Genomic DNA, 55,985 nt, shown 5'->3' on the forward strand with positions numbered 1-55,985 from the left:
AGTAGGGGCGGACGCCACACATACGGCGCACTCTCCGTGCTCGCGGCCGGAGCGCTTGTGCTCACCGGTTGCAGCAAGGGCGGCAGCGGCAGCGGCGACGACGACAAGAAGCAGCAGCAGAACGCCCAGCGCCAGCAGGCGCTGATCAAGTTCGGTGACGAGAAGGCGTCCACCGGACCGGCGGCGGAGGTGCCCGGCGCCAAGTCCGGCGGCACCCTGGAGGTCCTCCAGCGCGACAGCTACGCGCACCTCGATCCGGCACAGATCTACGTGTCCGACGAGGGCTCGCTCGCTACCCTGCTGCACCGCGGTCTCACCGGCTACAAGGCGACCAGCAACGACGGCAGCAAGCACGAGGTGGTCGGCGACCTCGCCACCGACTCGGGCACCACCACCGACGGCGGCAAGACCTGGAAGTACACGCTCAAGGACGGCATCAAGTTCCAGGACGGCACGCCGATCACGTCCAAGGACGTCCGGCACACCGTCGAGCGGCTCTTCGCGCCCTTCATCAACCAGGGCCCGACCTTCCTCCAGCAGTGGCTCGCCGACTCGCCGGGCGCGACCTACCGCAAGCTGCTCAAGGACGGCCCCTACAAGGGCAAGCACCTGCCCGACTCGGTGCTGTCGACGCCGGACGACAAGACGATCGTCTTCCACTTCAAGACGGCCCGCCCCGACCTGCCGTACGCGCTGGCCATGGCCGGCTACGGAGTCGTCTCGCAGAAGGGCGACACCAAGGAGCGCTACGACAAGGCGCCCGTGGTGAGCGGCCCGTACAAGATCGAGTCGTTCAAGTCCGGCAAGTCCATGGTGCTGGTGAAGAACACCAACTGGGACCCGAAGACGGACCCGATCCGGCACCAGTACATCGACAAGTTCAACTTCAGCTTCAACCAGCAGTACGAGGCGTCCACCAAGGCGCTGCTCGCCGACGGCGGTGCCGACCAGACCGGCATCAGCTTCAACAACCAGGTCGACGCGGGCAACCTGTCCTCGGTGCTCAAGGACGCGAAGCTGAAGTCCCGTACGGTCTCGGGCTACCAGTCGTTCGTCGGCCAGATGAACATCAACATGAGCCACAAGCCGATGCAGGACAAGACGGTCCGCGAGGCCATCGCCTACGCCCTGCCGGTCACCCCGTTCGTCCGCGCCTTCGGCGGCACCGACGCCATGGAGGTCGCGGGCGGTCTGATCTCCCCGACCGTCTCCGGCTACGACGCCTCCTTCGACCCGTGGGGCAAGAAGAAGAAGCCCGCCGGTGACGCGGCCAAGGCCAAGGAGCTGCTGAAGAAGGCCGGCAAGCTCAACATGAAGCTGACCTTCGGCTACGTCAACACCCCCGAGGGCCAGCAGTACTCCACCGCCATGGCGGCGGGCCTGAAGAAGGCCGGCTTCGACGTCCAGCGCCAGGAGATCCCGGCCGAGACGTACTACGACCAGGTCTCCAAGCTGAACAACAACTACGACATCTTCCACACCGCGTGGGGTGCCGACTGGCCGTCCGCCTCGACCGTCATCCCGCCGCTGTACGACGGCCGTGTGATCGCCGACGGCGCGCAGAACTACTCGCAGCTCAACGACCCGCAGGTCAACAGCGAGATCGACCGGATCAGCAAGATCACCGACCCGGCCAAGGCCGCGTCCGAGTGGGAGAAGCTCGACCAGCACATCGTGAAGGACGTCATCAACGTCGTCCCGACCGCGTACTACAAGCAGACCCAGATCGCCGGGTCCAAGGTCGGCGGACTCGTCTACGACGACGTGCTCAGCGGCGTCGACCCGCGTCGCCTCTTCATCAAGTAACCGCCCTCCCCGCCCGGCCTCCGGCGCGCCCTTCCAGGGCGCGCCGGGCGCCGGGCCCCGGACCGCCGACGTCAGAGAGCTGCCCCTGTCATGCTGCGCTTCCTCGTCCGCCGGACCCTCGGTGCCGTCGTCATCCTGTTCCTGCTGAGCATCGTCACGTTCGTCCTGTTCTTCGGCGTGCCCCGCGACCCGGCGCTGCTGATGTGCGGCAAGACCTGCAACCCCGATGCCATCGCGAACATCCACCACGTGCTCGGCCTCGACAAGTCCATCCCGGAGCAGTACCTGCTCTTCCTGCACAACCTGGTCATGGGCAGCGACAGCTTCGCCCAGGGGCCGTGCCCGGCACCCTGCTTCGGCTACTCGTACCACTCCAACGAGCCGGTCTGGGACACGCTGATCGACCGGCTGCCCACCACCGTCTCGCTGACCATCGGCAGCGCGGTGTTCTTCCTCGTCATCGGCATCGGCGCCGGTCTGGTGGCCGCCTGGCGGCGCGGCACCGTGCTCGACAAGGTGGCGACGGCCGGCGCGATGGTCATCTCCGGGATGCAGATCTACTTCCTCGGCCCGCTGGCCCTGGCGCTGCTCGTCTACCAGACCCACTGGTTCGAGAAGCCCGGCTACCACAACTTCACCGTGAACCCGCTGAACTGGTTCGCGGGACTGATCATCCCCTGGGTGATCCTCTCCACCATCTTCGCGGCGCAGTACACCCGTATGGCGCGCTCCTCGATGATCGAGCAGCTCCAGGAGGACCACGTCCGCACCGCCCGAGCCAAGGGCATGTCCCAGCGTTACGTGTTCTTCCGGTACGCCTGGCGCGGTTCGCTGATCCCGATCGTCACCATCTTCGGCATCGACCTCGGCTCGCTGCTCGGCGGCGCCATCATCACCGAGTGGACCTTCGGTCTGCCGGGCCTCGGACAGCTGTCCGTGCAGTCGGTGTACTTCAGCGACCTGCCGCTGCTGCTGGGCGTGATGCTGTTCGCCGCCGCCATGATCCTGCTCTTCAACATCATCGTCGACGCCGCGTACGCCTTCATCGACCCGCGCGTGCGGCTGTCCTAGGAGCACTGTCGTGACCACTTTGACCAAGGAGGCCGGTGTTCCGGCCCCGGCGGGCGACGGTCCGCTGCTGTCCGTGCGCGATCTGCACGTCAGCTTCAAGACCGAGGACGGCGTCGTACGGGCCGTGGACGGGCTCTCCTTCGACCTGGAGCGGGGCAGAACGCTCGGCATCGTGGGGGAGTCGGGCTCGGGCAAGTCGGTCACCAACCTGACCGTCCTCGGCCTGCACAACCCGATGTTCACCACCGTCGAGGGTGAGATCCTGCTGGACGGGCAGGAGCTGACGACCGCGCGCGAGTCGGAGATGGAGAAGCTGCGCGGCAACAAGGTCGCCATGATCTTCCAGGACCCGCTGACCGCGCTCTCCCCCTACTACACGGTCGGCCGGCAGATCGCCGAGCCGTACATGAAGCACACCGGCGCCTCCAAGAAGGAGGCGTGGAACCGCGCGGTGGAGATGCTGGGCAAGGTCGGCATCCCCAACCCCAAGGCGCGGGCCGGGGATTACCCGCATCAGTTCTCCGGCGGCATGCGCCAGCGCGCGATGATCGCCATGGCGCTGGTCTGCGACCCCGACCTGCTGATCGCGGACGAGCCGACCACCGCGCTCGACGTGACGGTCCAGGCGCAGATCCTCGACCTGCTCAAGGACCTCCAGCAGGAGTTCGGCTCGGGCATCATCTTCATCACCCACGACCTCGGGGTGATCGCGGACATGGCCGACGACATCATGGTGATGTACGCGGGCAGCGCGGTGGAGCGCGGCTCGGTCGACTCCGTGCTGCACCGGCCCGAACACCCCTACACCTGGGGCCTGCTGAACTCGATGCCGCGGCTCGACTCCGACCCGTCGATCGCGCTCACCCCCATTCCGGGCTCCCCGCCCTCGCTGCTCAACCCGCCCTCCGGCTGCCGTTTCCACCCCCGCTGTCCCTTCCAGGACCGGGTCGAGGGCAACCGGTGCGCGACCGAGCGCCCGCTGCTCGGCGCGGGGGAGTCGGCGTGTCATCTGACCCCGGCGCAGAAGCGGGACATCTTCGTGAACGAGATCAAGCCCCGGCTGGGCTAGGGCCCTTCTTCCGGATCACGCCGCGAGCCCGGCACGATCGACGAGACGCCCCCCAGGGCGCAAAGGAGAACCGTCATGACCAAGGACCTGCTCCTGCCCGCTCCGCGGGACGAGGGCGCCGACGCCGGGGGCGAACCGCTGCTGGAGGTCTCCGGGCTGACCAAGCACTTCCCCGTCAAGGGCGGCTTCCCGATCCGGCGGACCGTCGGCGCGGTCCAGGCGGTGGACGGCATCGACCTGTCGGTGCGGGTGGGCGAGAGCTTCGGGCTGGTCGGCGAGTCCGGCTGCGGCAAGTCCACCACCGGCCGGCTGATCACCCGGCTGATGGAGCCGACCGCGGGCACGATCTCGTACCGGGGCAAGGACATCAGCCGGGCCTCGCGCCGGGAGCTGGCGCCGATCCGGTCCGAGATCCAGATGATCTTCCAGGACCCGTACTCCTCCCTCAACCCTCGCCAGACGGTCGGCAAGATCATCGCCGGACCGATGGAGATCAACGGGATCGAGCCGCCCGGTGGCCGCGAGAAGCGCGTGCGCGAGCTGCTGGAGATCGTGGGCCTCAACCCCGAGCACTTCAACCGCTTCCCGCACGAGTTCTCCGGCGGCCAGCGGCAGCGCATCGGCGTGGCGCGGGCGCTCGCGCTGGAACCCAAGCTGATCGTGGCCGACGAGCCGGTCTCCGCGCTGGACGTCTCCATCCAGGCCCAGGTCGTCAACCTGCTCCAGAAGGTGCAGCGCGAACTCGGCATCGCCTTCCTCTTCATCGCGCACGACCTGGCCATCGTGCGCCACTTCTCGCAGCGTGTCGCGGTGATGTACCTCGGCAAGATCATCGAGGTGGGTGACCGGGACTCGATCTACACCCGTCCCCGGCACCCCTACACGCACGCCCTGCTGTCCGCCGTTCCCGAGGTGAGCGTGGCGGGCGAGCAGGCCCCGGCCCGCGAGCGCATCCGGCTGGCCGGTGACGTGCCCTCCCCGATCGACCCGCCCTCGGGCTGCCGCTTCCGCACCCGGTGCTGGAAGGCGCAGGACAAGTGCGCGACCGAGGAGCCGCCGCTGGTCCAGCTCTCCGGGAACCGGGCCGGCCACCTGACGGCCTGCCACTTCCCGGAGGAGCCGACGATCGAGGCCCGCGAGGAGGACATCATCCTGGACCCGGCGCTGGCGGCGCTGGAGGAGGACACCTCCAAGGACTGAGGCGGACACCTTGAGGGACTAGGGGGTGTCTCCCCGGTCCCCGCGCGCCCGTTCGTGCGCCCCTTCGGCGATGGTGATGATCTCCGGCGAAGCCGGGCCCAGCGGGCTCCGGTCCCAGTCGCCGTAGCGTGCCACGGTACGCAGCCCGGCCTCGGCGAGGAAGCGGTCCAGCTCGCCGGGGCCGAGGAAGCGGAGGGTGTTGCGGCCGACCCTCGGGGCCGGCCAGCTCTCGCACGCATAGGTCTCGGTGAAGCCGACGAGACCGCCCGCCGGGCCGTGCGTCACCTCGTGGTGGACCCGGACCTCGGCGCCGTCGGGGCCGGTGATGGTGCGCACCCGGTCCGGGGTCCAGCGCTCCCAGGGGCGGACCTCGGGGTTGCGGGTCTCGAAGACGAAGCGGCCGCCCGCCGCGAGCGCCTCGCGCACCGCACCCAGGCACTGCCGTACGTCCTCGTCCCGGACCAGCTGCTGGAAGGCGTGCCCGGTCATCACCGCGAGCGCGAACTCCCCCTTCCACCGGCGGCTCCGGGTGTCCCCGAGGACCCACTCGACGTCCGGGGCGCCTTCCCGGGCACGCACCAGCATCGCGGCGGCCGGGTCGAGTCCGGTCAGCCGTCCGGGGTGTCCCTCGGCACGGGCCCGGCGGAGCAACTGGCCGGTGCCGCAGCCGATGTCCAGCACGGAGTCCGCCGCGCGGATCAGGCCGAGGTGGAAGTCGTCGCCCGGACCCCAGGGGTTGAGGGTGTCGTAGTGGGAGGCGACCGAGAGGTCGTTGAAAGGCTGGGTCGGCACCGGGGCAGTCTCACACGGCCGTGGGAGCGGGCGCGGGCGATGGGGAAAGGTTCCGGCCAGGACATGGGAAAGGCCCGCGTCCGGGTGGACGCGGGCCTTCAGGGGCGGGTCGTCAGGGGTGGGCCCTCAGGAGTGGGCCCTCAGGGGTGGTTCAGACCGCTTCCTGGGGAGTCTTGGAGAGGCTGGTGACCGGGATGATCTCCTGCGTCTCCGGATAGTGGCAGGCCGTGAGGTGGCCGGCCTTGTTGCCCTCGGCCCGCGCGAGCGGCGGGGCCTCGGTCGCGCACTTCTCCGTCGCCTTCCAGCACCGGGTGCGGAAGCGGCAGCCCGACGGCGGGTCGATGGGCGAGGGCACGTCCCCGACCAGGCGGATGCGCTCGCGCGGGGTCTCGTCCACCGTGGCCTCCGGGACGGCGGAGAGCAGGGCGCGGGTGTAGGGGTGGCGCGGGTTCTCGTACAGGTCGTCGCGGTCGCCGATCTCCACGATCTTGCCGAGGTACATCACCGCGACACGCTGCGAGAAGTGGCGCACGATGGCCAGGTCGTGGGCGATGAACACGAAGGCGATGCCGAGTTCGCGCTGCACCTTCTGGAGCAGGTTGACGACCTGGGCCTGGATGGAGACGTCCAGCGCGGAGACCGGCTCGTCGGCCACGATCAGCTTCGGGTTCAGGGCCAGCGCGCGGGCGACGCCGATGCGCTGGCGCTGGCCGCCGGAGAACTCGTGCGGGAAGCGGTTGAAGTGCTCGGGGTTGAGGCCCACGATCTCCAGCAGCTCGCGCACGCGCTTCTCGCGGCCACCGGGCGGCTCGATGCCGTTGATTTCCATGGGCCCGGCGATGATCTTGCCGACCGTGTGCCGCGGGTTCAGCGAGGCGTACGGGTCCTGGAAGATCATCTGGATCTCGGACCGGATCGGCGCGAGGTCCTTGCGGCCGGCGTGCGTGATGTCCTTGCCCCGGTACGAGATCGTGCCCGCGGTCGGCTCCATCAGCCGGGTGATCAGCCGGCCGGTGGTGGACTTGCCGCAGCCGGACTCGCCGACCAGACCCAGGCTCTCGCCCTCGGCGACCTGGAAGTCCAGCCCGTCCACGGCCTGGACCGCGCCGACGGTGCGCCGGATCGGGAAGCCGCCCTTGATCGGGAAGTGCTTGGTCAGCCCGGAGACGTCCAGGAGGGGAGTGGTGTCGCTCATGGTGGTGAAATCCCGTCTCGTGTACGTCAGATGGCCTTGCTGGCGGCAAGGTCGGCGAGGAACTCACGGCGCTGGCCGTCGGAAAGGTGGCAGGCGTTGCCGCGGCCGTCCTCGATCTGGAGCAGCGGGCGCTCGGTGGCGCACCGGTTGCCCTCCACCTCGGACGCGAAGGCGCAGCGCGGGTGGAAACGGCACCCGGTGGGCGGGTTCAGCAGCGAGGGCGGGGAACCCGGGATCGGGTTGAGCGGCACGTCGACCGGGCCGTCCAGAGTCGGCATGGAACCGAGCAGACCCCAGGTGTAGGGGTGCTGCGGGGAGCGCAGCACCTCCTCCTTCGGGCCGCGCTCCACGCAGCGGCCGCCGTACATCACCAGCACGTCGTCGGCGATGTCCGCGATGACGCCCAGGTCGTGGGTGATGAAGATGATCGAGGTGCCGAACTCCTGCTGGAGGTCCTTGAGCAGGTCCATGATCTGGGCCTGCACGGTGACGTCCAGCGCCGTGGTCGGCTCGTCCGCGATCAGGAGCTTCGGGTCGCAGACCAGGGCCATGGCGATCATCGCGCGCTGGCGCATACCGCCGGAGAACTCGTGCGGGTAGTTGTCGACCCGGCGGTCCGGCTGCGGGATGCCGACCCGGCGCAGCATCTCGATCGCCCGCTCCCGCGCCGCCTTCTTCGAGGCGCCGGTGTGCTTGCGGTAGACCTCGCCGATCTGGGTGCCGATGGTGTGGTACGGCGACAGCGAGGCCAGGGCGTCCTGGAAGATCATCGCCATCTTGTTGCCGCGGAGCTTCTCCAGCTTCCGCTCCGGGGCGCCGAGGAGCTCCTCGCCGTCCAGCCGGATCTCGCCCTCGATCTCGGTGTGGTCGCGGTCGTGCAGGCCCAGGATCGTCAGGTTGGTGACGGACTTGCCGGAACCCGACTCGCCCACGATGCCGAGCGTCTGGCCCTTGGCCAGGTCGAAGGTGAGTCCGTCGACGGCCTTGACCATGCCGTCCTCGGTGGAGAAGTGGACCTTGAGGTCCTTGACGGAGAGGAACGGCTGCTGATGGGTGCTCGTCACGGGGACGCTCCTGGGGGTGATGCGAGGGGGGTAGTCGGACGGGCGGAGGTCAGGCGAGCCGGATGCGCGGGTCGATCAAGCCGTAGACCGCGTCCACGATGATGTTGAAGACGACGATCGCGCCGGCCGACAGCAGGGTGACGCCCATGAGCATGGGCAGGTCGCTCTTCTCCACCGAGTCCACCGCGAGCCGGCCCACTCCCTGGAGGCTGAAGGTGTACTCGGTGATCATCGCGCCGCCGATGAGGGTGGCCAGGTCGATGCCGAAGATGGTGACGATCGGGCCCATCGCGCCGCGCCAGGCGAACCGGAAGAACACGTTGGCTGCGGAGAGGCCCTTGGCGCGGGCGGTGCGGACGTAGTCCTCGCTGAGCGTCTCCACGAGCTGCGAGCGCGTCATGCGGGTGTAGTTCGCGGTCCAGATCAGCGCCAGCACCAGCCACGGCAGCAGCAGGCCGGAGGCCCAGGCGGCCGGGTTCTCGGTGAGCGGCGTGTAGGACGGGTTGTCCAGGATGTCGAGCTTGGCCACCAGGAAGTACATCGCGATGTAGCCGATGAAGTAGATCTGGAGCGAGGAGGCGACCAGCGAGGCCGAGCTGGCCAGCTTGTCCTGCCACTTGCCCTGCTTCACCGCGGCGATCATGCCCGCGCCGATACCGAAGATCAGGAAGACGACGGCGGAGCCGAGGGCCAGCGACAGCGTCAGCGGGAGCCGGTCCAGGATCGTGCCGAGCACGGGCTCGCGGTTGGCGAAGGAGTACCCGAGGCACGGGGCGCTGCAGTCGCCGAAGTCGCCGTAGCTGCGCCCGACGAAGATGCCCTTGATCCAGTACCAGTACTGCACCGGGACCGGGTGGTCGATGCCCAGGTTGTGCCGCACCTGCGCGAGCATGTCGGGCGTGCAGTTCTTGCCGCACGACATCGTGGCGGGGTCACGCGGGATGGCGTAGAAGAGCCAGAAGGTGACGGCGCTGATGATCAGCAGAATCACCAGCGCGCCGAAGACTCGGCGGACGAGGAAGCGGAGCATGGGGCGTGACTTTCCGGACGGGGCGCCGTCGCCGGGGTGAGGGGGGCCGGTGGGGGCGGCCCGGTCGTGGCCGCCCCCGATGGGTCGTGCGCGCTTACTTCATGGCGTAGAGCTTGCAGAGCGCGACGCAGGTGTTGCCCGAGTCGTAGATCACGTTGCCGACCTTGGACCCGTGCATCCAGTTGCGGATGGAGTGGTAGTCCGGGACCACGGCGGCCAGCTCCATGATCTGGCGGTCGACGGCGCCCCACGCCTTGTTGGCCGCCTCGACGTCCGCGATCTTCGACGCGGCGTCGATCGCCTTGTTCACGCTCGGGTCGTTGAGCTGGGCGTAGTTGCTGCGGCCGTCGCCGATGTTCTTGCCGCTCCAGCAGGGGTAGAACACGGAGTAGCCGTTCGGCCAGTCCGGGCTCCAGCCGGCGGCGAAGAGGTCGTAGCCGTTGTCGATCTTGCCGATCTGGGTGTAGAAGGTCGACTTGTCGATCTGCTTGTTGACGACGACGAAGCCGGCCTCCTCCAGCGCGTTCTTGATCTGGACGGCCTGCTTCACCATGTTGTCGGACTGCTGGTAGGCGATGACCAGCTTCTGGCCGACCTTGCCGGCCTCCTTCAGCAGCGCCTTGGCCTTGGCCGGGTCGCCGCCGGGCTTCTTCGTGGTGCCGTACAGGTCGAAGTCCGAGTAGCCGGGGGTGACCGGGCTCAGGATCGTGCTGGCTATCTCGCTGGTGGCGCGGCCGCCGCGGATGGTCTGGAGCTGCTGGTGCGGCCAGGCCCAGTTGATGGCCTGGCGGACCTTGAGGTCCTTGATCCGAGTCATGTTGATCGGCCAGTAGTAGGTGACCGTGTCCACCGCGGTGAGGACGCGCTTCTTGAGCTTGGCGTCGGTCAGCACCTGGGCCACGCGCTCGGCGGCGACCTCGTTGAAGATCGTCATCGCGTACTGGTCGTTGCCGCGGTCCGAGATGAAGCGGTCGGTCGAGGCGACGGGCTGGAAGCCGAACTGGAAGACGTACTTGTCCGGGTAGTTGTTGCGGATCGAGTCCGTCTTCGGGTCCCAGTGCTCGTTGCGCACGTAGGTCATCGACTTGCCGATGCTGCGGCTCTCGATGCGGTACGGGCCGCAGGAGAAGGGGTGCTTGTCGTACTTCTCCTTGGTGTCCTTCTTCTTGGACACGAGGGAGTAACCACGCATGGCGAGCGTGTAGTTGAAGTCGGCGCGGGGCTCGGTGAGACGGAAGGTGACCGTCTTGCCCGAGATCTCGACGGAGTCGAGCTTCTTGCCCTCGTAGGGGCCCTTGTACTTGTCGCCGCCGACCAGCCACTGCTGGACGTAGCGCGGACCCTCGGTGACGAAGCCGGCGAAGAGGCGCTCGAAGGTGTGACGGACGTCGTCCATGGAGAGGTCGGAGCCGTCCTCCCACTTGATGCCGTCCTTCAGCGTGAAGGACCAGGTGCGGCCGCCGTCCTTCATGGTGCCGGCGTCCGTGGCCGCGTCACCGACCAGGGTGCAGCCGCCCTTGTCGTCGATCCGGTAGCCGGTCAGACCGCGCATGATCGGCACGGTGATGGCGGCCTCGGTCGAGACGTAGATCTGGGCCGGGTCCATGTGGTCCATGTCGAACTGGTCGAGCGAGTAGACCGTCCCGCCCTTGACCGCGCCCGGGACCTCGGGGGCGGGGCCCGCCGAGTCGGCCTTGGTGCCGACCGGGATGTTCATGGTCTTGCCCTTGCTCACGGACGGGACCTGGGGGCCGGAACCCTTGCCGTCACTGCTGCCGCAGGCGGTCAGCACACTGGTGGAGGCCGCGGCCACACCGGTGGCGATCAGGAAGTTCCTACGGGAAAAAGCCATGCTGAGCCTGCCTGTGAGTTCAGATTCGGACGATCGGAGTCAGCCGGACGTTTTGAGGGACCGGGACGGGTGGAGCTGGCCTGCTACCGCTTCGACTTCGGGTCGAGCGCGTCACGCACGGAGTCGCCGAGCAGGTTGAACGCGAGGACGAAGATCACCATGGAGATACCGGGGAACAGCATGAAGGTGATGTCCTGGGAGTAGAACGAGGCGCCGCGGCCGATCATCACGCCCCAGTCCGGGGTCGGGTCGGTGATGCCGACGCCCAGGAAGGCGAGGCCGGCCTCGGCGGTCACGTAGGCCGGGAGCATCAGCGTGGACTGGATGAGGATGGGCGTCCACAGGTTGGGCAGCAGCTCCTTGAACACGATGCGCCGGGGGGAGGCGCCGGTGACCTTGGCGGCCTCGACGAACTCCCGCTCGCGCAGGACCAGTACCTGGCCGCGCAGCAGACGGGCGATGGATGCCCAGCCGAACGCCGCGAGCACGATGATCAGCGAGATCGACACCAGCCAGGTCGGGACGTTCTCGTCCGGGGCGATGAAGATGCCGTAGATCACGGGCATGAAGGCGATGAAGAACAGCGTGGACGGGAACGACAGCACGATGTCGATGATCCGGCCGACGAAGTAGTCCGTCTTGCCGCCCAGGTAGCCCGCCGTGACACCGACTACGACACCGACGACCGTGGTGAGGATCGTGGCGGCGGCGGCGATGCCCAGCGACGTACGGATGCCGTAGAGCAGGAAGGTGAAGACGTCCCGCCCGAGCTGGGGCTCGACGCCGAACCAGAACTCCGAGCTCATGCCGCCGTTGGCGCCGACCGGGTAGGAGAACGCGTCCAGCAGCTCGGGCCGCTCGCTCGCGTAGGTGGTGTACGGGTTCTTGCCGTACAGCTTCGCTATGAGCGGCGCCGCTATGGCGATCAGGAAGAAGAAGAGGACGACGAAGGCGGACACGACGCCGGTCCGGTCGCGCTTGAAACGCTTCCAGGCGAGTCGGCCGGGGGACCGGCTCTCGCTGCCCTTGGGGCCGTCCGGAGTACCCGACTTCTCGACGGGAACGTCGGTCACCTCAAGCGCGGCAGCCGCCGATGGAGTGGGGGTGGTCATTGGTGCTCCTGGCCCAAGGGAGGGTCTGAGGACTCCGCAGGGTGCTCCCCTACGGGCTACGCCGGACTTTTTCAACGCAATTCATTCAAGGTCAATAAATTCTCGGTCGACTTGGCGTGCTCTTTACCTTCTTTACCTCTGCCTGACGCATCCGTAGCTACGCGTGTAGCGCGACCGTAACCAATCCGTGCTTCACTTCGGGTTTTTCGGGCAAATCAACCAATGAGTTCGATATGCGGACGGCGAGGTATCGAAATGCGTACATCCACGCGTCCCGATCCAACGTTTCGGCAACGTTGCGCGGCGATCCATTGCGTCTTGTCCGCAAGATCACCGAGGGCGTGCCGGACCTGCCTGCATATGGCTGACGTGTCCCCCCAAAGGCGGGGCAATCGGGCGGCGGGCATGCGGGATGTCCGCGACAGGCCGATATTGACCGTTAACGGTGAGGTGATTCCTGAGGAGGCAGCATGCGCGGATTCACGCACGCCCGATGGTTCGTCGGCGCCGCCGCGGTGATGCTCGTGGCCACCGGGTGCGGCGGGGGAGCGAGCGGGGCGGCGGACGGCGGCATGCTCACCTCCTCCTGGGGCGACCCGCAGAACCCGCTGGAGCCGGCCAACACCAACGAGGTGCAGGGCGGCAAGGTGCTCGACATGGTCTTCCGGGGCCTGAAGCGGTACGACCCGAAGACCGGCGAGGCCCAGAACATGCTGGCCCGGTCGATCGAGACCACCGACTCCCGGCACTACACCGTGAAGCTCAAGGAGGGCTGGACCTTCTCCAACGGCGAGAAGGTCACCGCCCGCTCCTTCACCGACGCCTGGAACTATGGCGCGAGCCTGAAGAACAAGCAGAAGAACGCGTACTTCTTCGGCTACATCGAGGGCTACGACCAGGTGCACCCCGAGATGGGGAGCCGGCACGCGGACACCCTCTCCGGGCTCAAGGTGGTCGACGACCACACCTTCACCGTCACCCTGAACCAGAAGTTCTCCGGCTTCCCCGACACCCTCGGCTACGCCGCCTTCGCCCCGCTGCCCCGCGCCTTCTTCACCGACCACGCCGCCTGGCTGAAGACCCCGGTCGGCAACGGCCCGTACGCCATCGAGTCCTACACCAAGGGCTCCCAGATGACCCTGCGCAAGTGGAACGGCTACCCCGGCGGGGACAGGGCGCTCAACGACGGGGTGATCCTCAAGGTCTACACCGACAGCAACACCGCCTACACCGACCTGATGGCCGGCAACCTCGACCTCGCCGACGACATCCCGGCCGCCCAGCTGAAGAACGTCAAGACCGACCTCGGCGAGCGGTACATCAACACCCCGGCCGGCATCATCCAGACCCTGGCCTTCCCGTACTACGACGAGCGCTGGAACCGGCCCGGCATGGAGAAGGTCCGCACCGGGCTCTCCATGGCCATCAACCGGGACCAGATCACCAAGACCATCTTCCAGCGCACCCGCACCCCCGCCACCGACTGGACCTCACCCGTCCTCGGCACCGACGGCGGCTTCAAGGCGGGCCTGTGCGGACGCGCCTGTACCTACGACCCGGCGACCGCCAAGCGGCTGGTGCGGCAGGGCGGCGGCATCCCCGGCGGCTCCCTGAAGCTCACCTACAACGCGGACACCGGCTCGCACCGGGAGTGGGTCGACGCGGTCTGCAACTCCATCAACCACGCCCTCGGCGACGACAACGCCTGCGTCGGCAACCCGGTCGGCACCTTCGCCGACTTCCGCAACCAGATGGGGCAGCACAAGATGAGCGGCCCCTTCCGGGCGGGCTGGCAGATGGACTACCCCCTCATCCAGAACTTCCTCCAGCCGCTCTACTTCACGGGCGCCTCCTCCAACGACGGCCAGTGGTCCAACTCCGAGTTCGACGAGCTGGTGGACCGGGCCAACGCCGAGACCGACCCGGCCAAGTCGGTCGCCACCTTCCAGCAGGCCGAGGAGGTCGTCCGGGACAACATGGCCGCCATCCCGCTCTGGTACCAGAACGGCAACGCGGGCTACTCCCAGCGGCTCACCGGCGTGCAGCTCAACCCGTTCAGCGTGCCGGTGTACAACGAGATCAAGGTGAGCTGAGCGCATGGGACGCTACGTCGTCCGGCGGCTGCTCCAGATGGTGCCGGTGTTCGTCGGAGCCACCCTGCTGATCTTCCTGATGGTCAACGTGATGGGCGATCCCATCGCGGGGCTGTGCGGGGAGCGGCAGTGCGACGCGGCCACCGCCGCCCAGCTCCGCGCCGAGTTCGGCCTCGACCAGCCGCTCTGGCAGCAGTACGCGACCTACATGGGGAACGTCTTCACCGGCGACTTCGGCACCGCGTTCAACGGACAGCCCGTCACCGAGCTGATGGCTGCCGCCTTTCCCGTCACCGTCCGGCTGACCATCGTGGCCGTCCTCTTCGAACTCGTCGTGGGCATCAGCCTCGGTGTGCTCACCGGACTGCGCCGGGGCCGGCCCGTCGACACCGGGGTGCTGCTGCTCACCCTCGTGGTGATCTCCGTGCCGACCTTCGTCACCGGGCTCGTGCTCCAGCTGCTGCTCGGCGTGGAGTGGGGCTGGATCAAGCCGTCCGTCTCGCCGGAGGCGCCGTTCGGCGAGCTGATCGTGCCGGGGCTGGTGCTGGCCTCGGTCTCGCTCGCCTACGTCACCCGGCTGACCCGTACCTCCCTCGCGGAGAACCGGCGCTCGGACTACGTCCGCACCGCCGTCGCCAAGGGGCTGCCCCGGCGCCGGGTCGTCGTCCGGCACCTGCTGCGGACCTCGCTGATCCCGGTGGTCACCTTCATCGGCACCGACATCGGGGCGCTGATGGGCGGCGCGATCGTCACCGAGCGGATCTTCAACATCCACGGCGTCGGCTTCCAGCTTTACCAGGGCATCCTCCGGCAGAACACGCAGACGGTGGTCGGCTTCGTGACCGTGCTGGTCCTGGTCTTCCTGGTCGCCAACCTGCTGGTGGACCTGCTCTACGCGGTACTCGACCCGAGGATTCGCTATGCCTGAGCCGTCGTCGTACGAATCACGGGGGGCCGTCGCCGGGACCGGCATGGGCGGGACCATGGACCTCGCGGCCGGCGAGGCGGCCACGCTGGAGCGGGTGCCGGGCGGACCGGCGGGCGGCGGGCCCGACAGCAGACCGCGCTCGCTGTGGTCCGACGCCTGGCGGGACCTGAGGCGCAACCCGGTCTTCCTGCTCTCCGCGCTCGTCATCCTCTTCCTGGTCCTCATCTCCATCTGGCCCTCGGCCATCACCTCCGGCAACCCCCTCGACTGCGACCTCGCCAAGGCCCAGGACGGCTCGTCGCCGGGCCACCCCTTCGGCTTCGACGGGCAGGGCTGCGACGTCTACACCCGGACCGTCTACGGCGCCCGTACGTCGGTCACGGTGGGTGTGTGCGCCACGCTCGGGGTGGCGCTGCTGGGGTCGGTGCTCGGGGGACTCGCCGGGTTCTTCGGCGGTGCGTGGGACGGGGTGCTGTCCCGGATCACCGACGTCTTCTTCGCCATCCCGGTCGTCCTCGGCGGGCTGGTGCTGCTGTCGGTGGTCACCAGCAACACGGTCTGGCCCGTCATCGGGTTCATGGTGCTGCTCGGCTGGCCGCAGATCTCCCGGATCGCCCGCGGCTCCGTCATCACCGCCCGGCAGAACGACTACGTACAGGCCGCCCGGGCGCTCGGCGCCTCACCCGCCCGGCTGCTGCTGCGGCACATCGCGCCCAACGCCGTCGCCCCCGTCATCGTGGTGGCCACCATCGCGCTCGGCACCTACATCTCACTGGAGGCCACCCTGTCCTACCTCGGCGTCGGCCTGAAGCCGCCCAGCGTGTCCTGGGGCATCGACATCTCCGCCGCCTCCCCCTACATCCGCAACGCCCCGCACGCGCTGCTCTGGCCCTCCGGGGCGCTGGCCATCACCGTCCTGGCCTTCATCATGCTCGGCGACGCGGTACGCGACGCCCTCGACCCGAAGCTGAGGTGACGGCGACCGTGCTGCTCGAAGTACGCGACCTGCACGTGGAGTTCCGCTCCCGCGATGGCGTCGCCAAGGCGGTCAACGGGGTGTCGTACGGGGTCGGCGCGGGCGAGACGCTCGCCGTGCTCGGGGAGTCCGGGTCCGGCAAGTCGGTGACCGCGCAGGCCGTGATGGGCATCCTCGACATGCCGCCCGGCCGGATCACCGGCGGCCAGATCCTCTTCCAGGGGCGCGACCTGCTGACCATGAAGGAGGAGGAGCGGCGGCGGATCAGGGGCGCCGGAATGGCGATGATCTTCCAGGACGCGCTCTCCGCCCTCAACCCGGTGCTCTCCGTCGGCGACCAGCTCGGCGAGATGTTCACCGTCCACCGGGGGATGTCCCGCAAGGACGCCCGCAAGCGGGCCGTCGAGCTGATGGACCGGGTGCGCATCCCCGGCGCCGCCCAGCGGGTGCGGGACTATCCGCACCAGTTCTCCGGCGGCATGCGCCAGCGGATCATGATCGCCATGGCGATCGCGCTGGAGCCCGCGCTCGTCATCGCCGACGAACCCACCACCGCGCTCGACGTCACCGTCCAGGCCCAGGTGATGGACCTCCTCGCGGAGCTGCGCCGGGAGTACGACATGGGGCTCGTCCTCATCACCCACGACCTCGGCGTCGTCGCGGACGTGGCCGACCGGATCGCCGTGATGTACGCGGGCCGGATCGTGGAGTCGGCGCCCGTGCACGACATCTACAAGGCACCGGCCCACCCCTACACCCGCGGCCTGCTCGACTCCATCCCCCGCCTCGACCAGAAGGGTCAGGAGCTGTACGCCATCCGCGGTCTGCCGCCCAGCCTCACCCACATCCCGCCCGGCTGCGCCTTCCACCCGCGCTGCGCGATGGCGCGGGACGTCTGCCGCACGGACGAGCCCCCGCTGTACCCGGCCGGACCGGACCGGGTGAGCGCCTGCCACTTCTGGAGGGAGTGCCTCGATGGCCGCGACGGCTGAACCCGTGCTGGAGGCCCGTGGCCTGGTCAAGCACTACCCGCTGACCCGCGGCATCGTGCTGCGCAAGCAGATCGGCGCGGTGAAGGCCGTCGACGGCGTCGACTTCGGCCTGGGCCGGGGCGAGACCCTCGGCATCGTGGGCGAGTCGGGGTGCGGCAAGTCCACGGTGGCCAAGCTGCTCTGCCATCTGGAGCGGCCCACCGGGGGCGAGATCCGGTTCCGGGGCGAGGACATCACCGGGGCCTCCGGGCGCCGGCTGAAGGAGGTGCGCCGGAACATCCAGATGGTGTTCCAGGACCCGTACACCTCGCTCAACCCCCGGATGACGGTGGGGGACATCGTCGGGGAGCCGTACGAGATCCACCCCGAGGTCGCGCCCAAGGGCGACCGGCGGCGCCGCGTGCGGGAGCTGCTGGAGGTGGTGGGGCTCGACCCGGAGTTCCTGGGCCGCTATCCGCACCAGTTCTCCGGCGGCCAACGGCAGCGGATCGGCATCGCGCGGGCGCTGGCGCTGCGCCCCGAGGTGATCGTCGCGGACGAGCCGGTGTCCGCGCTGGACGTGTCGGTGCAGGCACAGGTGATCAACCTGCTGGAGCGGCTCCAGGCCGAGTTCGGGCTCAGTTACGTGTTCATCGCGCACGACCTGTCGATCGTGCGGCACATCGCGGACCGGGTCGCGGTGATGTACCTGGGCCGGATCGTGGAGACCGGCACGGACACGGAGATCTACGAGCACCCCACGCACCCCTACACCCAGGCGCTGCTGTCGGCGGTGCCGGTGCCCGATCCGGAGGCGCGGGCGCACCGGGAGCGGATCATCCTGAGCGGTGACGTGCCGTCCCCGACCGCGATCCCCTCCGGGTGCCGGTTCCGCACCCGGTGCTGGAAGGCGGAGGAGCGGTGCGCGCGGGAGGTGCCGGAGCTGGCGGTCCCGGAGGAGTTCCGGGGGGCCGGGGGGCCGGTCGCGCATCCGTCGGCGTGCCTGTTCGCGGCGGAGCGGCGGGTGGTGCCGGGGGCCATGGAGGGGCACGGGGGGTACGGCAACGGGCCGGGATGACATGGCGTATCCCGGCCCGTCTCACGGCACCCGCACGGCCGTACGCGGATCAGCCTCGCGGCTGCTCATATCGCGGTGGCTTCGGCGAAGTTGCCGGTGCGTTAACGCCGTCCGGGATGGTCCAGGGCGCGCTTGAGGAAGTCGACCTGGAGGAGGAGCAGGTTCTCCGCGACCTGTTCCTGCGGGGTCATGTGGGTGACCCCGGACAGCGGGAGCACCTCGTGCGGACGGCCGGCGGCCAGCAGGGCGGAGGAGAGCCGGAGGGTGTGCGCGGCCACCACGTTGTCGTCGGCCAGACCATGGATGATCATCATGGGCCGGTGCGGCTCCGCCGGGTCGGCGAGGCCCTCGTCGGTGATCAGGGAGCTGCGGGCGTAGCTCTCCGGGTCGGCCTCGGGGTCGCCCAGGTAGCGCTCGGTGTAGTGGGTGTCGTACAGCCGCCAGTCGGTGACCGGGGCGCCCACGACGCCCGCGCGGAACACGTCCGGGCGGCGCAGCACGGCCAGCGCGGAGAGGTAACCGCCGTACGACCAGCCCCGGATGGCCACGCGGTCGAGGTCGAGCGGGTAGCGCTCGGCGAGGTCGTGCAGGGCGTCGATCTGGTCGTCGAGGGTGACCGTGAAGTCCCGGTGGATCGACTTCTCCCACTCGGGGGAGCGGCCGGGGGTGCCCCGGCCGTCCGCGACGATCACCGCGAAGCCCTGGTCGGCGAACCACTGCGAGGTCAGATGGGCGTTGTGGGCGGCGACGACCCGCTGGCCGTGCGGGCCCCCGTACGGGTCGAGCAGGACGGGGAGGGGAGTGTCGTCGGGGTAGTCCGATGGCATAAGCACGGCGCACGGAATTCGTCGTGCGCCCCCCTCGGTCAGGGTCACGCGGGGGGACAAACCGGGGTCTTCGGCGTACGAGCGGACAGCGAGCGCTGATTTCCCGTCACGCAGCACCTGGACACGGGTGCCGGGGCTGTCCAGGGTCGCGGAGATCAGGAGGGTGACGCCGCCCGAGCGGACCGCCGAGTGCACGCCGGGCTCCCGCGACACGCGCTCCACGCCCGCTTCGCCGACCCGGTACACGTGGATCTCGCCGGTCTCGGGGTCCTCGGCCGCCTCTCCGGCGGAGGCCGAGACCAGCACGTCCTCCGACGACACGTCCAGCACCGCGCGGATGTGCAACTCAGGGCCGGTCAGCGGGCGTTCGCCCACGGTGAGGACTCGTGCGCCGTCCTCGTCCGCGATGCGGACCAGCTGTCCGGAGGGGGTCAAGGCGGGCACCCCGGCGAAAAGATCCAGCCATGTTGGATCTTCGTCCGCGTGCAGCGTCCGGGTCTCGCCGGTGTCCGGGTCGAGGGTGAGGACGAGGGTGCTCCGCTGGTCCCGCGACTGCACCTGGAGAAGGGGCGCACCCGCCTGTGACCAGTGCACTCGGGCCAGATAGGGGTGTCGCTCGCGGTCCCAGCGGACCTCGGTGCGGGTGCCGTCCAGGCCGATGACGAACAGGGTCACCTCGGCGTTGGCGGTGCCGGCCGCCGGGTAGCGCACGTGGTGTGGCTCACGGTCCGGGTGTGACGTGTCCGCGATCCACCAGCGCCGCACCGGCGTGTCGTCCACCCGCGCCACCAGCAGCCGGTCCGACTCCGGGGACCACCAGAAGCCCCGCGTCCGGTCCATCTCCTCGGCCGCGATGAACTCCGCGAGGCCGTAGGTCACTTCGTCGCGCTCGGGGGTGGCCAGCGGCCGGTCGTCCGCCCCCTCGGCGCCGACGACGCGCAGCTCGCCTCCGGCGACGTACGCGACGCGGGTGCCGTCGGGGGACGGGCGGGGGTCGATCACCGGGCCGGGGACGGGCAGTTCACGGGCGGTGCCGGCGCGCAGCTCGGCCGTGAACAGCCGCCCGGACAGGGCGAAAGAGGCCAGTTCGGCGGCGGCGTCGGTGGCGTACCCGACGATGCCCGCGCCGCCCTCGCGGCTGCGTTCGCGGCGGGCGCGCTCCTCGGGGGACAGCTCCTCGTCGGCGCCCGCGAGCAGGGCGCCGGGGTCGGCGGCGAGGCGTTCGGTGCCGTCCTCGGTGTCCAGTACCCACAGGGAGTTGGCGCGGTCCGTGCCGGAGCCGGAGCGCAGGAACGCGACACGGGAGCCGTCGGGGGCCACGGTGAACGCGCGCGGCGCGCCGAGCGAGAAGCGCTGGGTCCGGGCGTGTCGGCGAGGGAAGGAGTCGGTGCCGGCTGTCTGGGTCGTCATGGCCCGACCATATTGGCCATGCGCCCCCTTGTGCGGCCGTGCGCCGAGCGATGCGCGAGCACACATAGTTATGATCACTGTCGCTGCGTGGGTATGAACCTGGCGGCGTCCGCGCGGACTTGGCTCTCGGGCCGGCCCGCCGGGGCTGTACCGAAGTCACAACCCCCATAGTCCGAACCCCCCGTGTCCCTGGGATTCATTGGAGGTGAGCCGCCGTGGCACTCTCGATTTCGGCGGTGGTGCTGCTGGCGATCATCGTCTTCCTGCTGATCAAGAAGTCGGGACTGAAGGGGGGACACGCTGCCATCTGCATGCTCCTCGGCTTCTATCTCGCCTCCTCGACCATCGCACCCACGATCAGCGAGCTGACCACGAACGTCGCCAGCATGATCGGCAGCATCAAGTTCTGACGCGGGGCGGGGTGATGACAGCTGTCGTCGCCCCTCCTGCCGTGCCCGGTGCTCAGTTCGCCGGCAGCGTGGGCTGGACCCGGCGCAGGAACGTGGCGTTGTCCGGGGTCTCCCGCAGCCGTTGCAGCAGGGTTTCCAGGGACGCGTCCCCGTGTGAGCGCAGGGCGCGGCGCAGGCCCCTGGTGATCGCCAACTCCTCTCGCGTGAGCAGGAGTTCCTCGCGGCGGGTGCCGGTGCGGTCGATGTCCACGGGCGGGAAGACACGGCGGGACGCCAGTTCACGGTCCAGCCGGAGTTCCATGTTGCCGGTGCTCTTCAGTTCCTCGAAGAAGTAACCGTCGGCGCGTGAGCCGGTGTCCACGAGCGCGGTCGCGAGGATGGTCAGCGAACCGCCCTCCTCCGCCTGCCGTGCCGCCCCGAAGAACCGCTTGGGGCCCAGCAGCGCGGCCGCGTCGACGCCTCCGCTGAGGGTACGGCCGCCCGCCGCCGAGGCGTTGTTGTGCGCGCGGCAGAGCCGGGTCAGTGAGTCCAGCAGGATCACGACGTCCTCCCCGGCCTCCACCCGCCGCTTGGCCCGCTCCACGACGAGGTCGGCGAGCGCGATGTGGTCCTTGGCGGGGCGGTCGAAGGTGGAGGCGTACACCTCACCGCGTACCGACCTGCGCATGTCGGTGACCTCCTCCGGACGTTCGTCCAGTAGCAGCACCATCAGGCGGCACTCGGGGTGGTTGCCCGCGACGGCCGCGGCGAGCTGCTGGATGAGTACGGTCTTCCCGCTCTTCGGCGGCGCGACGATGAGGCCGCGCTGTCCCTTGCCGACGGGGGCGAGCAGGTCGGTGAGGCGGCCGGCCAGGCCGGAGGCGGGGTGCTCCAGGCGGAGCCGGTCGTGGGGGTGCAGGGGGGTGAGGTCGCGGAAGTGCCTGCGCTGCCCCGCGGGGGCGTGACCGTCGACAGCGGTGACCTCGGTGAGGATCGGCTGCGGTCCGGCGACGCCTTCGACGAGGTCGCCCTTGCGGAGGCCGTGGCGGCGGATCAGCGCGGCCGGGACCTGCGGGTCCGCCGGAGCGGGCAGGAGGCTCGCGGCGGCCCGCAGGTGGCCCTTGCCGTGTGCGTCGACGTCGAGGACACCGGTGAGAGTCGTGCTCCGGGTTCTGGTGGGGCGTTCGAGGGTGGTGGTCATGGTGGGGGTGTCCTTTCCGGACAGAAAGAGAAAGGGCCGCGGATCGCGGAGGGGCGGACACGCCTGCCTCCGGGCGACGGGAACGACACCGCCGACGGGGCGATGAAAGCCCTGGTCAAGAGGTGCTGAAGCGAAGAAGCCCGGCCCGGTCGAAGACCATGGGCACGAAGGCTGAGAGAAGAAGGCGACACCGGCGCCGGACATGGGGCGCGGGCATACCGCTCATTGCACTGTACCGGCGCGGGGGGTTTCGTCAAGGGGACGGTACGGAGGGGGCTGTGCCGGGGCTGGCAACGAGCGTCTGGGGTTCGCCGTGATCGGCACCGTCCCCGGCGCGTTCCGGCACCCGGTGCTGGGCCCGGTCGGCCTGCATGTCATGTAGCACGACCTGGACTCGTGACGCTCCCTCCACCGCCGGCCGCCCCGCCGGCCCACCGCCTCACGGCCGGGCTCCCACCGCCCCCCCCGTGCGTCCCACCCGAGGCGTGGGAGACCGAGCTGCACGGTCCCTGACGGGACCGCCGGAGGCACCTGGGGCCGTCCCGCCTCGTACGCTGGACCCCATGACCGAACTGCCCGCCCGGCGCCTGCTGCTCGTGCACGCGCATCCCGACGACGAGTCGATCAACAACGGCGCGACCATGGCCAAGTACGTGGCCGAGGGGGCGCACGTGACTCTGGTGACCTGCACGCTGGGGGAGCGGGGTGAGGTGATCCCGCCGGAGCTGCGGCATCTGGAGGGGGCCGCCCTCGGGGCGTACCGGAGGGGGGAGCTGGACGCCGCCCTCGGGGAGCTGGGGGTCCGTGACGTACGGGTGCTCGGGTACCAGGACTCCGGGATGATGGGGCTCGCGGACAACGACGACCCCGCCTGCTTCTGGCAGGCCGACCTCGACCGGGCCGCCGGGGCGCTCGCGGACGTGATGCTGGAGGTCCGGCCGCAGGTCGTCGTCGCCTACGACGACAACGGCGGATACGGCCACCCCGACCACATCCAGGCCCACCGCGTCACCATGCGCGCCGTCGAGCTGGCCGCCGGCCGGGGGCACCAGGTGGACAAGGTCTACTGGAACCGCTTGCCCCGCTCGGTCGTCGAGGACGCCTTCGCGCGGCTCGCCGGGGAGCTGCCCGGCCTGCCGTTCGGCAAGAGCGCCGACATCGCCGACCTGCCCGGCGTGGTCCCGGACGAGCGGATCACCACCGCCGTCGACGGCACCGCGTACGCCGCCGCCAAGGCCGCCGCGATGCGCGCCCACGCCACCCAGATCACCGTCGCGGGCGAGTACTTCGCGCTCTCCAACGACCTCGCCCAGCCGCTGTTCGCCACCGAGTACTACGAGTTGGTACGGGGCAGCGCCGAACCCGGCGAGACCGACCTCTTCGCCGGAGTGGAGGTGGCGTCATGAGCAGCTCGATGCTCGCCCAGCCCCTGCAGCGCCCCTCCCTCGGCCGGATGGCCGCCCTGCTCGGGCTCGCCCTGCTCGGCGCGGTCACCGGCGTCGCCGGGGCGCTGGTGCAGGCCGCCTGGTTCCCGCTCGGCCTGCTGCTCGCCCTCGCGGGCGCGGGCGGGCTGTTCCTCGGCGGGGGCTACGCGCTGCGCGGCCGCTCGGGCGCGGTCGCGCCGGTGCTCGGCTGGGTCGTCGCGGTCATCCTGCTCACCGCCAGCCGCCCGGAAGGTGACTTCCTGTTCGGCGCGGGCGGCGGCTCGTACGTCTTCCTGCTCGGCGGCATGGCCCTCGCTGTGATCTGCGCCACCTTGGCCCCGGGACGGCAACCCGACGGCGACGCCAGCCGACTTGGCAAGTGACGTACCACTTCGCACGACTCTCGTGCGGGTCCGGTGCGGATTTCCACAGCGGTCGTGGGATTCGCGCCAGAGGTGGCCAGTATGGTGGTGCGCGCCGCCGAGATGCCCGCTGAGGTCGTGACGGGCGGCGGAGCCAACCGGGAGAACCTGCCTTGAGTCGTGAAACTGACACTCCGTCCTCCGGGCCCAACGGGCGCGGCGGAGCCGCATACCCCTCCGGCACCCCGCCGTACGGGACCCCCATGGCTTCCGGTGACGGGGCCGGCGCGGGAAGCCCGGACGCGCGTCCCGAGGACCGCAAGACCGAGACCACGCTGACCACACGCATCCGGATCAACATCCCCGGATCGCGGCCGATTCCGCCGGTCGTCGTGCGCAAGACCGTCGACGGCGCCCCGGCCGGCGGGAGCGGCGGCGACGAGCCGGCCGCCGCCGCGCGGCCCGAGCCCGTCCCGCAGCCCGCGCCCGAACCGGCCGCCGAGGACGCCCCGCAGGCGGAGGAGAAGACCAGCGACTGGTTCGCTCCCCGCAAGGGCGGCGCTCCCAAGGGCGGTTCGAGCGGCGGCGGCACCAACGGCGCCGGACTGCCCGGCGGTTCCGCCGCCGGTGCGAGCGGTCCGCGTCCCGGCGCCCCGGCGCTCGGCCCCGGCCCCTCCGCGCCGCGGCCGAACACCCCCGCGCCCAACACCCCCGCGCCGAACGCCCCCCGCCCCGGCGGCACCAACGGCTCCGGCATGTCCGGGGCCACCGGTGGCCCCGTCGCGCCGGGCCACGGCGGCGGCACCGGCTCGTTCGACGTGACCGAGGCGCTGTCCGCCGGTCCGCGCGGCGGCACCCGCCCCGGCGAGCCCGCCCGCGACGACCTGCCGTTCTTCTCCGACAACGGCGGTGCGCCGAGCGGTGGTCAGGGTGCCCCCGGCGCCAACGGCCGTGGCGGCCCCGGCGGTCCGAGCGGCTTCAACGGCCCCGGCGGCCCGGGCGCCCCCGGCCCGAAGGGCCCCGCGGGCCCGACCGGCGGCCCGGTCACCGGCGACGGCCCGCTGCCGACGCGTCCGGTGCCGGGCAACGCGCCCGGCGCGCCCGGTGCCCCCGGCATGCGGGGCATGGAGCCCGGCGAGCCCTTCGACGGCCCGCCCGCCTTCCGCGCACCCGGCGGCGGCCCGCCGGGGGGTCCCCAGGGCGCCCCGCAGGCCCCCCAGGCCCCCCAGGCCGGCAACCCCCTCGGCGACGACACCGCGATCCTCACCCCGCAGCAGCTCGCCGCCGCCCCGGGCGCCCCCGGCCGCGCCCCGCACGGCGCGGTCTCCGGGCACACCGTCACCAGCGGCATCCCGGTCTTCCCCGGCGACGAGGCCGACCCGTTCGGGGCGACCCCGGCCGCCGGCGGCCCGGCGTACACCGCCCCCAAGCCGCCCGCGCCCCAGGCGAAGGCCGCGCCGCAGCCCAAGAAGAAGAAGGGCCGCAGCAAGCTGATGCTGCTGGTCGCCGGTGTGGTCGTCGTCGTGGGCGGTGCGTACGGCGCCGGGCTGCTGATGAACCGCACCGACGTGCCCAAGGGCACCACCGTGCTCGGCGTGGACATCGGCGGCGGCACCCGGGACGACGCGGTCAAGAAGCTCGACGACGCCTTCCGGGACCGGGTCAACAAGCCGCTGAAGCTCTCCGTCGGCGGCGGCGACGTGGCCCTGACCCCGGACAAGGCGGGCCTGCAGTTCGACTACCAGGCCACGGTCAGCGACGCCGCGAAGAGCGACTACAACCCGCTCTCCGTGATCGGCTCCCTCTTCGGGCAGAAGCGGGTCGTCCAGCCGGTCACCCCGGTGGACGAGGAGAAGCTCCAGGTCGCCCTCCAGCAGGCGGGCGGCGGTTCGGGCTCGGTCGTCGAAGGCGGCATCAAGTTCGAGTCCGGCAAGGCCGTCGCCGTCTACGGCAAGCCCGGCAAGGCCATCGACGCGGCCGGCTCCACCAAGGCCGTCGAGCAGGCCTACCGCACCCTGGTGGAGACCGGCACCGCCACACCGGTCACCGTCCCCACCTCCACCAGGCAGCCGACGGTGCCGAACGCCGAGGTCGACCGCGAGATGAAGGCGTTCGCGGAGCCCGCGATGTCGAACCTCGTCACCGTCCGGGTCGACGCGGCGCACAGCATCAACTTCGGGCCCAAGTCGCTGCCGAAGATCCTCGGGTTCAAGGCGGTGGGCGGCAAGCTCACCGACACCTACGACCTGGAGGCGCTCAAGGCGGCCTACGGCACCACCTTCCAGGGCGTGAAGGTGGAGAGCGCCACCGGCAAGCGGGACGTGCTCCCGCAGGACGTCGTGGCGGCCCTGCGCAAGGCCCTGGTCGGCAGGACCACGGCGGAGCGCGTCGGCATCATCGACACCAAGCCGAACTAGGGCCTTTCTTCCGGATCAGGCCGGCTCGGGCCGACGGCGCCTTCGGGCCGACCCGAGCGGGGTCTGGTGCGTGCAGCTGCAAGGCGGAGGAGGGCGTCGACGCGGAGCGTCGGCAACCGACGACAACGCGGCAGATGTGCGTGCCAGACCCCGCGACCCCGGCAAGATCCGGAAGACAGGCCCTGGCCACGTACGGCACGGCGAGGGCATCCGGAGACGCTCCGGGTGCCCTCGCCGTCGTATGACATCTGTCATCCGCCACTCAGGACCGACGGCACTGCCGCGCCCACCCCCGTCCCGGCCAGCATGGACGCCATGACGACGACAGTGGTGCCGACCGCGACCGCCGCGCCGGTGGCGGCCGGGTTCGAGCAGGTGAGCAAGGCGTACGGCGACGTGCGGGCCGTGGACGGGCTGTCGCTCGCGCTGCGGCCCGGGGAGACCGTCGCGCTGCTCGGGCCCAACGGGGCGGGGAAGTCCACCACGCTCGATCTGCTGCTCGGGCTGAAGCAGCCGGACGAGGGACGGGTGACCGTGTTCGGTACCGGGCCGCGCGAGGCGATCGTGGCCGGGCGGGTCGGGGCGATGCTGCAGAGCGGCGGGCTGATGGAGGACGTGACGGTCGCCGAACTGGTCGGCCTCGCCTGCTCGTTGCACCCGCGCCCGCACCCCGCCTCCGAGGTGCTGGCCCGTGCCGGGATCACGGGGATCGCCGACCGCAAGGTCAACAAGCTCTCCGGCGGCCAGGCCCAGCGCGTCCGCTTCGCCCTGGCCACCGCCGGGGACAGCGACCTGATCGTGCTGGACGAGCCCACCACGGGCATGGACGTCTCCGCCCGGCACGCGTTCTGGGCCACCATGCGCGAGCAGGCCGACCAGGGCCGTACCGTCCTCTTCGCCACGCACTACCTCGAAGAGGCCGACGCCGTGGCGGACCGCGTGCTCGTCCTGCACCGGGGCCGGCTGCTGGCCGACGGCACCGCCGCCGAGATCAAGGCCCGCGCGGGGGCCCGCCGGGTCTCCTTCGACCTGACCGGCGCCATCGACGAGACCGCGCTGGCCGCCCTGCCCGCGCTGACCTCGCTGGATGTCTCCGGGCAGACCGTCCGCATCCAGTCCGCCGACGCCGACGCCACCGTGCACGCCGTCTACGGGCTCGGCCTCTACCCCCGCAACCTGGAAGTCGCCGGCCTCGGCCTGGAGCAGGCTTTCGTCGCCATCACCGAGGCCGAGGAGGCCAAGCGCGCATGACCGGCATCCTCGCCTCACGGGCCCTGATCAAGCTGGAGCTCGCCCGCGCCCTGCGCAACCGCAAGTTCCTGTTCTTCTCCGTGCTCTACCCCTCGATCATCTTCCTGATCTTCGCGGGGAGTTCGGGCACCGGCGAGAAGGTGGACGGCACCGGCCTGACCGTCGCCACCTACCTGATGGTCTCCATGGCCTCCTTCGGCGCCCTGACCGCCGTCCTGATGGGCAACAGCGAGCGCATCGCCAAGGAGCGGGAGAGCGGCTGGGTGCGCCAGCTCCGGCTGACCCCGCTCCCCGGCCACGGATACGTCCTCGCCAAGACCGCGAGCGCCGCCGTGGTGAGCCTGCCGTCCATCGTGATGGTGTTCGTCGTCGCCGCCGTGGTGAAGGACGTACGGCTCGACGCCTGGCAGTGGCTCGCCCTCACCGGCGTCATCTGGGCCGGCAGCCTGGTCTTCGCCGCGCTCGGCGTCGCCATCGGCTACCTCGCCTCCGGGGACGCGGTCCGGCCCATCACGATGATCGTCTACTTCGCGCTCTCCCTCCTCGGCGGCCTGTGGATGCCCTCGGCCGGGTTCCCGCGCTGGCTCCAGGACATCGCCGAGTGGCTCCCGACGTACGCGTACGCTGCCCTGGGACGCGCGGTCGAGCAGAGCCAGGCCCCGCAGGCGCGGGACGTCGCCGTCCTCGCCGTGTACTTCGTCCTCTTCGCGGGCGGCGCGGCCTGGCTGTACCGGAAGGACACGCTGAAGGCGTGAACGCGATGACGCAGGACCGGTGGGCCGGGACCGAGGCGGACACCCCGGTGGGGCGTCCGCCGCGGGGCCGGCGCGAGCTGTGGGTGAAGCTGCTGTGGATCGGCGTCTGGCTGGTCTTCCTCAGCTCACCCGTCCACGATCTGGTGAGCGGCGGTCACGGGACGGCGGCCACCTGGGCCGGAGCGGTGGGACTCACCGTGTTCGTCGCGGTCTACCTGGGGCTGGTCTTCCGCAACATGGGCCGGACCTTCTCCGGGCCCGCCGTCGTGGTGCTCCTGCTGATCCTCGGCGTCCTCGCGCCGCTGCTCGCCTACACCCTGGGCAGCGCCTGGCTCGGCCTGTTCGTCTACCTCTCGGTGGCCTGCGGGGCGACCCTGCCGGCGAAGGCCACCTACTGGGCGATCCCGGCCTCGGCGGCCGTGATGTACCTGGTCGGACTGCACACCGGCGAGGAGGAGGCGCGCAACCTGCTCCTGCTGGTGGTGCTGATCGGCTTCGCCATGACGGGCGTGCGGCAGCTCGTCCGCACCACCGTCGAGCTGCGCAGGGCGCGGGCGACCGTGGCGCAGCTCGCCGCCAACGAGGAGCGGCTGCGGCTCGCCCGTGACCTGCACGACCTGCTGGGGCACTCGCTGTCCCTGATCACGCTCAAGAGCGAGCTGGCGGGGCGGATGCTGCCGGGCCGGCCGGAGGAGGCCGCCCAGCAGGTCGCGGACATCGAGCGGGTCAGCCGCCAGGCACTGGTCGACGTACGGGAGGCCGTCACCGGGTACCGGCGGCCCCGGCTCGCCGCCGAACTCGCCGGTGCGCAGGTCGCGTTGACGGCCGCCGGGGTCGTCGCCGAGATCCCGGCCGAGCCCGACCTCGCCGGGCTGCCCGAGGAGGCCGAGGCCGCGCTGGCGTGGACGCTGCGCGAGGCCGTCACCAACGTGGTCCGGCACAGCGGGGCCGAGCGGTGCGCGGTCGAGCTGCTGCACCGGCACACCCTGGACGGGCCGGTGCTGGAGCTGTCCGTCGAGGACGACGGCTCGGGCGGCTCGGGGAAGGGGCCCGGCAACGGGCTCACCGGGCTCGCGGAACGGCTCCAGGGGGCCGGGGGCACGCTGGAGGCGGGCCGGTCCGCCAAGGGGTTCCGGGTGGTCGCCCGCGTCCCGTCGGCCGCCGTGGCGGACGTAGTATCCGGGTCATGACGAGCACGATCAAGGTCCTCCTCGCCGAGGACCAGTCGATGGTCCGCGAGGCGCTCGCCGCGCTGCTCGGGCTGGAGGACGACATCGAGGTCGTCGCGCAGGTCGCGCGCGGGGACGAGGTGCTGGCCGCGGTGGGGGAGCACGGGGTGGACGTGGCCCTGCTCGACATCGAGATGCCCGGCTGCACCGGTATCGAGGCCGCCGCCCGGGTCCACCGGGCGCACCCCGGCGTGAAGCTCGTCGTCCTCACCACCTTCGGCCGCCCCGGCTACCTCCGCAGCGCCATGGAGGCGGGCGCCGACGCCTTCCTCGTCAAGGACGCCCCAGCCGCCCAGCTCGCCGCCGCCGTACGCAAGGTGCTCGCCGGCGAACGCGTCATCGACCCCACCCTCGCCGCCGCGGCCCTGGCGGAAGGCGCCAACCCGCTGACCGACCGCGAACGCGAGATCCTCCGCGCCGCCGCCGACGGCTCCACCAACGCCGAGCTCGCCGCGACCCTCCACCTCTCCCAGGGCACGGTCCGCAACTACCTCTCCACGGCCATCCAGAAGCTGGCGGTACGCAACAGGGCGGAGGCCGTGCGCACCGCACGGGAGAAGGGCTGGCTCTGAGGCAGCCGCCGGCGGTCGCGCGATGCTCCTGCCGCGGGGGCCCGGGCGCGCGGGGCGTCTCGCCGAGGACGAGCGGGACCCCGGCAGCGGGTCCCGTCCACCGGCTCAGGCGGGCCCGCCCAAGGTGCCGTGCCCTGCGGGGTGGGTCCGCCGCTCACGGCGGCGGGGTCGTGCGGAGGGCCGTCCGCCTGCCGCCGCGCCCGGCCCCCGCCGGTCAGTTGAGCAACGCCCGCGCCGCGTGCGCCTGGGCCCGCGCCTTCTCCTCGGCTGTCGGGTCGACCACCGAGACCAGCTCCGCGTACGCCTCCAGTTCGGCCGCGCCCTCGGTGAAGGCGCCGCGCTGGACGAGGAGGCGGCCCCGCTCGTAGCGGAGGCGCGCCGGGCGGGAGGGGAGGAGCATGGCCAGCTCGACGGCCGAGAGGGCCACGTCGGAGCGTTCCGGGCGGGCGGTGGCCCAGGCGCGGATGTTGTTGAGGATGCGCTGGATGACCTGGAGCGGGGCCGCCGGGACCAGCATCGAGGGCTCCAGGGGCGCGCCCGTCGCCCCGGCCACCAGCAGCTCGGTGTCCATCCCGCTGAGCACCCGGCCGCCCTCGAAGGGGTCCGCGAGGACCCGGTCGCCGGCCGTGCCGAAGCCGACCACGAAATGCCCCGGCAGCGCGACCCCGTACACCGGGGCGCCCGCGCGCCGGGCGACCTCCATCCACACCACCGACAGCAGGATCGGCAGCCCGCGCCGGCGCCGCAGCACCGAGTGCAGCAGCGAGGACTCCAGCCGCTCGTACTCCCCGCCCGTACCGCGGAACCCGTGGGTGCCGCCCAGCAGCCGGCCGACCGCCCGCGCCCACGCCAGGGGCTCGCCGGGCCGGTACGGCAGGCGTCCGGCGAGTTCGTCCAGCTCGATCTGGGCCGCGTCCATCCCCGCCTCGTCCAGCGTGCCGTCCGCCTCCGCGCCGATCATGAGACACAGGGCGGACAGGTCGGGCCACTGCGACCGCGCCTCCTCCGCGAACCGCCGCCGCAGCTCCGCCGACCGCTCCGGCGAGGGCGGGTACGGGGGCGGGAAAGCGGGGCGCCGGGCCGGTTCCTGGGGGTCCACGACGGGCTCCTACGACCGCCCGGAGCCGACCGCGTCCGGCTCCCGGTAGTGGTGGTAGGCGTGGTGCGGGGCGAAGCCCAGACCGTCGTACAGCCGCCGCGCGCCCTCGTTGTCCTCCTCGACCTGGAGCCACGCCGCCGAGGCGCCCTCCTCCAGCGCGCGCCGGGCCAGCGCGGCCATCACGTCCGTGGCCAGCCCCTGGCGGCGCCGGGCCGGATCGACCTCGACCGCCGCGAAACCCGCCCACCGGCCGTCCACCACACACCGCCCGATCGCCGCCGGCGGTTCGCCGTCCGCGCCGGGCACGCGGGCGAACCACACCGACGGTCCGCCGTTCAGCACCCGCAGGGCCACCTCGCTCACTCCCTCGCGCCCGTACCGCGCGAGCCACGCCTCGTCCGCCTCGCGGGAGAGCAGCACGGCCGCGCCGGCGTCCCGGTCCGCGACCGGCGCCAGCGCGCCGGTCCACAGCTCCGCCGTGACCTCCCGCGTCCAGCCGCGCCGCGCCAGCTCCGCCGACAGCAGCTCCTGCGTGCTTTCGGCACCGGAGGCGGTCTGGACGTAGGCGGGCAGTCCGCGCTCGCGGTACCAGCGTCTTACGGAAGTCAGGGCCGCGTCGAGCGGAAGCCCCGGCTCACCGAGCGGCAGCACGCTGTTGGCCCGCCGGGTGAAGCCGCCCGCGGCCCGCAGCTCCCACCCGCCGAGCCGCTCGCTCTCCACCGGACGCCACGCCCGCGCCGCGACCCCCGCCAGCTCCTCGTACCCCGCCGAAGGGCCCCGGCGACGCGCCGGGGCGGACGGAACGACCTTTCCCGCGACCAGCGTCGACGCCTCGGCCCTCACCACCCGGCCGTCCCGCCGTGTGATCATGAGCACGCCGTCGTCGTCCCAGGAGGTGAGAACACCTACCGTGTCGGTGAACTTCTCACCCGCCGCACCCGATCCCGTCAACTGCCGTACGGATACCCTTTTGCCCACGTCTGCCGGTGTGATGAGGACTTTGAGCAGTCCTGTCACGGAGATTTCCACGGGTCGCTCCACCCCTCCTGTTCGGATCACGGTCCGGAACGGAGATACTAGGTGCGGGCATCGACTACGCCGCGCTCCCGCGCGCCAGGCGGCGGAGCCCGAGGAGGCCCGCCAGCGCCCTATCGAGGAGGAACGACAGCGTGACCTACGTCATCGCGCAGCCTTGTGTCGACGTCAAGGACAAGGCGTGCATCGAGGAGTGCCCGGTCGACTGCATCTACGAGGGCCAGCGGTCCTTGTACATCCACCCGGACGAATGCGTCGACTGTGGTGCCTGTGAGCCGGTCTGCCCGGTCGAGGCGATCTTCTACGAGGACGACACTCCGGAGGAGTGGAAGGACTACTACAAGGCGAACGTCGAGTTCTTCGACGAGCTGGGTTCCCCCGGCGGCGCCAGCAAGCTGGGGCTGATCGAGCGCGACCACCCCTTCATCGCCGCGCTGCCGCCGCAGGGCGAGTAACCGGTCAGCAGGCCCGGCGGCCCGTATGAGCGCGCCGCCTCGGTCCCGTACGGCCCGGTCACCCCCGGCTGTGCGGGACCGAGGCGTTTCCCGCACCCTAGGAAAGAGAGCAAGCCCCGTGTCCGCAGTCTCCGACCGGCTCCCCGCCTTCCCCTGGGACAAGCTGGAGCCCTACAAGAAGACCGCCGCCGCGCACCCCGGCGGCATCGTCGACCTGTCGGTGGGCACCCCGGTCGACCCGGTTCCCGAGCTGATCCAGAAGGCGCTGGTCGACGCGGCCGACTCGCCGGGCTATCCGACGGTCTGGGGCACGCCCGCGCTGCGCGACGCGATCACCGGCTGGCTGGAGCGCCGCCTCGGCGCCCGCGACGTCACCCACCGGCACGTCCTGCCGATCGTCGGTTCCAAGGAGCTCGTCGCCTGGCTGCCGACCCAGCTCGGCCTCGGCCCCGGCGACAAGGTCGCCTACCCGCGCCTGGCCTACCCCACCTACGAGGTCGGCGCGCGCCTCGCCCGCGCCGAGTACGAGGTCTACGACGACCCGCGCGAGCTGGACCCGGCGAACCTCAGGCTGCTCTGGCTCAACTCGCCGTCCAACCCCACCGGCAAGGTCCTCTCCCAGGAGGAGCTGACCGGGATCGTGGCCTGGGCCCGCGAGCACGGCGTGCTGATCGTCTCCGACGAGTGCTACCTGGAACTCGGGTGGGAGGCCGACCCGGTCTCGGTGCTGCACCCGGACGTCAACGGCGGCTCCTACGACGGCATCCTCGCCGTCCACTCCCTCTCCAAGCGGTCCAACCTGGCCGGTTACCGAGCGGCCTTCGTCGCGGGTGACCCGGCGGTGCTGATGCCGCTGCTGGAGATCCGCAAGCACGGCGGCATGATGACCTCCGCGCCGACCCAGGCCGCCGTGGTGGCCGCCCTCGGCGACGACGACCACGTGCACCTCCAGCGCGAGCGCTACGCCTCCCGCCGCGCCAAGCTCCGCGCGGCCCTGGAGTCCCACGGCTTCCGCATCGACCACAGCGAGGCCAGCCTCTACCTCTGGGCCACGAAGGGCGAGTCCTGCTGGGACACGGTCGCGGCCCTGGCCGGCCTCGGCATCCTGGTGGCGCCGGGCGACTTCTACGGCGAGGCGGGCGAGGAGTTCGTCCGCGTGGCGTTCACGGCTACGGACGAGCGCGTGGACGCGGCGGTCGCCCGCCTGACCGCGTAGGCATGCGCCAAGGGGGCCCAGAGCCGAGCCCTGAGCCCCCTCGCGGCGGCGACTAGCCGAGCGGCAGCCCCTTCAGCGGGAGCCCACCGAGGACGTTCCCCGCCGCCTTGCCCGCCGCGGGCGCCGGGACGGCCTTCTTCACGGCCTTGCTGTCCGCCAGCCCACCCACGGTCTTGTCCACGTGCGTCGCACCGTCCAGCTTGGTCAGGCCGCCGAGGTCCGGCACGGCCGGCTGGTTGGTGGCCGCACCGGCGGTACCCGCGGCGCCGACCCCGGCGGCCGCCCCCGCGGCGACGAGCAGTGCGGCACGGGCGATACGGCGGGTCAGGGGGAGGGACATGATGCTCCATTCGACAGGAGAGAACGGTGTGGTGTCCGAGCCCGGACGCACTGACTACCGCTCGAACCCGCCGAAGGTTGCGGACGCCGAAGGTAAAGACTGGATAACGCATCGCATTATCAGGTGTGGATAAAAACGGGCAAAGACCGTCGCGAAGGGGCCCGGCAGAATCCTTCCACCCCTTGAACCGCAAGGGTCGAGGAGCACCCCGGCACTCCCGCCGCCGGACGCGCCCCCCGACACCCTCCGCAACCCGTACGGGGCAGCCCCCGCACAAGCGTCCGCGACCCCTCAGGACCCCGCGACGATCCGTACGGACGCCAGCGACGACTCCGCCCCGGCCGCCCCCGACGCCGGGGGCGGCACCGGATGCCAGTCCCCGCCACCGTTGGAGGCGGTCCACTCCCGCCCCTCGTACGTCACACGAGTGATGCGCAGCGCCGAGGAGTTGGCCACCGCCCACTGCGCGAGCTGCCACCCCCGCTCCCGCTCGGTGCGCCCGTGGGCGTCCGTCCGCGTGCCCAGCGGCACCGGCACGGTCACCGTCCGCCCGTGCGCCGTCGCGGTCACGCTGGGCGAGGGAGAGGGCGAGGGGACGGCCGTACCGCCCACCACCGCGCCGGTCTCCTGGAGCGCGTCGCGCCCGAAGTCCCGTACCAGCGCGGTCCGCACGGCGTCCGGGCTCGCCGCCTCGGCGGTGCGGGCGGTGCGGCCGTCGCAGGTCAGGGTGGCGGCCGAGCGGCCGGTGAGGGCGGCGGCCAGCAGCTTCGCGTCCGGCTCGTGCTTGGCGTACGCCTCCGGGAAGCCGCTGCGCTGCACCTTCTGGGCCGCGACGGTGAGCGGGAGTTCGTTGTAGCCGGGCACGTGCGCGAGGTGGGCGTAGAAGATGCCCGCCGAGTACGCCGGGTCCATGATCTGCCGCGGAGTGCCCCAGCCCTGCGAGGGCCGCTGCTGGAACAGGCCCAGTGAATCCCGGTCACCGTGGCCGATGTTGCGCAGCCCCGACTCCTGGAGCGCGGTGGCGAGCGCGATGGTCACGGCACGCTCGGGCATGCCGCGCCCGGTGCCGACGGCGGCGATGGTGGCCGCGTTCACGGCCTGCTCGGGCGTGAAGGCGTACGACACCGTCCTGTCCTGCACCGAGACCACGGTGCAGCCGCGCGCGGCACCGCCTCCGGTGACGTACTGGACGACGAGGTACGCGCCGACACCGGCGAGCACGAGCAGGGCCGCACCGATCCGGAACGCACGGCCGCGACGCTTGGGGCGAGAGGGGGACGGCTCTGACACGCGTACAAGGTACTGGAGCCGGCAAGGGCCTTCGCCGCGGGCCCGCGGCCGGGGACACGGCGGGCGCCCGCCCTCGCGGGCGTTAGGGTCACCAGCATGGCCGACACCACCCTTGACCTCACGCTGGACGCCGCCGAGCTGACCGCCCGGCTCGTGGACATCCCGTCGGAGAGCGGCACGGAGAAGCCCCTCGCGGACGCGATCGAGGCCGCGCTGCGCGCTTTGCCCCACCTCACGGTGGAGCGCTTCGGCAACAACGTCCTCGCCCGCACCGACCTGGGCCGCGCGGAACGGGTCATCCTCGCCGGGCACATCGACACCGTCCCGATCGCGGAGAACGTCCCCTCCCGCCTCGACGAGGACGGCGTGCTGTGGGGCTGCGGCACCTGCGACATGAAGGCCGGAGTCGCGGTCCAGCTCCGGATCGCGGCCACCGTGCCCGACCCCAACCGTGACCTGACCTTCGTCTTCTACGACAACGAGGAGGTCGCGGCCGAGCTGAACGGCCTCAAGCACATCGCCGAGACCCGCCCGGAGTGGCTCCGGGGCGACTTCGCGGTGCTGCTGGAGCCCTCCGACGGCGAGGTCGAGGGCGGCTGCCAGGGCACGCTCCGGGTGCTGCTGAAGACGAAGGGCGAGCGGGCCCACTCCGCGCGCGGCTGGATGGGCTCCAACGCCATCCACGCGGCCGCGCCGATCCTCGCCCGCCTCGCCTCCTACGAGCCCCGGTGGCCGGTGATCGACGGGCTGGAGTACCGCGAGGGCCTGAACGCGGTCCGCGTCGCCGGGGGAGTGGCCGGCAACGTCATCCCGGACGAGTGCGTGGTCACCGTCAACTTCCGCTACGCCCCCGACCGCACCGAGGAGGAGGCGGTCGCGCACGTCCGTGAGGTGTTCGCGGACTGCGGTGTCGAGGAGTTCGTGATCGACGACCACAGCGGTGCCGCCCTGCCCGGCCTGTCCCACCCGGCCGCCGCGGCCTTCATCGAGGCGGTGGGCGGCACCCCGATGCCCAAGTACGGCTGGACGGACGTCTCCCGCTTCGCCTCGCTCGGCATCCCGGCGGTCAACTACGGTCCCGGCAATCCCCACTTGGCGCACAAGCGGGACGAGCGGGTCGAGGTGGCCAAGGTCCTCGCGGGCGAGGAGCGGCTGCGCGCCTGGCTCACCGCGTGAGGCCCGCACCGGACGGCGCCGTGTTCCGGACATGCTCACGTCCCCCCTCCGTAACGGTTGCGGATCTAGGCTGAGGACGAAATACCGGCAAGCGGAGGGAGCGCACATGGCTACCGGAAACCCCGAGGGGAAGAAGAGCCCACCGGACGAGCAGCGGCTCGGCCCGGTGCTCCGGCGGCGAGGCCAGGTACAGGCCAGCACCACGGACCAGCGACTGCTGGACGAGCGCGCCCCCACCGACTGGGTGCACACCGACCCCTGGCGGGTGCTGCGCATCCAGTCGGAGTTCATCGAGGGCTTCGGCACCCTGGCCGAACTCCCGCCCGCGATCAGCGTGTTCGGCTCGGCCCGCACTCCGGTGGACTCGCCGGAGTACGACGCCGGTGTGCGGCTCGGGCGCGGTCTGGTGGAGGCCGGCTGGGCGGTGATCACCGGGGGTGGTCCCGGTGCCATGGAGGCGGCCAACAAGGGCGCGCTGGAGGCGGGCGGCGTCTCGGTCGGCCTCGGCATCGAGCTGCCCTTCGAGCAGGGGCTGAACCCCTACGTCGACATCGGGCTCAACTTCCGGTACTTCTTCGTCCGGAAGATGATGTTCGTCAAATACGCACAAGGGTTCGTGGTGCTGCCCGGCGGGCTCGGCACGCTGGACGAGCTGTTCGAGGCGCTCACCCTGGTGCAGACCCAGAAGGTCACCCGCTTCCCGATCGTGCTGTTCGGCAGCGAGTACTGGGGCGGCCTGATGGACTGGCTGCGGAACACGCTGGTCGCGCAGGGCAAGGCCGCGGAGCAGGATCTGCTGCTGTTCCACGTGACGGACGACGTGGACGAGGCCGTCGCGCTGGTCTCCAAGGAAGCGGCCCGCTGAGACCCGGCCCCCCTCGGGTCCCCCCAGGGGACGGCCCCTGACGGCCGCCCCCCGGGGGAGATCCCGGTCAGGCGTCCCCTGGGGGAGATCCCGGTCAGGCGAGACCCCTGCGGGCCGTCGCCGGGGGCCGGTGGCCCGCGATCGACGCCACCATGTCCAGCACCTGCCGGGTCTCCGCGACCTCGTGCACGCGGTACACCTGCGCCCCGAGCCACGCCGAGACCGCCGTGGTCGCGAGCGTGCCGATGAGCCGCTCCTTGACCGGGCGGTCCAGCGTCTCCCCGACGAAGTCCTTGTTGGACAGCGACACCAGCACCGGCCAGCCCGTCGCCACCATCTCGTCCAGCCGGCGCGTGGCCTCCAGGCTGTGCCGGGTGTTCTTGTTGAAGTCGTGCCCCGGATCGATCAGCACCGACTCGCGCGGCACACCCAGCGCCACCGCCCGCTCCGCCAGCCCCACGGTCACGTCCAGGATGTCGGCCATCACGTCCTCGTACGCCACCCGGTGCGGCCGGGTACGGGGCTCCGCGCGCCCGGCGTGCGTGCACACCAGGCCCACCCGGTGCCGGGCGGCCACCTCCGCGAGACCGGGGTCCACGCCGCCCCACGCGTCGTTCAGCAGGTCCGCGCCCGCCTCGCAGACCGCCTCGCCGACCTCGGCCCGCCAGGTGTCCACGCTGATGATCACATCGGGGAAGCGGCGCCGGACCTCCGCCACGAAACCGACCGTGCGCCGGGCCTCCTCCTCGGCGGTGACCTCCTCGCCCGGCCCGGCCTTCACCCCGCCGATGTCGACGATGGCCGCGCCCTCGGCCACGGCGCGCTCCACGCGCGCGAGGGCGGCGTCGTCGGCGAACGTCGCGCCCCGGTCGTAGAAGGAGTCCGGGGTCCGGTTGACGATCGCCATGATCACCGGCTCGTGCGCCCCGAATTCCCGCTTGCCCAGCCTGAGCATCCCCTGTGACCTCTCCTCGTACCTCGGACGTCCGGCGCCTCGCGGCCCGGACTGTCAGCCTCGCATGGCACGATCGGACCCAGACACATCCGGCTTCCGGACGGGAGGTCCGAAGGGGCCCGGCGTCCGGCACATCGAGCTTGGGGAACCCTGGCGATGCTGATGTTCTTGTTCCTGGTCCTCGCGCTGGCCGTCGTGGTCGGCGCGGTGACGCTCGCCGTGGTGGGCGGCGGCGAGAGCGCCCCGCTCCAGGACGCCGCGCCCGAGCGGCTCCAGGACCCGCTGCCCGCGGACCGCCCGCTGCACGGCACCGATGTGGAGAGCCTGCGCTTCCCGGTAGCCGCGCGCGGCTACCGCATGGCCGACGTGGACGACGCGCTCAGCCGCCTCGCCGCCGAACTCGGCGAGCGGGACGCCCGGATCGCCGACCTCCAGAGCGCGCTCGCCGGTGCCCGCGCCGTGCCGCCCCGGCCGGACGAGCCCGGCGCGGAGGACGGCCGATGAGCACCGGGGAGGCTCTCGCCGGGGCGGACGGCGCGCTGCGCTGCCCCTGGGCGCTCTCCACCGACGACTACGTCTCGTACCACGACGACGAGTGGGGACGCCCGGTCCACGGGGACGACGCCCTCTTCGAGCGGCTCAGCCTGGAGGCGTTCCAGTCCGGGCTGTCCTGGATCACGATCCTGCGACGCCGGCCCACCTTCCGGCTCGCCTTCGCGGACTTCCGGATCGAGAAGGTCGCCGCTTTCACCGAGGCGGACCGCGAGCGCCTCCTCGCCGACCCCGGCATCATCCGCAACCGCGCCAAGGTCGACGCCACGCTCGCCAACGCGCGCGTGCTCGCGGGCTGGTCCGAGGGTGAGCTGGACGAGCTGATCTGGTCCCACGCCCCCGACCCGGCCGGACGTCCCGTGCCGAAGGTGCTGGGCGACGTGGCCGCCGCGACCCCGGAGTCCACCGCCCTGTCCAAGGCGCTGAAGAAGCGGGGCCTGAGGTTCGTCGGCCCGACCACGGCGTACGCCCTGATGCAGGCGTGCGGCCTGGTCGACGACCACCTCGAAGCCTGCGTCAGCCGGGGCGCGGCCACGCGCGGCTGAGACGCGGACCGGCCAGGGCGGGGCCGGCCGGCCCCGCCCCGGCCGATCGGGAGATCAGCGGCCCACGTACTTGGGCTTCTCCTTCTGCACGAACGCCTGCACGGCGATGACGTGGTCCTCGGAGGCGCCCGCACGGGTCTGCAGCTCGTCCTCCTTCTCCAGCGCCTCGTCCAGCGAGTGCGTCAGCCCGTACGCCACGGCCTCCTTGATCGCCGCGTAGGCGACCGTCGGCCCCTCGGCCAGGGCGCGTGCCACCCTCTCGGCCTCCGCGCGCAGCTCGGCGGCGGGGACGACCCGGTTGGCGATGCCCAGCTCCAGCGCCTCCTGGGCGCCGATGGTGCGGGGGAACAGCAGCAGGTCGGTGGCGCGGCCGGTGCCGACCACCCGGGGCAGCGTCCAGGAGATCCCCGAGTCCGCGCTGAGCGCCACGCCCGCGAACGAGGTGTTGAACGCGGCGGTGTCCGCCACCAGCCGGTAGTCCGCGAGCAGCGCGAAACCGAAGCCCGCCCCGGCCGCCACGCCGTTGACCGCGGCGATCACCGGCTTCTTCGCACCCGCCAGCGCCCGCGCGATCGGGTTGTAGTGCTCCTTGACGGTGCTCATGGTCTGGCCGCCGCCCCCGCCCTCCCGGTCGGCGGCGAGCAGCCCGATGTGCTCCTTGAGGTCCTGGCCCACACAGAACGCCCGCTCGCCCGCCGCGGTGAGCAGGATCGCCCGCACCGCGGGGTCCGCCGCCGCTGCCTCGACGGCCTCGCGCAGCGCGTTCTTGGTGGCGATGTTCAGCGCGTTCATCGCCTCGGGGCGGTTCAGCGTGATCGTGGCGAGCCCGTCGTTCACCTCGTGGAGCACGGTGTCGGCCATGGCGCGTCCCCTCCGTTTCGCGTGAGGACGTACCGGCCGGTACGCCCTTGTCCGGGGACAGCATGGCGGAGATCCCGGCCCCGCAGTCCCACCGGACGTGTGACCTGCGTCTAACAAAATCGCCACAGACATGGCCGACGGGTGTGCCGGGGGTGGCGCAGTATCGCAGGCACATCCCCGAATTGAGTGGTTTTGCTCGCGCGCGTTGTCCAAGCGATGCGGACCGATGTTGGTCATCGGGTCCTGGGATGCGGGATAATGGCTGGGAAGCAATGTGTTCGATGCCGGTGTCGCGTGTCCCTCCTGGACCGCGGGTGCCCTCCGTGGGGTCGTCGGCAGACGATGAGCCTGGTTTCAGGAAGGGGTACGAGCATGGCGGCCATGAAGCCGCGGACGGGTGATGGCCCGCTCGAGGTGACCAAGGAGGGGCGGGGCATCGTCATGCGCGTTCCGCTCGAAGGCGGCGGTCGACTCGTCGTCGAGCTGACCCCCGACGAGGCAGAGGCGCTCGGCGACGCCCTCAAGAAGGTCGTCGTCTGACGCGTCGCGATCTTTTCCTCCGACCGCCCCGGTACCCGTTCAGGTGCCGGGGCGGTCGCGTTCTCGGCGGGCCGGGCCGAGGGCTCAGCGCTTGACGGCGCAGAGCAGGCCGTCGCCGACCGGCAGCAGCGAGGTCACCAGCTCCGGGCTCTCGCGCACCGTGCGCAGCAGCTCGCGCAGCCGGACCACCTCGGTGGGCTGCGGGCCGGAGTCGACCGTGCGGCCGCTGGCGAAGACGCCCTCGAAGACCACCAGCCCGCCCGGCCTCAGCAGGCGCAACGATTCAGCGAGGTAGTCGGAGTACTCCAGCCGGTCGCCGTCGCAGAAGACGAGGTCGTAGCCCGAGTCCGCGAGGCGGGGCAGCACGTCGAGGGCGGGGCCGGGGATGAACCGGGCGCGGTTGCTGGCGAAGCCGCAGGCGCGGAACGCCTGCCGCGCGAACTGCTGGTGCTCCGGCTCGGGATCGACGGTGGTCAGGACGCCGTCGGGGCGCATTCCGTGCAGCAGGTGGATTCCGGACACCCCGCAGCCGGTGCCGATCTCCGCTACCGCCTTGGCGTCCACGGAGGCGGCGAGCAGTCGCAGCGCGGCGCCCGTGCTGGGCGCCACCGAGCGCAGCCCCGCGTCGCGGGCACGGTCCCGGGCCCAGAGCAGCGCTTCGTCCTCGGCGACAAAGGCGTCGGCGAACGCCCAGCTCGTCTGCCGGTTGCCGGTAATGACCCTCTCCTGTCCCCGTGGTTGCCTCGGCGTGACTGTATCCGTTGCGCCGGGAACCCGCTGATGGGACCGAGCGTTCACAGAGGAGAGCCGGGGTGCGGGGAGCGCGGCCGGCACGCGACGGGGGGTGAGAGGTGACGGAGGGTGCGGATCGCATGCTGACGCTGGTGGAAGAGCCGGGCCGACGCGCGTCAAGTTTTCGTAAAACCGCTTATCCGGAGCTAACGGGCGAGGTGGCTATGGTAGGGGCTCCACTGGACACCACCAGAGCCGACAGGGGAGGTGCGGCCGCACCCGAGGACCGAGGAGGAGTGCTGCGGCGCTTTCTCGGGTCGGGCAGGCCGAAATCCGTGACCGACACCGCTGCTGACCACCACGCCGCTCCCGCCGCGGGCGGGACCCAGACCGCGACCTTCGCCACCGACGCGGACGGGCAGGCGTGGACTCCGCCCACCTGGGAGGAGATCGTCAGCACGCACAGCGGCCGCGTCTACCGTCTCGCCTACCGCCTGACGGGCAACCAGCACGACGCCGAGGACCTCACGCAGGAGGTCTTCGTCCGGGTCTTCCGCTCGCTGTCGACGTACTCGCCGGGCACCTTCGAGGGCTGGCTGCACCGCATCACCACCAACCTCTTCCTGGACATGGTCCGGCGCAAGCAGCGCATCCGCTTCGACGCCCTGGGCGACGACGCGGCCGAGCGCCTGCCCAGCCGCGAGCCGTCCCCGCAGCAGGTCTTCAACGACGCCCACTTCGACGCCGACGTCCAGCAGGCGCTGGACACCCTCGCGCCGGAGTTCCGCGCCGCCGTGGTGCTGTGCGACATCGAGGGCCTGTCGTACGAGGAGATCGCCGCGACCCTCGGGGTCAAGCTCGGCACCGTCCGCTCCCGTATCCACCGGGGGCGTTCGCAGCTCCGCAAGGCCCTGGCCCACCGTTCTCCCGAGGCCCGCAAGGCCGAGCGCCGCTCGTTCATGCCCCGGGTGCCCGCGCTGGGCGGAGGGGGCACGCCCGCGTGAGTGGAACCGGTACCGACCCCGCGGAGGCGCACCTCGCGGAACAGCATCTGGGAGACCGGCTCTCCGCCCTGGTGGACGGAGAACTGGGTCATGAGTCGCGCGACCGTGTCCTCGCCCACCTGGCCACCTGCTGCCGGTGCCGGGCGGAGGCCGACGCGCAGCGTCGGCTGAAGAACGTGTTCGCGGAGGCCGCCCCGCCGCCGCCCTCCGAGTCCTTCCTCGCCCGCCTCCAGGGCCTCCCCGGCGGCGACGCCGACGGGCCCGGCGAGCGGTTCGCCTTCAGCTACGTCCCGGCCGACTCCGGGCACGCACCCGGGCAGCGCGGATTCCGTATCCATCCCGTCGCCGACCGGCCCTCCTCGCGCGGGCTGCGGTTCGCCGCCGCCGCCGCCGGAGCGGTCTCCCTCGCGGCCGTGGCCCTCGGCGGTGTCACCACCGCCCTTCCGGGTGACCTCGCGGCCGACGCCCGCAGCGGGCCGGGCAACGGGAGCAACGTCGCCCCCTCGCGCTCGACGAGCACGGGTACGGGTGCGGGTGCGGGTACGAGCGCCCCCGACACCCAGCGGCGTCGCTCTCCCGCCCCGCTGCTCGCGCAGGGCGGGGACGCGCTCAACCGCACCCCGGCCGCGCAGGTCTCCGCCTCCGCGCCGCTGCTGCCGGGCATTCCGGCGCCGGTCGACGCGCGGGTCCAGGACACCGCGCGGGACCTCGCCATGCCGGTGATGGCCGGCGCGGCCGCCGTCTCCCCGCTGATACGCCCGCTCGGCGAGACCACCCCGTTCTCCCTGGACTCCTGGCCCCTGGCATCCCCCTCCACCGAGACCACCGCGGCAGCCGCCCCCGGCAACTCCCCCTCACCCTCGGCCCCCTGACCCCCCGATCCCTGGTTGAATCCCGTAAGGCCGTCCCCGCACGGCCTCCGCACCGCGACTGGGGAGAGCATGAACGAGGGTCACCCGAAGCCGCCCGTACCCAGCGACGACTTCGAACTGGCCAAGCCGGCGGCCGCCGCCGGGGTCGGCGGTTCCGGGACGGGCCGCGAGCCCGGCGACCGGAGCCCTGCCGAGCCGGACCGATCCGCCGAGCGGGGTGGGGACGGGGACGCCCCCGCCGGCGACCCGCCCGCCCGGCACGGCTCGCCTGGCGGCACGCCGTCGGTTGCCGCGGAGGCAGGGGACGGGGGCGCCGGCCGGTCGCCCGCGCCAGTTGATGGCAGCGCTGTCGAGCAGCCGCGCGAGGACACCCGGGTTTCGGGGGACGAGTCCCATGAGTCCGCCGCGGCCCGCCCGGCCGACCCGCGAGCGGGCGAACCCGTCTCCGGCCGCCCCAAGCCGTTGCACGACCCCGACCCCTACGGCACCCCGCCCTACGGCGGACCGGGCCCCTGGGCCCCCGCGCCGCCCGTCCAGCACCCCATGGCGACCCCGGCCCACGGCACCTCCGTGCCGGCCCCGCCGGGCACCGGGTCCCCGGCCGGGCCGGGCACCCCCGATCCCGACGGCGAGCCGGGCTCGTGGGCCCTGGCGCCCCCGGCCCACGGCACGCCCCTCGCGGACCCGCCCGCGCCGGCCCCCACCGTCCCGGCGCCCGCCCGGTCCCCGGAAGCCGTCTCCGCCCCGGCGCCGGGTCAGGCCGTCCAGGACCCCGCACCGCGGCAGACCCTCCGCCACGACCCCTGGAACCCCGCCCCCCTCCAGCATCCCGGCGCCCCCGCGACCGACGTGCGGCCGCAGTGGCCCGGATGGAGAAGGGTCCTCGGGGTCCTCCTCGGCGTCACGCTGCTCGCGGCCGGCATCGGCGGGTTCCTCGGGGCCTGGGTCGAGCGGGAGGGGACGACCACGGTGCGGCTGCCGCGGGCCGGGGCCGTGCCGGACGGGCGGGAGCGGGACAGCGTGGCCGGGATAGCGGCGCGGGCGCTGCCCGGGGTCGTCACGCTGCATGTGCGGGGTGGGGAAGAGGGCGGGACCGGGACCGGGTTCGTGCTGGACGGGCGGGGTCACATCCTCACCAACGACCACGTCGTGGCACCCGCCTCCGGCGGTGGGGACATCACCGTGACGTTCAGCGGTGGCGAGACCGCCGAGGCGGAGGTCGTCGGGCGGGACAGCGGTTACGACCTGGCCGTCGTCCGGGTGAAGGGCGTCCGCGGACTCACCCCGCTGACCCTCGGCGACTCCGACGCGGTACGCGTGGGGGACCCGGTCGTCGCGATCGGCGCCCCCTTCGACCTGGCCAACACCGTCACCTCCGGCATCGTCAGCGCCAAGGACCGCCCCATCACGGCGGGCGGCGGGAAGGGCGACGGCACCGGCGTCAGCTATGTCGATGCGCTCCAGACCGACGCCCCGATCAACCCCGGCAACTCCGGCGGCCCCCTCCTGGACGCCCGCGCCCGCGTCATCGGCGTCAACTCCGCCATCCGCTCCGCAGACCGGGACTCCGACTCCACCGAGAGCCGCTCCGGCTCGATCGGCCTCGGCTTCGCCATCCCGGCCAACCAGGCCCGCCGGGTCGCCGAGGAACTCATCAACACCGGCCGTGCCACCCACCCGGTGATCGGCGTGAGCCTCGACCTGGACTACGCCGGAGACGGCGCCCGTATCGGCACCGAGGGCGGCGCGAGCGGTCCCGCCGTGCAGAAGGGCGGACCCGGCGACCGGGCCGGACTGAAGCCCGGCGACCTGATCACCGGGGTCGACGGACACCCCGTCCACTCGGGTGAGGAGCTGATCGTCAAGATCCGCGCCCACCGCCCCGGCGACCGTCTCCGCCTGACCGTGGGAGGCCCCGGCGCCGAGCACACCGTCACGCTGCGCCTGGGAGCGTCCGGCCGGAACTGACGCAAGTCTCACCTCGGGGCGGTACCGGTCCGACGGGTGCGCCGGGTACCGTGGGGCGACCGAGGACACGCAAGGAGCTTTCAGGTGTTCAATGACATAGGGCCGCTTGAGCTGGTCACGCTCATCGTCCTCGCCGTGCTCGTCTTCGGTCCGGACAAGCTCCCCAAGTTCATCCAGGACGTCACGCGCACCCTCCGGAAGATCCGGGAGTTCTCGGACAACGCCAAGAACGACATCCGCAGCGAGCTGGGCCCGGAGTTCAAGGACTTCGAGTTCGAGGACCTCAACCCCAAGGCGTTCCTGCGCAAGCAGCTGGACAACGACGAGCTGGGCCTCAAGGACATCCGCAGCACCTTCGACCTGAAGCGCGAGATGGCCGAGCTGACGGACTCCGTGAACGGCCGCGACACCGCCTCCGCGCTGCCCGCCCCGACCTCCTCGGACCCGGCCTCCTCCGCCGCGTCGGGCGGCCGCGTCGACATGACGAAGAGGCCCGAGGCCCCGAAGGACGACCGCCCGCCCTTCGACGCCGACGCCACCTGACGCCGGGGACGGCTTCACCCGGTCGGCCCCGCGCCGCCCGAACGGGTCACGACACGCCACGAAACCCGCCTCACCGGGCGGGTTTCGTCGTGTGTACCGGCCGGACATCCCGCGTTCGGCCGCCCCCGGAGCCCCACGCGCCCGTCGCATTCCGGGCAGCCCTCAGCGGTGTGGATATGCTGCCGAGTTGTTGTGCGGACCGGACGCGTACGCCCGAAGGGGGGCGGGCCCTTGCCCCGGTCCGACGAGAACGAGGAGGCGTCCGGGCAGATGGAGACCACAAGTCGGGTAAGCGCGCAGACGCCGGCCACCGAGAGCGGCCGGCGCGGCCACCTCGGCGGCCGGACGGTCGACGGCTATCTGCGCGCGCCCTTCCCCTGGTACGGCCTCGACGAGGCGTTCACGGGGCACCGCTGGCTGCTCCAGGTCGGCCTGGCCGCCGACGGCGCGGTGGAGCACGGTTCGATCGGGCACGGCGACGAGCCCTCCGTACGCAACGAGCACAGCGCGAACTCCTCGGACGAGCCGCGGGAGAAGTTCGCCGTCGTGGTCACCGTGCCGGTGAACCCCTCCCGCCGCAGCGCGGACGGCACCGGGCTGCTGGAGGCCACCTCGGTCTCCTCGGCCGCCTGGCTGGCCGGGGTGGGCCTGCTGTCGGTCACCTGGCCCGGCCAGATGGACCACACCCTGCGCGACGACTGGCTGGACCAGCAGACCGAGACCGCGTGGGCGCTGGCCGACGACCTCGACGGCTCGGAGTGGGCGAAGCTCTCCCTCCCGGTGGACGGCGTGGCCACGTCCTTCCACTACCGGGAGTCGGAGTTCGGCTGGGTGCTCGCCGGCGCCACGGAGGCGGGCGTCCACATCGGCGCGTACGGCCGGGGGATGAGCGCCTACGGGCTCGGCTTCGCCGTCGTCAAGGACATCGGCGCCTACGCCTGAGAACACGACAGGAGGGGGCGCCGGCGAAAGTCGCCGGCGCCCCCTCCTGTCGTTTCCGGGCTCAGAACTTGTTGCGCGGGGTGATACCCAGGGACAGCCCCGACAGGCCGCGCTGACGGCCGCCCAGCTTGCCCGCGATGGCACGCAGGGCCGACCCGGCCGGGGAGTCGGGGTCGGTGAGCACGACCGGCTTGCCCTCGTCGCCACCCTCGCGCAGCCGCACGTCGATCGGGATGCTGCCGAGCACCGGCACGGTCGCGCCCGTGGTGCGGGTCAGACCGTCCGCGACGAGCTGGCCGCCGCCGGTGCCGAAGATGTCCACCATCTCGTCGCAGTGCGGGCAGGGCAGCCCGGACATGTTCTCCACCACGCCGACGATCTTCTGGTGGGTCTGCACCGCGATGGAGCCCGCGCGCTCGGCGACCTCGGCCGCGGCCTGCTGCGGGGTGGTGACGACCAGGATCTCCGCGTTCGGCACCAACTGGGCCACCGAGATGGCGATGTCACCGGTGCCCGGCGGCAGGTCCAGCAGCAGCACGTCCAGGTCGCCCCAGTACACGTCCGCCAGGAACTGCTGGAGCGCCCGGTGCAGCATCGGGCCGCGCCAGACGACCGGGGCGTTGCCCGGGGTGAACATGCCGATGGAGATGACCTTCACGCCGTTCGCCGACGGCGGCATGATCATGTTCTCGACCTGGGTGGGCTTGCCGTCCGCGCCCAGCATGCGGGGCACGCTGTGCCCGTAGATGTCGGCGTCCACCACGCCGACCTTCAGGCCGTCGGCGGCCATCGCGGCCGCCAGGTTCACCGTCACCGAGGACTTGCCGACGCCACCCTTGCCGGAGGCGACCGCGTAGACGCGGGTGAGGCTGCCGGGCTTGGCGAACGGGACCTCGCGCTCGGCCTGGCCGCCGCGCAGCGCGCTGGCCAGCTCCTTGCGCTGCTCGTCGCTCATCACGTCCAGCGTGACGTCCACCCGGGTGACGCCCTCGACGCGGGAGACCGCGTCGGTCACCCGCTGGGTGATCGTGTCGCGCATGGGACAGCCGGAGACCGTCAGGTACACCGTGACCGCGACCGCTCCGTCCGCGCCGATCTCCACCGATTTGACCATCCCGAGTTCGGTGATGGGTCGGTTGATCTCGGGGTCGTTCACCGTCGACAGCGCCTCGCGCACCGCGTCTTCCGTAGCCATAGGACGATGGTACGGCGCCCATGGGGGCCGACGGCCAGTGCCTCAGCGGTCGTCTGCGTCACGCCCGCCGGGGCGGCTTGTCCGTTCCGTCTCCAGTTCGCGTACCAGATCCTGGAGCTCGGACCTGATCCAGTCGCGGGTGGCGACCTCGCCGAGGCCCGCGCGCAGGGCGGCGATCTCGCGGGTCAGGTACTCCGTGTCCGCGATGGACCGCTCGTTCTGCTTGCGGTCCTGCTCCAGGTTGACCCGGTCGCGGTCGTCCTGCCGGTTCTGCGCGAGCAGGATCAGCGGCGCCGCGTAGGACGCCTGGAGGGACAGCATCAGGGTCAGGAAGATGAACGGGTAGGAGTCGAACCGCACCACGTCCGGCGCGGCGATGTTCCACACCACCCAGACGATGATGACGACCGTCATCCAGACGATGAAGCGTCCCGTGCCCAGGAACCGGGCGATCTTCTCCGACAGCCGGCCGAACGCCTCCGGGTCCCACTCCGGCAGCACCCTGCGGCGCGGCGGGCGCGGCTGGTCCAGGCGGGGCACGCGCGGACGGGACGCCGTGGCGCCCGCGGGGGCACGGTCACGGCCGTCGCGGCCGCCCTCGCGCTCAGCCATGCGCACCCGCTTCGCGCCCGGCGCCGGCCTCCGGCAGCTCGTCCAGGTGGAACTCCGTCTCGCGCCAGTCGTCGGGGAGCATGTGGTCCAGCACGTCGTCCACGGTCACCGCGCCCAGCAGCGACCCGGACTCGTCCACCACGGGGGCGGCGACCATGTCGTACGTGGCGAAGAACCCGGCGATGACGGGAAGCGTGGCGCCGGGGGCGAGGGGCTGCAGGTCGTCGTCGAGCAGCGAGCTCACGAGGGTGTACGGGGGGTCGCGCAGCAGCCGCTGGAAGTGCACGGTGCCCAGGTACTTGCCGGTCGGCGTCTCGTCCGGCGGGCGGCAGACGTACACCTGGGCGGCGAGCGCGGGGGAGAGGTCGGGGTTGCGGACCCGGGCGAGCGCGTCGGCGACCGTGGCGTCCGGGCGCAGCACGATCGGCTCGGTGGTCATCAGCCCGCCGGCGGTGTGCTCCTCGTACGACATCAGGCGCCGCATGTCGGCCGCGTCCTCGGGCTCCATGAGGCTGAGCAGGCGCTCCTGGTCGTCCTCCGGCAGCTCGCCCAGCAGGTCGGCGGCGTCGTCGGGGTCCATGGCCTCCAGGACGTCGGCGGCGCGCTCCTCCTTCAGCTTGCCGAGGATCTCGATCTGGTCGTCCTCCGGCAGCTCCTCCAGCACGTCGGCGAGCCGGTCGTCGTCCAGGGCGGCGGCCACCTCCGCGCGCCGCTTGGGGGAGAGGTGGTGCAGGACGTTGGCGAGGTCGGCGGGGCGCAGCTGCTCGAAGGTGGCGAGCAGGTTCTCCGCGCCCTGTCCGTGCTCCTCCAGGGAGAACCCGGTGACGGCCGACCACTCCACGGTCAGCGTCTCTCCCTTGGCCCGGCGGAAGGCGCCGCCCTTCTTCCCCTTGCGGACGAAGACCCGGTCCACCTCCCACTCGCGGCGGGCGGGCAGTTGCTGCACGGAGAGGTCGAGGACGGTGGCCTCCTCGCCGGTCTCCACCAGCTCCACCCGGCGGTCCAGCAGCTCCCCGAAGACCAGGCGCTCGGTGGGCCGCTGCTCGAAGCGGCGGACGTTGACCACACCCGTGGAGATGACCTGGCCGGAGTCGATGCCGGTCACACGGGTCATCGGCAGGAAGATGCGGCGTCGGGTGGACAGCTCCACCACCAGCCCGAGGACACGGGGCGGACGGCGGCCGACGCGCAGCATGACGACGATGTCGCGGACCCGGCCGACCTGGTCGCCCGCCGGGTCGAAGACGGGGACCCCGGCGAGGTGCGACACGAAGATCCGGGGGACACCGGCTGCCATCTGTGCTTCCTTTGCCGTGCTCGGGACGCTGAGAGGACTGGTACGGATTCGCTCTGATATGGCCACGCTTGTGCGCTTCAGGCTAGCCCGTACCGATCGGAAACGCCCCGGTGAGGGGTCCGGACGGACGGGCTCCGCTCGGGGCGCGTGCCCCCGGTACGCTGCCGTACGCCCATTCGGCACCGGCAGAGAGGCAGCCCCACCTGTGACTGCGATTCCCCAGGCACGCATCCGGAGAACCGCGCGGGTGGCCGCGCTGTGCGTGCTGGCCGTGTCTGCGCTGACGCTGCTGACGGGATGCGGCGAGGAGGACCCGGACGCCGGGACCAACGGGGTGGGCCGGCTGCCCGCGCGGAAGATCCAGACGCAGAGCCGGGCGGCGGCCGACGCGGCGCCGGCGGTGCACCTGGCCGGCACCGTCGTCACCGGCGGGGTCACCTTCACACTGGACATGCGGCTGAAGTCCGGCGGCGGCAGCGGCTCGGTGACCTCCAAGGGCTCCACCTTCCAGCTGCTGCGCGTCGGCGACGAGCTGTACGTGAAGGCCGACGCCGCCTTCTGGAACCACGGCGGGGACACCTCCGCCGCGGGCAAGCTGGACGGCAAGTACGTGAAGGTCCCCCAGCAGGACCCGGCGTACCGGAAGTTCAGCGGTTTCACCGAGAAGGACGTGCTGCTGCCCGCCCTGCTCACCCTGCACGGCGAGCTCGCCACGGCCGGCCACCACACCCAGGCCGGCACCCGAACGATCCGGGTCACCGGCGACGGCGGCCCCGGCGGCACCCTCGACGTCTCCCTGGAGGGCAAGCCCTACCCGCTGCGGCTGGTGCGCGGCGGCGGCGCCGGCACGCTCACCTTCTCCGAGTGGGGCAAGGACTTCCCCGCGGCCGAGCCCGCCAAGTCCGAGACGGTCGACTACGGCGGCCAACTGCCCGGCTCTTAAGCCCTGTCGGCCCGGCCCCGCTTGCGCCGACCGCCCAGCAGCCGGGGCAGCGCGGCCGGTGCCGGGACGCGGGTGGTGGCCGGGGTGGGCAGCGGGGGCTCGGCCAGGCTGCCGGTGGGCTGGGGCTCCACCGCGCCGGTGGGAACCAGGCGCAGTACCGCGCAGTCCCGGGCCCAGCGGGCCGGGATCTCCTCGGAGTCGGGGGCGTTGAGCCGCTTGCCCTTCAACTCGGCGACCGCCGCCTCCCATTCGGGCGAGGCCGCCTCCAGCCGGTGCACGGTGGCCCGCCAGGTGACGAGCCGGCCGCCCTTGTCCTTGCTGCGCACCGCCACCTCGGCCGCGCCGCCGTCGGTGAGACCGGGCAGCGGCTGCTCGCCCGCACCGTCACCGACCACCAGCGCCGCGCCCTCGTGCCAGACGTGCCAGAGCGGGCGGGCGGCGGGCGCCCCGGCGCCCCGGACCCAGATCAGGCCGGACTTCTTGGTGGCCTCCTCGATGAGGGCCTGGTCGAAAAGGGCCTGTGCGGGCGGCTCACTGGTCATGCGCCCAGCCTATCCAGCGGCGCTCAGAGCCAGCCGTTGCGCTTCAGCGTGCGGTGGATGCCCAGACACAGGGCGACCGTGACGCTCATGATCACCGGGTAGCCGTACTTCCAGTGCAGCTCGGGCATGTACGTGAAGTTCATGCCGTAGACCCCGCAGACCATGGTGGGCACGGCGATGATCGCGGCCCAGGCGGTGATCTTGCGCATGTCCTCGTTCTGCGCGACGGACGCCTGCGCCAGGTTGGCCTGGAGGATCGAGTTCAGCAGTTCGTCGAAGCCCATGACCTGCTCGTGCACCCGGGCCACGTGGTCGGCGACGTCACGGAAGTACTTCTGGATGTCCGGGTCGACCAGCCGCATCGGCCGCTCGCTCAGCAGCTGCATCGGGCGCTGCAGCGGGGCGACCGCGCGCTTGAACTCCAGCACCTCGCGCTTGAGCTGGTAGATCCGGGCCGAGTCGACACCGCGCGAGACACCTCCGTTGCGGCCGGGGGAGAAGACCTCCGTCTCCACCTCGTCGATGTCGTCCTGCACCGAGTCCGCGACCGCGATGTAGCCGTCCACCACATGGTCGGCGATGGCGTGCAGCACCGCCGAGGGGCCCTTGGCGAGCAGCTCGGGGTCCTCCTGGAGCCGGTGGCGCAGCGCCCGGAGCGAGCCCTGGCCGCCGTGCCGGACGGTGATGAAGAAGTCCCGGCCGGTGAAGCACATGACCTCACCGGTGTCGATGACCTCGCTGTTGGCGGTGAGCTGGTCGTGCTCGACGTAGTGGACGGTCTTGAACACGGTGAACAGCGAGTCGTCGTACCGCTCCAGCTTTGGGCGCTGGTGGGCCTGGACCGCGTCCTCCACGGCCAGCGGGTGGAGCCCGAAGGCGCTCGCGATGCCGGCGAACTCGGCCTCGGTGGGCTCGTGCAGGCCGATCCAGACGAAGCCGCCGTCCCGGCGCGCCTCGCGCATCGCCTCCTGCGGGCTGAGGGTGCGTCCGCTCTCCACCCGGGCGCCGTCGCGGTAGACGGCGCAGTCGACCACGGCCGAGGACGTGGTGGTGTCGGGCTCGAAGGGAGCGGCCGCCTCCTTGCGCGGGACGGGGCGGGCGGACGGTCGGACCACGGCTCGCAGGTCGCGGATCATCGACATGGCAGGCTCCTTCGCGGGCGGGCAACGAAAGTGCGCCTGCGACGGGTGGAACTACCCGGAATGGGGACGTTCGGACTGCATGCGTTTGGCACGTCCACAAAGCGGGGAGCACCGCACCGTCGCGGTGGCGACTTCGCTACTGATGCAGGACTGAGTCAGATCAGGCAGATCAGGCAAAGCGAAACGAAGTGCTCTTCCGGACGGCGAGGCGAACGAAAAGGTGGCGGTCAGCCAGGAATGACATCAACAGCCGGAAGAACGAGTGGTACTGCACGGTCGACTTCGATCCATGACAGCCCCACCTCCTCCGGCCGGTCCCTCGTAAGGGAGTCTCATCGGCGTCGGGGACTCGACGGCGAGCATGTGCACGCGGCCCCGAACCACCGGCTCAGCGTAGCAGCAGCCCATCGTGTCAAGGCGCAGCTTTGCCTGCCGCTGACGAGTTCTATGCTCACCGCATGGTTGATGTTCTTCCTCTGGTCGAGGCGCGGCTGAACTCGGCGCTCGGTGAACCGGACGCGCGTGCCTCGGTCACCTTCCTCGGCGCCGACCGTATCGAGGTGCTGCGCTTCCAGGAGGGGGACGTGGTCCGCTACGCCACGCTGGGCATGTCGGCGCACCCCATGAGCGATCCCACGGCCATGGTCGCCGACCCCGTCGAGGGGCCGCGTGCCGAGCTGGTCCTCTCCGTCCGCGCGGGCGTCACCGACACGGGTCCCGTGCTCCGGCCGCTCGCCGTGCTCGCCGCGTCCCCGCAGGTCGAGGGCGTGGTCGTGGCACCCGGTGCCTCGCTGGACGTGGGGGAACCGCTGTGGCCCGGCGCGCCCTTCACCTCGGTACTGGTGGGGGAGCCGGGCGGGCTGGTGGAGGACCTGGAGCTGGACGCCCCGCTGGACCCGGTGCGCTTCCTGCCGCTGCTGCCGATGACACCGAACGAGGCGGCGTGGAAGCGGGTGCACGGCGCCGGGGCGCTGCAGGAGCGGTGGCTCGGCCACGGCACGGATCTGCGCGACCCGAACCGCGCTTCGGTGCCGCTGGGGCCGTCGCCCGAGTGAGGGCGGGGTGCGGCCGGAGTGAGCAAGCTCACCAAGTGCCGTACAGAAGAGTGGAGTTGGCCGGAGTCCGGAATCGGGCCGGGGCCGTACGGGTGATCGTCCTTGACGTGCGGCCGCCGGGGTAGGACCGTGGGGCTCTATGAGGGGCGAACCCAGTTGCCCGAGGTGTGGTGGCCGGGTCCGGGCTCCCGGTCTCTTCGCCGACACGTGGCAGTGCGACGCGCACGGCGCGGTGTATCCGCTGCAGCCCGTGATCCCGCCCAGCGTCGAGGCCCTCACCGCCGTGGTGCAGCGCACCGGCGTCCCGCTGTGGATGCCGTGGCCGCTGCCGGTCGGCTGGCTGTTCACCGGCGTCGCCTACGCGGGCGACGCCCCTGGCGGCGGCCGGGCCACCGTGGTGGCCTGCTCCGGACCCGGCCCGCTCGGCGGTCCGGGCGAGCTGATCCTGGTCGCCGAGGAGCTGGGCGTCGGCCTGGGCGCGCGGTACGCGGGCCTCGACGGCCCCGACCCCGGCCCCTACCTGGACGTGGAGAAGCCGCCGCAGGCCAAGGTGCTGGCGGCCGGCCGTCCCACCCCGCTCTGGCATGTCGACGGTGCCCCGGACGACCGCGCCGTCTTCGCCGGCGAGGCGCTCGGCGTCTGGCTGTGGGCGGTCACCTGGCCCGCGCAGTCCGGCCTGCTGATGTACGACGAGCTGGTGCTGACCGACCTGCGGGACGCGGGCCCCGAGGTGGACCTGGTGCCCTGCGGGGCGCTCTCACCCCGGCTGATGCGGCCCGACCTGTAGGGGGCGCCTGCCGGGAGCGGGGGTGACAGGGCATGCCGTACGCGCGGCTATCCTTAGATGTCCTCACCGTCCCCGCGAGCCGTCCGGAGCAGCCGTGCGCATCGACCTGCACTGCCACTCCACCGCCTCCGACGGCACGGACACCCCGGCCGGGCTGATGCGCGCGGCCGCCGGCGCCGGACTGGACGTGGTCGCGCTGACCGACCACGACACCACCCGGGGTCACGCGGAGGCCCTGGCCGCGCTGCCCGAGGGGCTGACCCTCGTCACCGGCGCGGAACTCTCCTGCCGGATCGACGGCGTCTCCCTGCACCTGCTGGCCTACCTCTTCGACCCCGAGGAGCCCGCCCTGCTCGCCGAGCGCGAGCTGGTCCGGGACGACCGGGTGCCGCGCGCCCACGCGATGATCGCCAAGCTGAACGCGCTCGGCGTACCGGTCACCTGGGAGCAGGTCGAGCGGATCGCCGCCGGGGGCACGGTGGGCCGGCCGCACCTCGCGTCCGCGCTGGTGGAACTGGGTGTCGTCCCGACGGTGAGCGACGCGTTCACGGCCGAGTGGCTGGCCGACGGCGGGCGAGCCTACGAGGACAAGCACGAGACCGATCCGCTGGAGGCGATCCGGCTGGTGAAGGGCGCGGGCGGCGTGACCGTCCTCGCCCACCCGGCCGCCGCCAAGCGCGGCCGCACCGTGTCGCCGGACGCGGTCGCCGCGATGGCCGCCGCCGGACTCGACGGACTCGAAGCCGACCACACCGAGCACGACCAGGCCACCCGGACCCGCCTGCGGGGCCTGGCGAAGGACCTGGACCTGCTGGTCACCGGCTCCTCGGACTACCACGGCACCCGCAAGACCGTCGCGCTCGGCGAGAACACCACCGACCCCGAGGTCTACGGCGAGATCATCCGCCGGGCGACCGGCGCGTTCCCCGTACCGGGGACCGGCGGGGCCTGAGCCCCGGCGCCACCCTTCCGCTTTCCCCCACCCGATCACTCGCACGTCCGCCGTGCGCGCCCGCATCCTGCCCCGAAGGGGGCTCAGGGCGTCGTACGGCGGTGGCTCCATCATGCAAGGCACACGATGTTCGACCTCGCCGTCTTCGGCTCCCTGTTCCTGACCCTCTTCGTCATCATGGACCCGCCGGGGATCACCCCGATCTTCCTCGCCCTCACCGCGGGGCGCCCGGCCAAGGTCCAGAAGCGGATGGCCTTCCAGGCCGTCTGCGTGGCGGGCGGCGTCATCGCCGTCTTCGGCCTCCTCGGCCACCAGATCCTCGACTACCTGCACGTCTCGGTCCCGGCGCTGATGATCGCGGGCGGACTGCTGCTCCTGCTGATCGCGCTCGATCTG

53 protein-coding genes and 2 pseudogenes (2 of these 55 cut by a window edge) are annotated in these 55,985 nt (G+C 71.8%); 35 read left to right on the forward strand and 20 right to left on the reverse strand.

What is annotated here, in order from left to right; all coding sequences use genetic code 11:
- The 4 genes from EV284_RS08700 to EV284_RS08715 all read left to right on the forward strand — a co-directional run.
- Window positions 1–1,806: the 3' portion of an ABC transporter substrate-binding protein gene (locus EV284_RS08700; RefSeq protein WP_130331995.1), read on the forward strand. 3 nt of this gene lie to the left of the window's left edge; the window shows 1,806 of its 1,809 coding nt (coding positions 4–1,809); its start codon lies beyond the left edge, outside the window; its stop codon occupies window positions 1,804–1,806.
- Between the two features lie 90 nt (window positions 1,807–1,896).
- Entirely contained in the window at window positions 1,897–2,877 is a 981-nt protein-coding gene (locus EV284_RS08705; RefSeq protein WP_130331997.1) for an ABC transporter permease, read from the forward strand.
- A gap of 10 nt (window positions 2,878–2,887) precedes the next feature.
- Window positions 2,888–3,946, forward strand: coding sequence for an ABC transporter ATP-binding protein (locus tag EV284_RS08710; RefSeq protein ID WP_130331999.1), 1,059 nt, complete (start codon window positions 2,888–2,890; stop codon window positions 3,944–3,946).
- 75 nt (window positions 3,947–4,021) lie between these two features.
- Window positions 4,022–5,146, forward strand: a complete 1,125-nt coding sequence (locus EV284_RS08715) for an oligopeptide/dipeptide ABC transporter ATP-binding protein (RefSeq protein WP_130332001.1) — start codon at window positions 4,022–4,024, stop codon at window positions 5,144–5,146.
- 18 nt (window positions 5,147–5,164) lie between these two features.
- Here the strand turns inward: EV284_RS08715 and EV284_RS08720 are convergent, their stop codons facing one another.
- The 6 genes from EV284_RS08720 to EV284_RS08745 form a co-directional block, all read right to left on the reverse strand.
- The gene (locus EV284_RS08720; RefSeq protein WP_130332003.1) at window positions 5,165–5,938 is read right to left on the reverse strand and encodes a class I SAM-dependent methyltransferase; all 774 of its coding nucleotides are present in this window, start codon (window positions 5,936–5,938) and stop codon (window positions 5,165–5,167) included.
- Between the two features lie 151 nt (window positions 5,939–6,089).
- Window positions 6,090–7,133, reverse strand: coding sequence for a dipeptide ABC transporter ATP-binding protein (locus EV284_RS08725; protein WP_130332005.1), 1,044 nt, complete (start codon window positions 7,131–7,133; stop codon window positions 6,090–6,092).
- A gap of 26 nt (window positions 7,134–7,159) precedes the next feature.
- Window positions 7,160–8,197: an ABC transporter ATP-binding protein gene (locus tag EV284_RS08730; protein WP_130332007.1), complete on the reverse strand. Its 1,038-nt coding sequence runs from the start codon at window positions 8,195–8,197 to the stop codon at window positions 7,160–7,162.
- Window positions 8,198–8,246: 49 nt separating this feature from the next.
- Window positions 8,247–9,227, reverse strand: a complete 981-nt coding sequence (locus tag EV284_RS08735; protein ID WP_130332009.1) for an ABC transporter permease — start codon at window positions 9,225–9,227, stop codon at window positions 8,247–8,249.
- 94 nt (window positions 9,228–9,321) lie between these two features.
- On the reverse strand, window positions 9,322–11,079 hold the full coding sequence (locus EV284_RS08740) for an ABC transporter substrate-binding protein (RefSeq protein ID WP_130332011.1): 1,758 nt from the start codon (window positions 11,077–11,079) through the stop codon (window positions 9,322–9,324).
- A gap of 83 nt (window positions 11,080–11,162) precedes the next feature.
- Window positions 11,163–12,191, reverse strand: a complete 1,029-nt coding sequence (locus tag EV284_RS08745; RefSeq protein WP_207228974.1) for an ABC transporter permease — start codon at window positions 12,189–12,191, stop codon at window positions 11,163–11,165.
- A gap of 470 nt (window positions 12,192–12,661) precedes the next feature.
- Here EV284_RS08745 and EV284_RS08750 point away from each other — a divergent pair, with 470 nt between their 5' ends.
- The 5 genes from EV284_RS08750 to EV284_RS08770 are packed head-to-tail and all read left to right on the forward strand — an operon-like array spanning window position 12,662 to window position 18,237.
- Entirely contained in the window at window positions 12,662–14,284 is a 1,623-nt protein-coding gene (locus tag EV284_RS08750; protein WP_130332013.1) for an ABC transporter substrate-binding protein, read from the forward strand.
- A 4-nt stretch (window positions 14,285–14,288) separates the two neighbouring features.
- Window positions 14,289–15,212, forward strand: coding sequence for an ABC transporter permease (locus EV284_RS08755; protein ID WP_130332015.1), 924 nt, complete (start codon window positions 14,289–14,291; stop codon window positions 15,210–15,212).
- On the forward strand, window positions 15,205–16,188 hold the full coding sequence (locus EV284_RS08760) for an ABC transporter permease (RefSeq protein WP_130332017.1): 984 nt from the start codon (window positions 15,205–15,207) through the stop codon (window positions 16,186–16,188). The genes EV284_RS08755 and EV284_RS08760 overlap by 8 nt, the downstream gene beginning before the upstream one ends.
- An 8-nt stretch (window positions 16,189–16,196) precedes the next feature.
- A complete protein-coding gene (locus EV284_RS08765; protein ID WP_130332019.1) occupies window positions 16,197–17,180 on the forward strand; it encodes an ABC transporter ATP-binding protein in 984 nt (327 codons plus the stop codon).
- Window positions 17,164–18,237 (forward strand): dipeptide ABC transporter ATP-binding protein, encoded by a 1,074-nt coding sequence (locus EV284_RS08770; RefSeq protein ID WP_130332021.1) that lies wholly within the window; start codon window positions 17,164–17,166, stop codon window positions 18,235–18,237. Before EV284_RS08765 ends, EV284_RS08770 begins: the two co-directional genes overlap by 17 nt.
- 101 nt (window positions 18,238–18,338) lie before the next feature.
- Here the strand turns inward: EV284_RS08770 and EV284_RS08775 are convergent, their stop codons facing one another.
- Complete coding sequence (locus tag EV284_RS08775; protein ID WP_130332023.1) at window positions 18,339–20,474, reverse strand: alpha/beta fold hydrolase; 2,136 nt, start codon at window positions 20,472–20,474, stop codon at window positions 18,339–18,341.
- Window positions 20,475–20,689: 215 nt separating this feature from the next.
- On the opposite strand from EV284_RS08775, the gene EV284_RS08780 reads away from it, so the two are divergent.
- Window positions 20,690–20,884 (forward strand): hypothetical protein, encoded by a 195-nt coding sequence (locus EV284_RS08780; protein WP_018544306.1) that lies wholly within the window; start codon window positions 20,690–20,692, stop codon window positions 20,882–20,884.
- A gap of 52 nt (window positions 20,885–20,936) precedes the next feature.
- Here EV284_RS08780 and rho read toward each other — a convergent pair whose 3' ends face one another.
- The gene (gene rho, locus EV284_RS08785; RefSeq protein WP_130332025.1) at window positions 20,937–22,064 is read right to left on the reverse strand and encodes a transcription termination factor Rho; all 1,128 of its coding nucleotides are present in this window, start codon (window positions 22,062–22,064) and stop codon (window positions 20,937–20,939) included.
- Window positions 22,065–22,359: 295 nt separating this feature from the next.
- On the opposite strand from rho, the pseudogene EV284_RS33205 reads away from it, so the two are divergent.
- The 8 genes and pseudogenes from EV284_RS33205 to EV284_RS08830 all read left to right on the forward strand — a co-directional run.
- Window positions 22,360–22,446 (forward strand): annotated as a pseudogene (locus tag EV284_RS33205) (GNAT family N-acetyltransferase); the annotation flags it as partial.
- A 181-nt stretch (window positions 22,447–22,627) separates the two neighbouring features.
- Window positions 22,628–23,470 (forward strand): N-acetyl-1-D-myo-inositol-2-amino-2-deoxy-alpha-D-glucopyranoside deacetylase, encoded by an 843-nt coding sequence (gene mshB / locus EV284_RS08795; protein ID WP_130332027.1) that lies wholly within the window; start codon window positions 22,628–22,630, stop codon window positions 23,468–23,470.
- Window positions 23,467–23,871 carry a DUF6113 family protein gene (locus EV284_RS08800; protein ID WP_130332029.1) on the forward strand — a complete coding sequence of 135 codons (405 nt, stop codon included), beginning with the start codon at window positions 23,467–23,469 and terminating at the stop codon, window positions 23,869–23,871. The genes mshB and EV284_RS08800 overlap by 4 nt, the downstream gene beginning before the upstream one ends.
- 152 nt (window positions 23,872–24,023) lie before the next feature.
- Entirely contained in the window at window positions 24,024–26,267 is a 2,244-nt protein-coding gene (locus EV284_RS08805) for a hypothetical protein (protein WP_130332031.1), read from the forward strand.
- Window positions 26,268–26,573: 306 nt separating this feature from the next.
- A complete protein-coding gene (locus EV284_RS08815) occupies window positions 26,574–27,518 on the forward strand; it encodes an ABC transporter ATP-binding protein (RefSeq protein WP_130332033.1) in 945 nt (314 codons plus the stop codon).
- A complete protein-coding gene (locus EV284_RS08820) occupies window positions 27,515–28,273 on the forward strand; it encodes an ABC transporter permease (protein WP_130332035.1) in 759 nt (252 codons plus the stop codon). Before EV284_RS08815 ends, EV284_RS08820 begins: the two co-directional genes overlap by 4 nt.
- A 5-nt stretch (window positions 28,274–28,278) precedes the next feature.
- Entirely contained in the window at window positions 28,279–29,463 is a 1,185-nt protein-coding gene (locus EV284_RS08825; protein ID WP_130332974.1) for a histidine kinase, read from the forward strand.
- Complete coding sequence (locus EV284_RS08830; RefSeq protein ID WP_130332037.1) at window positions 29,460–30,074, forward strand: response regulator transcription factor; 615 nt, start codon at window positions 29,460–29,462, stop codon at window positions 30,072–30,074. Before EV284_RS08825 ends, EV284_RS08830 begins: the two co-directional genes overlap by 4 nt.
- A gap of 214 nt (window positions 30,075–30,288) precedes the next feature.
- On the opposite strand, the gene EV284_RS08835 is transcribed toward EV284_RS08830, so the two are convergent.
- The gene (locus EV284_RS08835) at window positions 30,289–31,173 is read right to left on the reverse strand and encodes a transglutaminase-like domain-containing protein (RefSeq protein ID WP_130332039.1); all 885 of its coding nucleotides are present in this window, start codon (window positions 31,171–31,173) and stop codon (window positions 30,289–30,291) included.
- Window positions 31,174–31,182: 9 nt separating this feature from the next.
- Window positions 31,183–32,202, reverse strand: coding sequence for a GNAT family N-acetyltransferase (locus EV284_RS08840; RefSeq protein ID WP_130332041.1), 1,020 nt, complete (start codon window positions 32,200–32,202; stop codon window positions 31,183–31,185).
- A gap of 140 nt (window positions 32,203–32,342) precedes the next feature.
- Here EV284_RS08840 and fdxA point away from each other — a divergent pair, with 140 nt between their 5' ends.
- The gene (gene fdxA / locus EV284_RS08845) at window positions 32,343–32,663 is read left to right on the forward strand and encodes a ferredoxin (protein ID WP_018561461.1); all 321 of its coding nucleotides are present in this window, start codon (window positions 32,343–32,345) and stop codon (window positions 32,661–32,663) included.
- A gap of 118 nt (window positions 32,664–32,781) precedes the next feature.
- A complete protein-coding gene (locus EV284_RS08850) occupies window positions 32,782–33,879 on the forward strand; it encodes a bifunctional succinyldiaminopimelate transaminase/glutamate-prephenate aminotransferase (protein WP_130332043.1) in 1,098 nt (365 codons plus the stop codon).
- 154 nt (window positions 33,880–34,033) lie between these two features.
- On the opposite strand, the pseudogene EV284_RS08855 reads toward EV284_RS08850, so the two are convergent.
- Both EV284_RS08855 and EV284_RS08860 read right to left on the reverse strand, forming a co-directional pair.
- Window positions 34,034–34,219, reverse strand: a pseudogene (locus EV284_RS08855) (ATP-binding protein); the annotation flags it as partial.
- Window positions 34,220–34,510: 291 nt separating this feature from the next.
- Window positions 34,511–35,509 (reverse strand): heavy metal transporter, encoded by a 999-nt coding sequence (locus tag EV284_RS08860; protein ID WP_207228976.1) that lies wholly within the window; start codon window positions 35,507–35,509, stop codon window positions 34,511–34,513.
- A gap of 96 nt (window positions 35,510–35,605) precedes the next feature.
- On the opposite strand from EV284_RS08860, the gene dapE reads away from it, so the two are divergent.
- Window positions 35,606–36,685, forward strand: a complete 1,080-nt coding sequence (gene dapE, locus EV284_RS08865; RefSeq protein WP_130332045.1) for a succinyl-diaminopimelate desuccinylase — start codon at window positions 35,606–35,608, stop codon at window positions 36,683–36,685.
- 106 nt (window positions 36,686–36,791) lie between these two features.
- Window positions 36,792–37,550, forward strand: coding sequence for a TIGR00730 family Rossman fold protein (locus tag EV284_RS08870; RefSeq protein ID WP_130332047.1), 759 nt, complete (start codon window positions 36,792–36,794; stop codon window positions 37,548–37,550).
- 94 nt (window positions 37,551–37,644) lie between these two features.
- Here the strand turns inward: EV284_RS08870 and folP are convergent, their stop codons facing one another.
- Window positions 37,645–38,505, reverse strand: coding sequence for a dihydropteroate synthase (gene folP, locus EV284_RS08875; RefSeq protein ID WP_130332049.1), 861 nt, complete (start codon window positions 38,503–38,505; stop codon window positions 37,645–37,647).
- A 156-nt stretch (window positions 38,506–38,661) separates the two neighbouring features.
- On the opposite strand from folP, the gene EV284_RS08880 reads away from it, so the two are divergent.
- A complete protein-coding gene (locus EV284_RS08880) occupies window positions 38,662–39,009 on the forward strand; it encodes a DivIVA domain-containing protein (RefSeq protein WP_130332051.1) in 348 nt (115 codons plus the stop codon).
- Complete coding sequence (locus EV284_RS08885) at window positions 39,006–39,602, forward strand: DNA-3-methyladenine glycosylase I (RefSeq protein WP_130332053.1); 597 nt, start codon at window positions 39,006–39,008, stop codon at window positions 39,600–39,602. The genes EV284_RS08880 and EV284_RS08885 overlap by 4 nt, the downstream gene beginning before the upstream one ends.
- 54 nt (window positions 39,603–39,656) lie before the next feature.
- Here EV284_RS08885 and EV284_RS08890 read toward each other — a convergent pair whose 3' ends face one another.
- Window positions 39,657–40,463 carry an enoyl-CoA hydratase-related protein gene (locus EV284_RS08890; protein WP_130332055.1) on the reverse strand — a complete coding sequence of 269 codons (807 nt, stop codon included), beginning with the start codon at window positions 40,461–40,463 and terminating at the stop codon, window positions 39,657–39,659.
- A 372-nt stretch (window positions 40,464–40,835) separates the two neighbouring features.
- Between EV284_RS08890 and EV284_RS08895 the strand changes: the two genes are divergently transcribed.
- Window positions 40,836–41,003, forward strand: a complete 168-nt coding sequence (locus tag EV284_RS08895; protein WP_018544333.1) for a DUF3117 domain-containing protein — start codon at window positions 40,836–40,838, stop codon at window positions 41,001–41,003.
- Between the two features lie 84 nt (window positions 41,004–41,087).
- On the opposite strand, the gene EV284_RS08900 is transcribed toward EV284_RS08895, so the two are convergent.
- On the reverse strand, window positions 41,088–41,801 hold the full coding sequence (locus EV284_RS08900; RefSeq protein WP_078858418.1) for an O-methyltransferase: 714 nt from the start codon (window positions 41,799–41,801) through the stop codon (window positions 41,088–41,090).
- Between the two features lie 230 nt (window positions 41,802–42,031).
- Here EV284_RS08900 and sigE point away from each other — a divergent pair, with 230 nt between their 5' ends.
- The 5 genes from sigE (at window position 42,032) to EV284_RS08925 (ending at window position 47,064) form a co-directional block, all read left to right on the forward strand.
- Window positions 42,032–42,739, forward strand: a complete 708-nt coding sequence (gene sigE / locus EV284_RS08905) for an RNA polymerase sigma factor SigE (protein ID WP_130332057.1) — start codon at window positions 42,032–42,034, stop codon at window positions 42,737–42,739.
- Window positions 42,736–43,611, forward strand: coding sequence for a zf-HC2 domain-containing protein (locus tag EV284_RS08910; RefSeq protein ID WP_130332059.1), 876 nt, complete (start codon window positions 42,736–42,738; stop codon window positions 43,609–43,611). The genes sigE and EV284_RS08910 overlap by 4 nt, the downstream gene beginning before the upstream one ends.
- Window positions 43,612–43,680: 69 nt before the next feature.
- Window positions 43,681–45,579 (forward strand): trypsin-like peptidase domain-containing protein, encoded by a 1,899-nt coding sequence (locus EV284_RS08915; RefSeq protein WP_130332061.1) that lies wholly within the window; start codon window positions 43,681–43,683, stop codon window positions 45,577–45,579.
- 84 nt (window positions 45,580–45,663) lie between these two features.
- Entirely contained in the window at window positions 45,664–46,122 is a 459-nt protein-coding gene (locus EV284_RS08920) for a sec-independent translocase (RefSeq protein ID WP_130332063.1), read from the forward strand.
- A gap of 270 nt (window positions 46,123–46,392) precedes the next feature.
- Window positions 46,393–47,064 carry a hypothetical protein gene (locus EV284_RS08925; protein WP_165425486.1) on the forward strand — a complete coding sequence of 224 codons (672 nt, stop codon included), beginning with the start codon at window positions 46,393–46,395 and terminating at the stop codon, window positions 47,062–47,064.
- 61 nt (window positions 47,065–47,125) lie between these two features.
- On the opposite strand, the gene EV284_RS08930 is transcribed toward EV284_RS08925, so the two are convergent.
- Genes EV284_RS08930 through EV284_RS08940 form a run of 3 tightly spaced genes read right to left on the reverse strand, consistent with a single transcriptional unit; the run spans window position 47,126 to window position 50,168 of the window.
- Window positions 47,126–48,259, reverse strand: a complete 1,134-nt coding sequence (locus tag EV284_RS08930; RefSeq protein WP_130332067.1) for an Mrp/NBP35 family ATP-binding protein — start codon at window positions 48,257–48,259, stop codon at window positions 47,126–47,128.
- 42 nt (window positions 48,260–48,301) lie between these two features.
- Entirely contained in the window at window positions 48,302–48,871 is a 570-nt protein-coding gene (locus EV284_RS08935; protein ID WP_130332069.1) for a DUF1003 domain-containing protein, read from the reverse strand.
- Window positions 48,864–50,168 (reverse strand): CBS domain-containing protein, encoded by a 1,305-nt coding sequence (locus EV284_RS08940; protein ID WP_130332071.1) that lies wholly within the window; start codon window positions 50,166–50,168, stop codon window positions 48,864–48,866. Before EV284_RS08940 ends, EV284_RS08935 begins: the two co-directional genes overlap by 8 nt.
- Before the next feature lie 205 nt (window positions 50,169–50,373).
- Between EV284_RS08940 and EV284_RS08945 the strand changes: the two genes are divergently transcribed.
- A complete protein-coding gene (locus EV284_RS08945) occupies window positions 50,374–51,111 on the forward strand; it encodes a hypothetical protein (RefSeq protein ID WP_207228977.1) in 738 nt (245 codons plus the stop codon).
- On the opposite strand, the gene EV284_RS08950 is transcribed toward EV284_RS08945, so the two are convergent.
- Both EV284_RS08950 and EV284_RS08955 read right to left on the reverse strand, forming a co-directional pair.
- Window positions 51,108–51,653, reverse strand: coding sequence for a hypothetical protein (locus tag EV284_RS08950; protein WP_130332073.1), 546 nt, complete (start codon window positions 51,651–51,653; stop codon window positions 51,108–51,110). The genes EV284_RS08945 and EV284_RS08950 overlap by 4 nt on opposite strands.
- A 23-nt stretch (window positions 51,654–51,676) precedes the next feature.
- The gene (locus EV284_RS08955) at window positions 51,677–52,795 is read right to left on the reverse strand and encodes a magnesium and cobalt transport protein CorA (protein WP_130332075.1); all 1,119 of its coding nucleotides are present in this window, start codon (window positions 52,793–52,795) and stop codon (window positions 51,677–51,679) included.
- A gap of 458 nt (window positions 52,796–53,253) precedes the next feature.
- Here EV284_RS08955 and EV284_RS08960 point away from each other — a divergent pair, with 458 nt between their 5' ends.
- From EV284_RS08960 to EV284_RS08975, 4 genes are all read left to right on the forward strand, one after another.
- Window positions 53,254–53,850, forward strand: coding sequence for a suppressor of fused domain protein (locus EV284_RS08960; RefSeq protein WP_130332077.1), 597 nt, complete (start codon window positions 53,254–53,256; stop codon window positions 53,848–53,850).
- A 139-nt stretch (window positions 53,851–53,989) separates the two neighbouring features.
- The gene (locus EV284_RS08965) at window positions 53,990–54,637 is read left to right on the forward strand and encodes a DUF6758 family protein (protein ID WP_130332079.1); all 648 of its coding nucleotides are present in this window, start codon (window positions 53,990–53,992) and stop codon (window positions 54,635–54,637) included.
- Between the two features lie 94 nt (window positions 54,638–54,731).
- Complete coding sequence (locus tag EV284_RS08970) at window positions 54,732–55,589, forward strand: PHP domain-containing protein (RefSeq protein ID WP_130332081.1); 858 nt, start codon at window positions 54,732–54,734, stop codon at window positions 55,587–55,589.
- 126 nt (window positions 55,590–55,715) lie between these two features.
- Window positions 55,716–55,985, forward strand: the 5' end (the start) of a protein-coding gene (locus tag EV284_RS08975) for a MarC family protein (RefSeq protein WP_130332083.1). The gene runs 336 nt beyond the window's last position; the window shows 270 of its 606 coding nt (coding positions 1–270); its start codon is at window positions 55,716–55,718; its stop codon lies beyond the right edge, outside the window.

Source organism: Streptomyces sp. BK022, assembly GCF_004217355.1.
GTDB classification, from domain to species: domain Bacteria; phylum Actinomycetota; class Actinomycetes; order Streptomycetales; family Streptomycetaceae; genus Streptomyces; species Streptomyces griseoluteus.

Bases quoted from the DNA above. Each gene is read 5' to 3' on its own strand.
- EV284_RS08950 (WP_130332073.1), bottom strand. From the start codon at position 51,653: ATGACCAGTGAGCCGCCCGCACAGGCCCTTTTCGACCAGGCCCTCATC.
- EV284_RS08830 (WP_130332037.1), top strand. From the start codon at position 29,460: ATGACGAGCACGATCAAGGTCCTCCTCGCCGAGGACCAGTCGATGGTC.
- EV284_RS08930 (WP_130332067.1), bottom strand. From the start codon at position 48,259: ATGGCTACGGAAGACGCGGTGCGCGAGGCGCTGTCGACGGTGAACGAC.
- EV284_RS08880 (WP_130332051.1), top strand. From the start codon at position 38,662: ATGCTGATGTTCTTGTTCCTGGTCCTCGCGCTGGCCGTCGTGGTCGGC.
- folP (WP_130332049.1), bottom strand. From the start codon at position 38,505: ATGCTCAGGCTGGGCAAGCGGGAATTCGGGGCGCACGAGCCGGTGATC.
- EV284_RS08870 (WP_130332047.1), top strand. From the start codon at position 36,792: ATGGCTACCGGAAACCCCGAGGGGAAGAAGAGCCCACCGGACGAGCAG.
- EV284_RS08740 (WP_130332011.1), bottom strand. From the start codon at position 11,079: ATGGCTTTTTCCCGTAGGAACTTCCTGATCGCCACCGGTGTGGCCGCG.
- EV284_RS08825 (WP_130332974.1), top strand. From the start codon at position 28,279: ATGACGCAGGACCGGTGGGCCGGGACCGAGGCGGACACCCCGGTGGGG.
- EV284_RS08960 (WP_130332077.1), top strand. From the start codon at position 53,254: ATGGTTGATGTTCTTCCTCTGGTCGAGGCGCGGCTGAACTCGGCGCTC.
- EV284_RS08750 (WP_130332013.1), top strand. From the start codon at position 12,662: ATGCGCGGATTCACGCACGCCCGATGGTTCGTCGGCGCCGCCGCGGTG.
- EV284_RS08915 (WP_130332061.1), top strand. From the start codon at position 43,681: ATGAACGAGGGTCACCCGAAGCCGCCCGTACCCAGCGACGACTTCGAA.
- EV284_RS08940 (WP_130332071.1), bottom strand. From the start codon at position 50,168: ATGGCAGCCGGTGTCCCCCGGATCTTCGTGTCGCACCTCGCCGGGGTC.
- EV284_RS08715 (WP_130332001.1), top strand. From the start codon at position 4,022: ATGACCAAGGACCTGCTCCTGCCCGCTCCGCGGGACGAGGGCGCCGAC.
- EV284_RS08800 (WP_130332029.1), top strand. From the start codon at position 23,467: ATGAGCAGCTCGATGCTCGCCCAGCCCCTGCAGCGCCCCTCCCTCGGC.
- EV284_RS08820 (WP_130332035.1), top strand. From the start codon at position 27,515: ATGACCGGCATCCTCGCCTCACGGGCCCTGATCAAGCTGGAGCTCGCC.
- mshB (WP_130332027.1), top strand. From the start codon at position 22,628: ATGACCGAACTGCCCGCCCGGCGCCTGCTGCTCGTGCACGCGCATCCC.
- EV284_RS08815 (WP_130332033.1), top strand. From the start codon at position 26,574: ATGGACGCCATGACGACGACAGTGGTGCCGACCGCGACCGCCGCGCCG.
- EV284_RS08735 (WP_130332009.1), bottom strand. From the start codon at position 9,227: ATGCTCCGCTTCCTCGTCCGCCGAGTCTTCGGCGCGCTGGTGATTCTG.
- EV284_RS08885 (WP_130332053.1), top strand. From the start codon at position 39,006: ATGAGCACCGGGGAGGCTCTCGCCGGGGCGGACGGCGCGCTGCGCTGC.
- EV284_RS08705 (WP_130331997.1), top strand. From the start codon at position 1,897: ATGCTGCGCTTCCTCGTCCGCCGGACCCTCGGTGCCGTCGTCATCCTG.
- dapE (WP_130332045.1), top strand. From the start codon at position 35,606: ATGGCCGACACCACCCTTGACCTCACGCTGGACGCCGCCGAGCTGACC.
- EV284_RS08745 (WP_207228974.1), bottom strand. From the start codon at position 12,191: ATGACCACCCCCACTCCATCGGCGGCTGCCGCGCTTGAGGTGACCGAC.
- EV284_RS08760 (WP_130332017.1), top strand. From the start codon at position 15,205: ATGCCTGAGCCGTCGTCGTACGAATCACGGGGGGCCGTCGCCGGGACC.
- EV284_RS08890 (WP_130332055.1), bottom strand. From the start codon at position 40,463: ATGGCCGACACCGTGCTCCACGAGGTGAACGACGGGCTCGCCACGATC.
- EV284_RS08755 (WP_130332015.1), top strand. From the start codon at position 14,289: ATGGGACGCTACGTCGTCCGGCGGCTGCTCCAGATGGTGCCGGTGTTC.
- EV284_RS08725 (WP_130332005.1), bottom strand. From the start codon at position 7,133: ATGAGCGACACCACTCCCCTCCTGGACGTCTCCGGGCTGACCAAGCAC.
- rho (WP_130332025.1), bottom strand. From the start codon at position 22,064: ATGACCACCACCCTCGAACGCCCCACCAGAACCCGGAGCACGACTCTC.
- EV284_RS08775 (WP_130332023.1), bottom strand. From the start codon at position 20,474: ATGACGACCCAGACAGCCGGCACCGACTCCTTCCCTCGCCGACACGCC.
- EV284_RS08935 (WP_130332069.1), bottom strand. From the start codon at position 48,871: ATGGCTGAGCGCGAGGGCGGCCGCGACGGCCGTGACCGTGCCCCCGCG.
- EV284_RS08925 (WP_165425486.1), top strand. From the start codon at position 46,393: ATGGAGACCACAAGTCGGGTAAGCGCGCAGACGCCGGCCACCGAGAGC.
- EV284_RS08965 (WP_130332079.1), top strand. From the start codon at position 53,990: ATGAGGGGCGAACCCAGTTGCCCGAGGTGTGGTGGCCGGGTCCGGGCT.
- EV284_RS08770 (WP_130332021.1), top strand. From the start codon at position 17,164: ATGGCCGCGACGGCTGAACCCGTGCTGGAGGCCCGTGGCCTGGTCAAG.
- EV284_RS08955 (WP_130332075.1), bottom strand. From the start codon at position 52,795: ATGTCGATGATCCGCGACCTGCGAGCCGTGGTCCGACCGTCCGCCCGC.
- EV284_RS08895 (WP_018544333.1), top strand. From the start codon at position 40,836: ATGGCGGCCATGAAGCCGCGGACGGGTGATGGCCCGCTCGAGGTGACC.